The 56,021-nt window shown below is 73.7% G+C and carries 52 protein-coding genes (2 of these 52 cut by a window edge); 28 read left to right on the plus strand and 24 right to left on the minus strand.

Annotated features, from left to right (window positions below; genetic code table 11):
- Both CFP66_RS15150 and CFP66_RS15155 read left to right on the plus strand, forming a co-directional pair.
- Window positions 1-1,006 carry the 3' portion of a GMC oxidoreductase gene (locus tag CFP66_RS15150; protein WP_094924366.1) on the plus strand. It extends 656 nt beyond the left edge of the window, so 1,006 of the gene's 1,662 nt are visible here — the last part of the coding sequence; the start codon falls outside the window, past its left edge; it ends in the stop codon at window positions 1,004-1,006.
- A gap of 12 nt (window positions 1,007-1,018) precedes the next feature.
- The gene (locus CFP66_RS15155; protein WP_094924368.1) at window positions 1,019-2,635 is read left to right on the plus strand and encodes a peptide chain release factor 3; all 1,617 of its coding nucleotides are present in this window, start codon (window positions 1,019-1,021) and stop codon (window positions 2,633-2,635) included.
- A 25-nt stretch (window positions 2,636-2,660) separates the two neighbouring features.
- On the opposite strand, the gene CFP66_RS15160 is transcribed toward CFP66_RS15155, so the two are convergent.
- The 6 genes from CFP66_RS15160 to CFP66_RS15185 all read right to left on the minus strand — a co-directional run bounded on the left by CFP66_RS15160 (window position 2,661) and on the right by CFP66_RS15185 (window position 9,841).
- A complete protein-coding gene (locus CFP66_RS15160; protein ID WP_094924370.1) occupies window positions 2,661-3,221 on the minus strand; it encodes a DUF4395 domain-containing protein in 561 nt (186 codons plus the stop codon).
- Between the two features lie 16 nt (window positions 3,222-3,237).
- On the minus strand, window positions 3,238-4,734 hold the full coding sequence (locus CFP66_RS15165; RefSeq protein ID WP_094924373.1) for an aminotransferase class V-fold PLP-dependent enzyme: 1,497 nt from the start codon (window positions 4,732-4,734) through the stop codon (window positions 3,238-3,240).
- Complete coding sequence (locus CFP66_RS15170; protein WP_158228109.1) at window positions 4,715-5,863, minus strand: PIG-L family deacetylase; 1,149 nt, start codon at window positions 5,861-5,863, stop codon at window positions 4,715-4,717. The genes CFP66_RS15165 and CFP66_RS15170 overlap by 20 nt, the downstream gene beginning before the upstream one ends.
- A 211-nt stretch (window positions 5,864-6,074) precedes the next feature.
- Window positions 6,075-7,232: an NAD(P)/FAD-dependent oxidoreductase gene (locus CFP66_RS15175; protein WP_094924379.1), complete on the minus strand. Its 1,158-nt coding sequence runs from the start codon at window positions 7,230-7,232 to the stop codon at window positions 6,075-6,077.
- 99 nt (window positions 7,233-7,331) lie between these two features.
- Window positions 7,332-7,982 (minus strand): response regulator, encoded by a 651-nt coding sequence (locus CFP66_RS15180; protein ID WP_369805071.1) that lies wholly within the window; start codon window positions 7,980-7,982, stop codon window positions 7,332-7,334.
- Window positions 7,982-9,841, minus strand: a complete 1,860-nt coding sequence (locus CFP66_RS15185) for a histidine kinase (protein WP_143517267.1) — start codon at window positions 9,839-9,841, stop codon at window positions 7,982-7,984. Before CFP66_RS15185 ends, CFP66_RS15180 begins: the two co-directional genes overlap by 1 nt.
- A gap of 235 nt (window positions 9,842-10,076) precedes the next feature.
- On the opposite strand from CFP66_RS15185, the gene uraD (CFP66_RS15190) reads away from it, so the two are divergent.
- The 5 genes from uraD (CFP66_RS15190) to CFP66_RS15210 all read left to right on the plus strand — a co-directional run bounded on the left by uraD (CFP66_RS15190) (window position 10,077) and on the right by CFP66_RS15210 (window position 14,070).
- Window positions 10,077-11,999, plus strand: a complete 1,923-nt coding sequence (uraD, locus tag CFP66_RS15190) for a 2-oxo-4-hydroxy-4-carboxy-5-ureidoimidazoline decarboxylase (RefSeq protein ID WP_094924388.1) — start codon at window positions 10,077-10,079, stop codon at window positions 11,997-11,999.
- Window positions 11,996-12,469, plus strand: a complete 474-nt coding sequence (uraD, locus tag CFP66_RS15195; protein ID WP_094924391.1) for a 2-oxo-4-hydroxy-4-carboxy-5-ureidoimidazoline decarboxylase — start codon at window positions 11,996-11,998, stop codon at window positions 12,467-12,469. Before uraD (CFP66_RS15190) ends, uraD (CFP66_RS15195) begins: the two co-directional genes overlap by 4 nt.
- Window positions 12,466-12,786 (plus strand): hydroxyisourate hydrolase, encoded by a 321-nt coding sequence (gene uraH / locus CFP66_RS15200; protein ID WP_094924394.1) that lies wholly within the window; start codon window positions 12,466-12,468, stop codon window positions 12,784-12,786. The genes uraD (CFP66_RS15195) and uraH overlap by 4 nt, the downstream gene beginning before the upstream one ends.
- 3 nt (window positions 12,787-12,789) lie before the next feature.
- Window positions 12,790-13,635, plus strand: coding sequence for a factor-independent urate hydroxylase (pucL, locus tag CFP66_RS15205; protein WP_094924397.1), 846 nt, complete (start codon window positions 12,790-12,792; stop codon window positions 13,633-13,635).
- A gap of 66 nt (window positions 13,636-13,701) precedes the next feature.
- Window positions 13,702-14,070: a DUF1330 domain-containing protein gene (locus CFP66_RS15210; protein ID WP_094924777.1), complete on the plus strand. Its 369-nt coding sequence runs from the start codon at window positions 13,702-13,704 to the stop codon at window positions 14,068-14,070.
- A gap of 54 nt (window positions 14,071-14,124) precedes the next feature.
- Here CFP66_RS15210 and CFP66_RS15215 read toward each other — a convergent pair whose 3' ends face one another.
- From CFP66_RS15215 to CFP66_RS15225, 3 genes are all read right to left on the minus strand, one after another.
- Window positions 14,125-14,739: a GNAT family N-acetyltransferase gene (locus CFP66_RS15215; RefSeq protein ID WP_094924400.1), complete on the minus strand. Its 615-nt coding sequence runs from the start codon at window positions 14,737-14,739 to the stop codon at window positions 14,125-14,127.
- Window positions 14,740-14,758: 19 nt separating this feature from the next.
- On the minus strand, window positions 14,759-15,340 hold the full coding sequence (locus CFP66_RS15220) for a TetR/AcrR family transcriptional regulator (protein ID WP_094924403.1): 582 nt from the start codon (window positions 15,338-15,340) through the stop codon (window positions 14,759-14,761).
- Between the two features lie 254 nt (window positions 15,341-15,594).
- Window positions 15,595-17,166: a PucR family transcriptional regulator gene (locus CFP66_RS15225; RefSeq protein WP_094924406.1), complete on the minus strand. Its 1,572-nt coding sequence runs from the start codon at window positions 17,164-17,166 to the stop codon at window positions 15,595-15,597.
- Window positions 17,167-17,258: 92 nt separating this feature from the next.
- On the opposite strand from CFP66_RS15225, the gene CFP66_RS15230 reads away from it, so the two are divergent.
- The 8 genes from CFP66_RS15230 (at window position 17,259) to CFP66_RS15265 (ending at window position 25,702) form a co-directional block, all read left to right on the plus strand.
- The gene (locus CFP66_RS15230) at window positions 17,259-18,131 is read left to right on the plus strand and encodes a xanthine dehydrogenase family protein subunit M (RefSeq protein WP_094924409.1); all 873 of its coding nucleotides are present in this window, start codon (window positions 17,259-17,261) and stop codon (window positions 18,129-18,131) included.
- 1 nt (window position 18,132) lies between these two features.
- Window positions 18,133-18,597, plus strand: a complete 465-nt coding sequence (locus tag CFP66_RS15235) for a (2Fe-2S)-binding protein (RefSeq protein WP_094924411.1) — start codon at window positions 18,133-18,135, stop codon at window positions 18,595-18,597.
- Complete coding sequence (locus tag CFP66_RS15240) at window positions 18,594-19,934, plus strand: 8-oxoguanine deaminase (RefSeq protein WP_094924414.1); 1,341 nt, start codon at window positions 18,594-18,596, stop codon at window positions 19,932-19,934. Before CFP66_RS15235 ends, CFP66_RS15240 begins: the two co-directional genes overlap by 4 nt.
- Window positions 19,931-22,237, plus strand: coding sequence for a xanthine dehydrogenase subunit D (pucD, locus tag CFP66_RS15245; protein WP_094924417.1), 2,307 nt, complete (start codon window positions 19,931-19,933; stop codon window positions 22,235-22,237). Before CFP66_RS15240 ends, pucD begins: the two co-directional genes overlap by 4 nt.
- A 12-nt stretch (window positions 22,238-22,249) precedes the next feature.
- On the plus strand, window positions 22,250-22,630 hold the full coding sequence (locus tag CFP66_RS15250) for a gamma-glutamylcyclotransferase (protein ID WP_369805053.1): 381 nt from the start codon (window positions 22,250-22,252) through the stop codon (window positions 22,628-22,630).
- Window positions 22,631-23,938: an allantoinase AllB gene (gene allB / locus CFP66_RS15255; protein ID WP_094924422.1), complete on the plus strand. Its 1,308-nt coding sequence runs from the start codon at window positions 22,631-22,633 to the stop codon at window positions 23,936-23,938.
- A 94-nt stretch (window positions 23,939-24,032) separates the two neighbouring features.
- Window positions 24,033-24,818, plus strand: coding sequence for a hydroxypyruvate isomerase family protein (locus tag CFP66_RS15260; protein WP_094924425.1), 786 nt, complete (start codon window positions 24,033-24,035; stop codon window positions 24,816-24,818).
- Entirely contained in the window at window positions 24,815-25,702 is an 888-nt protein-coding gene (locus tag CFP66_RS15265; RefSeq protein ID WP_094924427.1) for a 2-hydroxy-3-oxopropionate reductase, read from the plus strand. Before CFP66_RS15260 ends, CFP66_RS15265 begins: the two co-directional genes overlap by 4 nt.
- Window positions 25,703-25,827: 125 nt before the next feature.
- Here CFP66_RS15265 and CFP66_RS15270 read toward each other — a convergent pair whose 3' ends face one another.
- On the minus strand, window positions 25,828-28,284 hold the full coding sequence (locus CFP66_RS15270; RefSeq protein ID WP_094924429.1) for a bifunctional diguanylate cyclase/phosphodiesterase: 2,457 nt from the start codon (window positions 28,282-28,284) through the stop codon (window positions 25,828-25,830).
- A gap of 110 nt (window positions 28,285-28,394) precedes the next feature.
- Window positions 28,395-29,669 carry an ROK family protein gene (locus CFP66_RS15275; protein ID WP_143517268.1) on the minus strand — a complete coding sequence of 425 codons (1,275 nt, stop codon included), beginning with the start codon at window positions 29,667-29,669 and terminating at the stop codon, window positions 28,395-28,397.
- A 132-nt stretch (window positions 29,670-29,801) separates the two neighbouring features.
- Here CFP66_RS15275 and CFP66_RS15280 point away from each other — a divergent pair, with 132 nt between their 5' ends.
- The 6 genes from CFP66_RS15280 to CFP66_RS15305 are packed head-to-tail and all read left to right on the plus strand — an operon-like array spanning window position 29,802 to window position 36,199.
- Window positions 29,802-31,307 carry a sugar ABC transporter ATP-binding protein gene (locus tag CFP66_RS15280; protein WP_198961459.1) on the plus strand — a complete coding sequence of 502 codons (1,506 nt, stop codon included), beginning with the start codon at window positions 29,802-29,804 and terminating at the stop codon, window positions 31,305-31,307.
- Complete coding sequence (locus tag CFP66_RS15285) at window positions 31,304-32,341, plus strand: ABC transporter permease (protein ID WP_369805054.1); 1,038 nt, start codon at window positions 31,304-31,306, stop codon at window positions 32,339-32,341. Before CFP66_RS15280 ends, CFP66_RS15285 begins: the two co-directional genes overlap by 4 nt.
- Before the next feature lie 24 nt (window positions 32,342-32,365).
- Window positions 32,366-33,433, plus strand: a complete 1,068-nt coding sequence (locus CFP66_RS15290; protein WP_094924783.1) for a substrate-binding domain-containing protein — start codon at window positions 32,366-32,368, stop codon at window positions 33,431-33,433.
- On the plus strand, window positions 33,430-34,623 hold the full coding sequence (locus CFP66_RS15295) for a Gfo/Idh/MocA family protein (RefSeq protein WP_094924433.1): 1,194 nt from the start codon (window positions 33,430-33,432) through the stop codon (window positions 34,621-34,623). Before CFP66_RS15290 ends, CFP66_RS15295 begins: the two co-directional genes overlap by 4 nt.
- A complete protein-coding gene (locus CFP66_RS15300; RefSeq protein ID WP_094924435.1) occupies window positions 34,623-35,633 on the plus strand; it encodes a sugar phosphate isomerase/epimerase in 1,011 nt (336 codons plus the stop codon). The genes CFP66_RS15295 and CFP66_RS15300 overlap by 1 nt, the downstream gene beginning before the upstream one ends.
- Window positions 35,630-36,199 (plus strand): hypothetical protein, encoded by a 570-nt coding sequence (locus tag CFP66_RS15305; RefSeq protein WP_094924437.1) that lies wholly within the window; start codon window positions 35,630-35,632, stop codon window positions 36,197-36,199. Before CFP66_RS15300 ends, CFP66_RS15305 begins: the two co-directional genes overlap by 4 nt.
- Window positions 36,200-36,248: 49 nt before the next feature.
- Here the strand turns inward: CFP66_RS15305 and CFP66_RS49935 are convergent, their stop codons facing one another.
- On the minus strand, window positions 36,249-36,380 hold the full coding sequence (locus CFP66_RS49935; protein ID WP_255413866.1) for a hypothetical protein: 132 nt from the start codon (window positions 36,378-36,380) through the stop codon (window positions 36,249-36,251).
- A 264-nt stretch (window positions 36,381-36,644) separates the two neighbouring features.
- On the opposite strand from CFP66_RS49935, the gene CFP66_RS15310 reads away from it, so the two are divergent.
- The 5 genes from CFP66_RS15310 to CFP66_RS15330 all read left to right on the plus strand — a co-directional run bounded on the left by CFP66_RS15310 (window position 36,645) and on the right by CFP66_RS15330 (window position 40,932).
- Window positions 36,645-37,652, plus strand: coding sequence for a sensor histidine kinase (locus CFP66_RS15310; RefSeq protein WP_094924439.1), 1,008 nt, complete (start codon window positions 36,645-36,647; stop codon window positions 37,650-37,652).
- Window positions 37,649-38,428 carry a LytTR family DNA-binding domain-containing protein gene (locus tag CFP66_RS15315; RefSeq protein ID WP_094924441.1) on the plus strand — a complete coding sequence of 260 codons (780 nt, stop codon included), beginning with the start codon at window positions 37,649-37,651 and terminating at the stop codon, window positions 38,426-38,428. Before CFP66_RS15310 ends, CFP66_RS15315 begins: the two co-directional genes overlap by 4 nt.
- Window positions 38,425-38,814, plus strand: a complete 390-nt coding sequence (locus tag CFP66_RS15320) for a hypothetical protein (protein ID WP_094924443.1) — start codon at window positions 38,425-38,427, stop codon at window positions 38,812-38,814. Before CFP66_RS15315 ends, CFP66_RS15320 begins: the two co-directional genes overlap by 4 nt.
- Window positions 38,811-40,475: a cation acetate symporter gene (locus CFP66_RS15325; RefSeq protein ID WP_233159449.1), complete on the plus strand. Its 1,665-nt coding sequence runs from the start codon at window positions 38,811-38,813 to the stop codon at window positions 40,473-40,475. Before CFP66_RS15320 ends, CFP66_RS15325 begins: the two co-directional genes overlap by 4 nt.
- A 136-nt stretch (window positions 40,476-40,611) precedes the next feature.
- Complete coding sequence (locus CFP66_RS15330; RefSeq protein ID WP_094924445.1) at window positions 40,612-40,932, plus strand: hypothetical protein; 321 nt, start codon at window positions 40,612-40,614, stop codon at window positions 40,930-40,932.
- A gap of 165 nt (window positions 40,933-41,097) precedes the next feature.
- Here CFP66_RS15330 and CFP66_RS15335 read toward each other — a convergent pair whose 3' ends face one another.
- From CFP66_RS15335 to CFP66_RS15375, 9 genes are all read right to left on the minus strand, one after another.
- Entirely contained in the window at window positions 41,098-43,173 is a 2,076-nt protein-coding gene (locus CFP66_RS15335) for a hypothetical protein (protein WP_094924448.1), read from the minus strand.
- A 100-nt stretch (window positions 43,174-43,273) separates the two neighbouring features.
- Entirely contained in the window at window positions 43,274-44,716 is a 1,443-nt protein-coding gene (locus CFP66_RS15340; RefSeq protein ID WP_094924451.1) for a GH1 family beta-glucosidase, read from the minus strand.
- A gap of 40 nt (window positions 44,717-44,756) precedes the next feature.
- Window positions 44,757-45,656, minus strand: a complete 900-nt coding sequence (locus tag CFP66_RS15345) for a carbohydrate ABC transporter permease (RefSeq protein WP_233159450.1) — start codon at window positions 45,654-45,656, stop codon at window positions 44,757-44,759.
- The gene (locus CFP66_RS15350) at window positions 45,653-46,642 is read right to left on the minus strand and encodes a carbohydrate ABC transporter permease (protein WP_094924454.1); all 990 of its coding nucleotides are present in this window, start codon (window positions 46,640-46,642) and stop codon (window positions 45,653-45,655) included. Before CFP66_RS15350 ends, CFP66_RS15345 begins: the two co-directional genes overlap by 4 nt.
- Before the next feature lie 3 nt (window positions 46,643-46,645).
- Window positions 46,646-47,953 carry an extracellular solute-binding protein gene (locus tag CFP66_RS15355; RefSeq protein WP_094924457.1) on the minus strand — a complete coding sequence of 436 codons (1,308 nt, stop codon included), beginning with the start codon at window positions 47,951-47,953 and terminating at the stop codon, window positions 46,646-46,648.
- 165 nt (window positions 47,954-48,118) lie between these two features.
- Complete coding sequence (locus tag CFP66_RS15360; RefSeq protein ID WP_094924789.1) at window positions 48,119-49,144, minus strand: LacI family DNA-binding transcriptional regulator; 1,026 nt, start codon at window positions 49,142-49,144, stop codon at window positions 48,119-48,121.
- A gap of 230 nt (window positions 49,145-49,374) precedes the next feature.
- Window positions 49,375-50,319, minus strand: a complete 945-nt coding sequence (locus tag CFP66_RS15365) for a pseudouridine synthase (RefSeq protein ID WP_094924459.1) — start codon at window positions 50,317-50,319, stop codon at window positions 49,375-49,377.
- A gap of 58 nt (window positions 50,320-50,377) precedes the next feature.
- The gene (locus CFP66_RS15370) at window positions 50,378-51,307 is read right to left on the minus strand and encodes a helix-turn-helix transcriptional regulator (RefSeq protein WP_094924461.1); all 930 of its coding nucleotides are present in this window, start codon (window positions 51,305-51,307) and stop codon (window positions 50,378-50,380) included.
- Between the two features lie 119 nt (window positions 51,308-51,426).
- Window positions 51,427-51,699 (minus strand): DUF397 domain-containing protein, encoded by a 273-nt coding sequence (locus CFP66_RS15375; RefSeq protein ID WP_369805056.1) that lies wholly within the window; start codon window positions 51,697-51,699, stop codon window positions 51,427-51,429.
- Window positions 51,700-51,783: 84 nt separating this feature from the next.
- On the opposite strand from CFP66_RS15375, the gene CFP66_RS15380 reads away from it, so the two are divergent.
- Together CFP66_RS15380 and CFP66_RS15385 are read left to right on the plus strand one after the other, a co-directional pair.
- Entirely contained in the window at window positions 51,784-52,125 is a 342-nt protein-coding gene (locus CFP66_RS15380; RefSeq protein WP_143517269.1) for a hypothetical protein, read from the plus strand.
- A 135-nt stretch (window positions 52,126-52,260) separates the two neighbouring features.
- Window positions 52,261-52,935 carry a helix-turn-helix transcriptional regulator gene (locus CFP66_RS15385; protein ID WP_094924465.1) on the plus strand — a complete coding sequence of 225 codons (675 nt, stop codon included), beginning with the start codon at window positions 52,261-52,263 and terminating at the stop codon, window positions 52,933-52,935.
- Window positions 52,936-53,041: 106 nt separating this feature from the next.
- On the opposite strand, the gene CFP66_RS15390 is transcribed toward CFP66_RS15385, so the two are convergent.
- The 3 genes from CFP66_RS15390 to CFP66_RS15400 all read right to left on the minus strand — a co-directional run.
- Entirely contained in the window at window positions 53,042-53,878 is an 837-nt protein-coding gene (locus CFP66_RS15390) for a sugar phosphate nucleotidyltransferase (protein WP_233159451.1), read from the minus strand.
- Window positions 53,879-53,971: 93 nt separating this feature from the next.
- Window positions 53,972-54,868, minus strand: a complete 897-nt coding sequence (locus tag CFP66_RS15395; protein WP_094924467.1) for a DMT family transporter — start codon at window positions 54,866-54,868, stop codon at window positions 53,972-53,974.
- A 173-nt stretch (window positions 54,869-55,041) separates the two neighbouring features.
- Window positions 55,042-56,021, minus strand: partial view of a serine/threonine-protein kinase gene (locus CFP66_RS15400; protein ID WP_143517270.1) — the 3' portion only. Its footprint extends 778 nt past the window's final position; the window shows 980 of its 1,758 coding nt (coding positions 779-1,758); the start codon falls outside the window, past its right edge — the gene reads right to left on this strand; the stop codon is at window positions 55,042-55,044.

Raw genomic sequence — 56,021 nt, forward strand, 5'->3', positions numbered from 1 at the left:
CGTGCTCGCCGCAGGCGGGTTGGAGTCTGCGCGGATCCTGCTCGCCTCCGACCGGCAGACGCCCGCGGGCCTGGGCAACGAGCACGACCAGGTCGGGCGCCACTACATGACCCACCCGGTCGGCGAGGTCGGCACCGTCGTGCTCGGCGACCGCGGGCGCGCGCTGGGGCTGGGCTACCGGCGCACCCGCGACGGCGTCTACGCGCGCCGCATGCTGGCGCTCTCGCCCGAGGTGCAGGAGCGCCACGGGCTGGGCAACCTCAAGGCCGCCCTGTGGTTCGCCGACCCCATGGACCCGACCCACCGCGACGGCCTGCTCTCGACGTTCTCGCTCACCTACTACGCGCTGCACCGGGCGCGGATGGGCTTCAAGGCCGCGGGCACCCATGCCCGCTACGCCGACGCGAGCGGGTTGGGCGCGCACGTGGGCAACGTCGTGCGCGACTGGCCGCGCGTCGCTCGGTTCGCCGGGTCGTGGGCGCTGCCGCGGGTCACCGGCGGGCGGATCCTGCCCTCGTTCATGCCGCTGGACGGCGCGACCTGCCGGCTGCGGTTCGACGCCGAGCAGACCCCCGAGCCGTACAACCGCGTCACGCTCTCCCGCGAGCGCGACGCGCTGGGCCAGCGGCGGCCGGCGATCCACTACCGGGTCTCGGACGGCGACCGGGACCGGATCCGGCGCAGCATGGAGCTGATCGGCGCGGAGTTCGCGCGGCTCGGGCTGGGCGCGGTCGACACGGCCGACGCCGAGCGCATCGCGACGATGCCCTTCACCGACGGCACGCACCAGATGGGGCTGCTGCGGATGGCCGACTCGCCGCGCGCGGGCGTCGTGGACCGGGACTGCCGGGTGCACGGCTGCGCCAACCTGTTCGTCGCGGGCAGCGCCGTCTTCCCGACGGGCGGGGCGGTCGGACCGACGCTCGCGATCGTCGCGCTCGCCGTCCGGGTGGCCGAGCGCGTGGCCGCCGACCGTGCCCCGCGGGCGCAGACGCGGGCCACGTAAGCTGGGGACCTGATGTCAGAGGTCCATTCAGCGGTCCACGCCGAGCCGGCGGGCGTGCCGGCGCAGGCGCGCAGGCGCCGTACGTTCGCCGTGATCAGCCACCCCGATGCCGGCAAGTCCACGCTCACCGAGGCGCTCGCGCTCTACGCCGAGGTGATCGACGAGGCCGGGGCGGTGCACGGCAAGTCCGGCCGGCGCGGTGTCACGTCGGACTGGATGGAGATGGAGCGCAAGCGCGGCATCTCGATCACGTCGGCGGTGCTGCAGTTCGCCTACCGCGACTGCGTGATCAACCTGCTCGACACGCCCGGCCACGGTGACTTCTCCGAGGACACCTACCGGGTGCTCGCCGCCGTCGACGCCGCGGTGATGCTGCTGGACGCGGCGAAGGGCCTCGAGCCGCAGACCCTGAAGCTGTTCGACGTCTGCCGCACCCGCGGCATCCCGGTGCTCACGTTCGTCAACAAGTGGGACCGGCCGGGCCGGGAGGCCCTGGAACTGCTCGACGAGGTGGAGCAGACGATCGGGCTGCGTCCGATGCCGCTGACGTGGCCGGTGGGGATCGCGGGGGAGCTGCGCGGCCTGGTCGAGTGCGCTACGGGCGAGTTCACCCGCTTCACGCGCACCGCCGGGGGCGCCACCCGCGCCGAGGCCCAGCAGGTGTCCGAGGCGGAGGTCGCCGCGGCCGAGCCGGAGTTCTGGCCCGCGGCGAAGGACGAGCTGGCGCTGCTGCACGAGATCGGTGCCGAGTTCGACGAGAAGGACTTCCTCGCCGGCAGCGCCACGCCGGTGCTGTTCGGCGCCGCGCTCACCGGTGTGGGGGTCCGGCGGCTGCTCGACGCGCTGGTCGACCTCGCGCCGCCCCCCGAAGCGCGCGACGACGCCGAGGGCACCCCGCGCCCGCTGGAGGCGCCGCTGTCGGGGCTGGTGTTCAAGGTCCAGGCCGGCATGGACCGCGCCCACCGCGACCGCATGGCGTTCGTGCGGATCTGCTCGGGCCGGTTCGAGCGCGGAATGGTGCTCACCCACGCCGCGACGGGTCGCCCGTTCGCCACGAAGTACGCGCAGGCCGTGTTCGGCCAGCAGCGCACCACCGTGGAGGAGGCGTTCCCGGGCGACATCGTCGGCCTGGTCAACGCGGGCGCGCTGCGCCCGGGCGACACCCTCTACGCGTCCGACCCGGTGCACTTCCCGTCGATCCCGAGCTTCGCGCCCGAGCACTTCGCCGTGGTGCGCGCCGCCGACGCAGGGGCGTACAAGCAGTTCCGCCGCGGCATCGAGCAGCTCGACAGCGAGGGCGTCATCCAGGTGCTGGTCTCGGACCTGCGTGGCGACCAGGCGCCGGTACTGGCGGCCGTGGGCCCGCTGCAGTTCGAGGTGGTGACCTCCCGGCTGGAGTCGGAGTTCCGCGCTCCCGTCAGGCTGGAGAACCTCGGCTACACGATCACCCGCCGCACCGACGAGGCCGGTGCCGCGCTGCTGGCCGGGCAGAGCGAGGTGGAGGTGCTCACCCGCCGCTCCGACGGCGCCGTGCTCGCGGTGTTCAGCAACAAGTGGCGGATGGAGACGATCCGCCGCAAGTTCGAGGACCTGGTGCTGGAGCCGCTGCCCGCGGGCAGCGAACGCTGAGACGTTCCGTCGCCGGCGAGTCCCATCACGCGCTCGACGGTTGACGGGGAACGGCGCAGGCTCCGTTCGCGCAGATCTCGAAGGCCGGGTCCTTCGTCGCCCATCCCCGCCGGACCAACAGGCCGTGGATCTCGCAGCCCAGGCACCTGCCCAGCACCGCCTCGAACCACATCAGCACGAGGCAGATCAGGCAGATCGTCGCGGGAAGCGCTCCGCGGATCCCGACGTTCGTGATGACGGCCATGGCCAGCGACATGACCAGGCCGAGGGTCCACGCGAACCGCTTCGGCTTGGCCGAGACCCACTCCGGCGGCACCCGCCGGGTCAGCCACCGGGCGAGCACGCCGACCGGGCTGTAGGTGAGTCCCGCCGTCACGCGGATCAGGAACTCCACGAAGAAGAACACGGTGATGACCTGGATCGGGGGGTACACGTTCGCGAAGAACGCGTACCCGAAGGCCAGCGCTCCCAGCGCCATCGTCACACCGGCCGCGGCGCGCACGGCGTTCTCGTCGAACACGGCGGCCCGCACCGCAGCGCCGTCGACGGAGAGCCCGTCGATGACCTCACCGTAGGTCAGCTTCATCGTGTGACCCTTCCTCCTACGCGGCGTCGCGCGTGATTCGGCAGCTGTCGGACACGAACTCGATGCGCCCGATGTCGTCGACGGTCTTGTCGACGAATCCCTGCAGGAAGCACATGAACCGGTACACGTCGGCGAAGTTGCTGGCGATGCCGACGGAGATCCTGATGGCGGCCACGAGCAGGTCGTGCTCGGCGTAGAGCCGCTCGCGGAGCTCGAGGAACGAGATCGGCTCGTTCCGGACGAACCACTTCCGCATGGCCTCGGAGCCGAGGTGGTGGGCGATCTCGCCGGCGCCCGGATTGCAGAAGCACCCGGTGCGCAGCGAGATGTTGACCCGCATGGCCAGCTCCTCGACCCGGCGGTCGTCGACGGGGTGGCCGTCGCGGTCGCGCATCGTGAACGTCACCGTGCCTCCGCGCGCGGTGGTGCCGGTCGGTCCGTGGACCTGGACGAGCGGGCGGCCGTTGGAGTGGTGGAGCCCGGCGAGCGCGCCGAGCACCCAGGCCGTCAGGCAGGCCACGCGGGAGTGGATGGAGTCCAGGCCGGTGCGGGCGATGTGTTGCAGACCGGTTCCGACGGCCGGGAGGTTCAGGTAGTCGACGGTGCCGTCCTCGAACGCCGCCTCGTCGAGGTGCAGGTAGTGGCCGTCCCCCTGCACGGACGCGATCGTGATCGTGCCGCCCGCGAACCAGGGCCGCACGAGGGCGTCGAGGCGGTCGCGTCGCATCAGGAGGCAACCGACCCCCGTCGGGAAGCCGAAGACCTTGTAGAACGAGAACGTCGCGAAATCCGGGCGCGTCGCCGCGACGTCGAACCGGTTGGTGGGCGCGAACGCGGCGGCGTCGACCAGCACGTCCCACCCGGCGTCGTGCGCCTCGTCGACCAGGTCGAGGTCGTGCTGGACGCCGGAGAAGTTGGACTGGGCGGGGAACGCGAGCAGGTTGCGCGCCGACGGGTCGGCCGCGCGGAGGGTGTCGGTCATCGCGGTGCGATCGAGGCGCAGCTCCGGTGCCACCACGGGGACGTAGGCGACGTGGGCGCCCCTGCGGCGGGCGTACTCCCGGATGCCGTTGACCGAGTTGTGGTTGTCGAAGGTGAGCGCGAACGTGCCGCCGGGCCCGAACCGGTACGACTCGCCGACCAGCCGGAGCGCGGCGCTCGCGTTGGCGGTGAAGATGCACAGGTACTCGTCGGCGGGCGCGTGGAAGAACTCGCGGACCAGCGACCGCGTGCGCTCGACGAGTTCGGTGGCCGCCAGCGACGTCGGGTTGTTCGAGTGCGGGTTGCCGAGCACTCGGGTGCACAGCAGCTCGGCGTGGTCTCGGATCTGGCTCGCCGCGTGCAGCCCGCCGCCGGTGTAGTCGAGGTACACGTGGGCGTCGGCGTCGAGGCGCCCGTACTCGACCCGCCGCAGTTCGGCCAGGGCGCCGTGCGGGTCGAAGTCGGGGAACGTCGACAGGAACGCGAGCTCCGCCGCAGCGGCACCCGCCGGTTCACAGAACGGCGTGTTCATGGGATTCCTCGGCCGGTGCGGCGTGCGCGGGCTGCGCGACGGTGAAGTGCTCGGTTGCGAACAGGGACTCCAGCAGCGTCCGCGGGAGCAGGTCCGCGCCCAGGGCGTACTGCGTGCGGTGCGCCGCGAGGGCCGCCACCTTGTGGTCCAGCGCCGCGTGCACGTCGACGGCGAAGCGTTCCGTGCCGGCGGGCTCGGTCCCCGCGCCCCCTGCGTCCCGGCCCGCCGACGGGTCCGCACGGCCCGGGGAGAGCACGAGGCACGTCACGTCCTCGCGTGCCACCACGTGCGCCTTGCGCGGGCACCGGGTGGCGATCTCGTCCTCGCCGACGAAGCACCCGGGACCGACGGTGGCGAGGTCGTGCACGTGGCCGTCGGCGCCCTCGGCCAGGATGTCGGCCGAGCCGGACAGGATGCAGAACAGCTCGGTGCCGAACTCACCCTGCTCGATGATCGACGAGCCCGCGGGGAACCACTCGACGTCGAAGTGGTCGGCCGCGACGCCCAGCATCGAACAACCGTCGGCGATCAGCTTCAGCGCGTGGCCGAACTCGGCGGTCCCGGTGAACCGCTCGTCGTGCGAGGTGAGCCAGGCGACGAGGACGTCGAGCAGGAGCTGCTCCTGCACCGGGAACCGGGCGTGCAGCAGTCGCGGCGGGTCGGCCGTGGTGCGGATCGCCTCGGCCGTCGCGAGGCAGGACATGGCGTGGTCCGGGTGGCCGGTCGCTCCGTCGGGTCCGAACGTGACGACCACGTCGGGCCGGAACGACGCGATCACCGCCCGGGCCGTCGCGGCGACCTCGGTGAGCGGCTGCTTCCCGAGACGCCCGTCTCCCAGGTCCAGGCACGTCACGTGGTCCACCCCCAGCGCGTCGCCGGCCCGTGCCAGCTCCGCGGCACGCACGGCGCCCAGCGTCCGCCTCGTGGCGGCGGTGGCGTCGCGGATCTGACCGGCCTCGCCGCGGGTGAGCGACACGATCGCGGTCGTCGCGCCCGCCGCGGCGCACCGGGCGATCGTGCCGCCGACGCAGAACACCTCGTCGTCGGGATGGGCGAACAACCCGAGTACCCGCGGCGGCCGGTTGCCCGCACCCGCGGGGCCCCACAGCGCCGCGAGGTCGCTCGGCATCCCGTATCGGGAACCGTTGCGGGTTCCGTGACGTGGTCGCGGCGCCATCCCCTCCGAAGGCACCCGTCGCGCTCCGGTCATCTGCTCCTGCAACACGGCGGCTCCATTCGCCTCGATGACCGTCGGTGGCGGATCCCTCCCCGTTGGCGCCGCGACCAGGTCGAGCGTATGGACGGCGGGAGGGCCCGTCCTCCGAGCCAGCACGGAGATGTCAGACGGGTGGCTGATCCGGCGCGACGTACGTGCGGCCGAACCAGCGCAGGGTGCGCTGCGCGCCGAACTCGACCTTGTCGGCGGCGATGGCCCGCGAAGGGCCGTCGATGGTCCCTCGGGGTGGTTGGCCGGGAAGGAACGTGACGTCGACGGCCGCCACCTGGTTGTGGCCGAACTCCATGTAGCAGGTGCCGTGGCCGCCGTAGCCCCCGGACGGCGCGGTGCCCCGGACGAGCGCGGTGATCCGGTCGGCGACCACCAGCGCCTGCCCCTCGGCGAAGACGCCCGCCTTCGGGGTGCCGACGCTTGTGACGTCCCCGATCGCGTAGACGCCCGGGAACGCGGTCTCGAGGGTCAGCGGGTCCACCGGGACCCAGCCGTCCACGGTCATTCCCGACTTCTCCACGACGGCCGGCACGCGGTGCACCGGGACGCCGAGGAACAGGTCGTAGGGCAGCTCGCTGCCGTCGTTGAGCACCGCGACCCCACGGGCCGGGTCGAGCGCCTGGACGCACCGGTCGGGGTGCCACTCGATCCCGCGTTCCGCGAAGGCGGCGAGCAACGCCGCCGACGCGCCCGGCGACGGGGGGATGGGGACCCCCATCGGCATCACGAGCGAGATCCGGGACGCCTCGCGGATGCCGCGCCGGGTGAGGTGGTCGTGCATCAGCAGGGCCGTCTCGCTCGGCGCGGGCGGGCACTTGAACGGCGTCGAGGTGACTCCGACGACCACGTGGCCGCCCGCGAACCGGGCCAGGACCTCGCGCAACGCGAAGGCGCCCGCGATCGTGTAGAACTCGTGACCGCCCTCGACCAACCCGGGCGTGGCACCGGGGTGCAGATCGGCGCCGAGCGCGACCACCAGGACGTCGGCGTCGAGGGGCCCGGCGTCGGTCTCGACGCGCTTCGCGACCGGATCGATCGCGTGCACCACCGCCCGGACCACCCGGACCCCGGGCTTCACGTGGTCGCGGTAGGAGTGGCGGACCGCCGAGGGCGGCAGCCGCCCGAACATGACGTCGAGCTTCGAGAACCCGAAGACGAAGGTGTCGCTCTGATCGACCAGCACCACGTCGACCTCGCCGCCGACGGTCTCGGACAACCTCGTGGCCAGCTCCAGCCCACCGAACCCGGCACCCAGGATCACGACTCGCATGGCGGGAACCCCATCTCACTCCGACCGGCTCACAGGTCCGGTACCGGCGCGATCCTCCCCGCGGGCGGATGCCGCGTCTTCCGAGCCAGCACGGAGACCTCAGCGGTCCGAGGCCCGCACCCGCAGGTAGGCCAGCACGGCGAGCACACGACGGTGGGTGCCCGCCTCGGTGGCGAGGCCGAGCTTGATGAGGATGTTCGCCATGTGCGCCTCGACCGTCCGGGCGGTGACGACCAGCCGGGCGGCGATCGCGTCGTTGGACAGTCCCTCGGCGACGAGGGCCAGCACGTCGTGTTCCCGGGCGGTGAGCCGCTGCAGCGGGTCGGGGGCCCGCCGCGTTCCGAGGACAGCGGCGACGACCTCGGGGTCGACGGCGGTGCCGCCCGCGGCGATGCGACGCACGGCCTCGCCGAGCTCGGCCGGGCGGCTGATGCGTTCCTTGAGCAGGTATCCCACGCCGGCGCCGCTGCCGGTCAGCAGGTCGATCGCGTGGCGGCTCTCCACGTGCTGGGACAGCATCAGCACTCCCACGTCGGGCACGGCGGCCTTGAGTTCGACGGCCGCCTGCAGCCCCTCGGTGGTGTAGGTCGGGGGCATCCGCACGTCCATGACCACGACGTCGGGCGCTGCCGCACGCACCGCGCCGACCAGTCCGAGCGCGTCCGCCCGCTGGTCCACGACGTCGAACCCGCCCGCGGTGAGCAGCCGGGCGATGCCGTCGCGCACGAGCGCGGCGTCGTCGACGAGCATCACCCGCACGGGAGCTCCGCGACGAGTGCGGTCCCGGCGCCGGCCGGGCTGGTGATCCGGAGGCGGCCACCGAGCGCGTCGACCCGGTCCGCGAGCCCCTCCAGGCCCGAGCCGGGCGCGGGGGCCGCGCCGCCGACGCCGTCGTCGACGACCTCGACGTGCAGGAGCCGGCCCCGGGTGGCGGCGCGCACCTCGAGGCGGGTGGCGCCCGAGTGGCGCGCGGCATTGGTCAACGCCTCGGCGACGACGTAGTACGCCCCGATCTGCGCCGCCTGCGGGAGGTCGGCCGCGAGGCGCACCGACAGGTGCACCGGCACCGCCGACCGTTCGGCGAGCGACTCCAGCGACCCCGCCAGCCCGGTGTCGGCGAGGAGCGAGGGGTGCAGGCCGCGCGCGAGCTCGCGCAGCTCGCGCATGGCGCCTTCGAGGTCACTCGCCGCGGCCGCGAGCAGCCGTCCGGCGGCCGGGTCGGCGCCGGACAGGTGCGCCTCGGTGAGGCGGAGCCCCATCGCGACGGTCATCATGCGCTGCTGGGCGCCGTCGTGGAGGTTCCGCTCGATCCGGCGGCGCTCCCGATCGCCTGCCTCGACGATGCGTTGGCGCGAACGGTGCAGCGCCTCCTGGTTCGCCAGCAGCTCGGCGGTGAGACGCTCCCGGTCGACCGCGATCGCGACGACCCGGCCCGCCGTGGCGACGAGGGCCGGATCGTCCAACGACGCACGGTCGTAGGTGATCGCCCCCACGCGGGCCCCCGCCAGCTCGATCTCGGACACGCCGCGGTGCGCACCGGCGACGGGAGTCGCGGCGGCGACCGTGCCGGCGGCGTCGACGTAGCCGCGGTCGGGGAGCCAGAAGACGAGTTGGAGCGTGGGGTCGCCGAGGGTCTCGGCGAGCGCCCGCCGCAGCGCCGCGTGCCCGCGCTCCTCGACACCCAGCCATGCGCCGAGCTCCTCGAGTTCGGCGGTGCGCGCGAAGCCGCCGCGCAGCAGCGACCAGACGAACGCGATGGGGACCAGACCGATGCCCGCCACCTGCACGGCGTAGAGCGTGGTCGGGTTCCACCCCAGCGCCGGGGCGACGACGATGGCACTGAGCGGCACGAGCAGCACCGCGGCGGTGCTGTAGGCGTAGAGCGGGGCGAGCACGCGCCGCTGTGGCGGGGTCGCGGCGCGCAGGCGCCCCACGAGCAGCCATGCGGTCACCGCCATCACGGCCATCCCGACGACGTTCTGCGCCCACCCGCCGATGCTCACCAGCTCGGGCCGGACCGCGACCTGGAGGGTGTCGTACGGGGCCGGGGCGTCGGCGAACAGGTACAGCGGCGCCTGCAGCACGAGGCACGTCAGGTAGGCCACGCCGACCAGCACCCGCGCACCCCGGCCGGTCAACCGGCCGGAGGGGAAGCTCACCAGCAGGTGCACGATCACCGCGAGCGGCACCGTCGCGGTGATCGTCGCGATCGCGACCAGCGCGGGAGCCGTCGCGTTGCCGAAGTCGGCGGCGAGCCAGACGAACCCGCCGGCGGTGAGCACGGCGCCGATGTCGCTGCTCGGGCGGCGCAGCCAGGCCAGCGCCCCGGCGCCGACGAACGCCGCGGCCGTGAGCGTCACCAGTACGTTCATCCAGATCGGGGCCGGCCCTGCGGCGACCGCGGCGAGCTCCACCGCGCCCAGGAGGATCGCGACGCAGGCGAGCTGCACGACGGCGTGGCGCAGGCTCCGTGAGCGCGTCACCCCGCGGCCGCGGGTGGCGAACGGGCCGGGCGCGGTCTGGCCGTCCCCGGCCGCGTGCAGGACCGGTCGGTCGAGGGGGTGCACCGCTGCGCCGACGTCACCGTCCACTCCGAGCGCTGAGGTCATGGTTCGCCAATCGCCGTCGGAGCGTGCCGCGTGATCTCATCGGCGCAGGTGAGAGCGTATCGGCGGGGGCGTGGCGTGCAACCACGTCGACGCAACCGGCGGGCAGGCACCTGTCGGATCGCACAGCGCCACCGCGCCCCGTGCCGGACGGTTTGTGGGTTCGGGGGGTGTCGGGCGCCACCCGCGGCCGGTCATCGTTCATCGGGTCCCCGCCGCCTGCACAACGAGGTGTCCCGTGAGCGGAACTGCCGCGAAACGCCGTCCCCATCCCGTCGACGAGGTGCTGCCCGCGGGCAGGCTCGCGGTCTACGGGTTCCAACATGTGCTCGCGTTCTACGCGGGTGCCGTCATCGTCCCGATCCTGCTGGCCGGTGCGATCGGCCTGTCGGACCGCGAGCTCATCCACCTGATCAACGCCGACCTGTTCACCTGCGGCATCGCCTCGATCATCCAGGCCGCCGGGTTCTGGAAGGTCGGCGTGCGGCTGCCGCTGCTGCAGGGCGTCACGTTCACCGCCGTCTCACCCATGATCGCGATCGGGCTGGCGGCCGGCGGGGGCACCGACGGGCTGCTGGTGATCTACGGCGCGGTGATCGTCGCCGGGCTCGTCACGTTCCTCGTCGCCCCGTTCTTCGGCCGCCTGATCCGGTTCTTCCCGCCGGTCGTCACCGGATCGGTCATCCTGATCATCGGGCTGGCGCTGCTGCCGGTGGCCGCGCTGGACGTCGTCGGGGGCGGCTCCGACCCCCAGCCGGGCAACCCGCGCCACCTGGCCTACGCCCTCGGCACCCTCGCCGTGATCGTGGTGATCCAGCGGCTGTTCCGGGGCTTCATGGCCACGGTCGCGGTGCTGGTCGGGCTCGTGCTCGGCACGGGCGTCGCGTGGCTGCTGGGGGACGCCCACTTCGACCAGGTGGGGGAGTCGGCCTGGTTCGGCGTCACGACCCCGTTCCACTTCGGGTGGCCGCAGTTCAGCGTCGCGGCGATCGTGTCCATGATCGTGGTCATGCTCATCACCGCGGTGGAGACCACCGGCGACGTCTTCGCCACCGGCGAGATCGTCGACAAGCGGGTCGGGCGCGAGGACGTCACGCGGGCCCTGCGCGCGGACGGGCTCTCCACGACGATCGGCGGCGTCCTCAACTCCTTCCCCTACACGTGCTTCGCCGAGAACGTCGGGCTCGTGCGGCTCACGCAGGTCAAGAGCCGGTGGGTGGTCGTCGCCGCGGGTGGGTTCATGATCGTGCTGGGGCTGCTCCCGAAGGCGGGCGCGATCGTGGCCGGCATCCCGCACCCGGTGCTGGGCGGTGCGGCGCTGGCGATGTTCGCGACGGTCGCCGTGGTCGGCATCCAGACGCTGTCCCGCGTCGACTTCCACGACCACCGCAACGTCGTCATCGTCGGCTCCAGCGTGGGGCTCGCAATGCTCGTGACCGCGCAGCCCGACGTCGCCACGGCCGTGCCCGGGTGGGCACAGATCGTGTTCGGTTCGGGCATCACCTTGGGCAGCATCGCCGCGATCGGGCTCAACGTGGTGTTCCACCACATCGGAGGGGGCCGCGGCCCGGCGGTCGCCGGCACCCCGGGCGCGGGCACCGTGCGGCTGGAGCAGGTCAACCGCATGACCCGCGAGGAGTTCGTCGCGACGTTCGGCCGGCTGTTCCAGGGCCCGACCGACGTGGTCGCCCGCGCCTACGACCGCAGGCCCTTCGCCGACACCGCGAACCTGCGTGCGGCGTTCCAGGAAGCCCTGTTCGCCGCCCCCGCCGACGCGCAGCGCGCGCTGATGTCGGCCTACCCCGACCTGGGCGGCGACCGCGTGGCCGACGGTGACGAGGGCGAGGACTCCGCCCGCGACCAGTCGTGCGCGGGCCTCACCCGGCTCGCCGACGACGACCGGGAGGAGTTCGCGGCGCTGGCGGCGGCCTACCGGGAGCGGTTCGGCATCCCCCTGATCGTGTGCGTGCGCGAGGCCGCCACGCGCGACCGGGTACTCGCCGAGGGGCAGCGGCGCCTTTCGAACTCACCGGCCCAGGAGCACGCCGCCGCGCTGATCGAGATCGCCAAGGTCGCCAACCACCGCTTCGCCGACCTCGTGGCCGGCGCCAACCCGATCGCGACGGCCCGGGCGCGGGCCTTCGGGAGAGGATACACGTGAAGATCACGCAGTTCGACGCGCTGGATGCCGCCGAGGCCGAGCGGGAGCTACTGGGCGTGTGCCGGGCGCCCCGCTGGGCGCGGCAGGTTGCGGCCGGGCGGCCGTACCGGTCGACGGGCGCGCTGCAGGAGGCGGCCGCGGCGGCCCTCACCGACGCCGACCTCGACGAGGCGCTGGCGGGCCACCCCCGCATCGGCGACCGTGCCGCGGCCGGGGCGTCGCGGCGGGAGCAGAGCGCGGTCGCCACGGCCGCGGCCGACGTGCGCACCGCGCTCGCCGAGGGCAACCGCGCCTACGAGGAGCGGTTCGGGCACGTCTACCTGGTCTGCGCCGCCGGGCGCAGCGCCGACGACCTGCTCGCGACCCTGCACGCCCGGTTGGGCAACGACCCGGCCACCGAGCGCGCCGTGGCGCTGCGCGAGCTGGCGGCGATCAACCGGCTGCGGATCGAGCGGCTGGTGGTCTCATGAGTCTCTCGACGCACGTGCTCGACGCCACCCGCGGCGCGCCGGCCGTCGGGGTCCCCGTCCGGCTCGCCGCCGTCGACGGCACCGAGCTCGCCGCCGGCGTCACCGACGACGACGGCCGGATCGCCCGGCTCGCCGCGACGCTGCCCGAGGGCGACTACCGGATCACGTTCGACACGGCGGCCTACTTCACCGCCACCGGGCAGCAGGGGTTCTACCCCGAGGTCGCCGTCACCTTCACCGTGACCGACGCGGGGCGCCACCACCACGTGCCGCTGCTGCTGTCACCGTTCGCCTACTCGACCTACCGCGGGAGCTGAGGAATGGGCATCACGCTGGGCGCCAACCAGTACGGCAAGGCGGAGAACCGCCTCGTGCGCATCTACCGCGACACCCCGCGCCACGAGATCCGCGACGTCAGCGTGTCGACCTCGCTGCGCGGCGACTTCGCGGCCGCGCACCTGGCGGGCGACCAGTCCGACGTGCTGCCGACCGACACGCAGAAGAACACCGCCTACGCGTTCGCGAAGGAGCACGGGCTGCGCGCGATCGAGGACTACGCGCTCACGCTGGCCCGCCACTTCGTCGACGACGTGGCGCCGGTGCGCGGCGCGCGGATCGGCGTGGACGAGTTCGCCTGGGACCGCGTGCCGGTCGGGGAGAAGGGGCACGACCACACGTGGGTGCGCCGCGGCCAGGACGTGCGCACGACCGTCGTGGACGTCTCGGACGCGGGCACCGAGGTCGTCTCCGGGCTGCGCGACCTGGTGCTGCTCAAGTCGACGGGATCGGAGTTCCGCGGGTTCCTCACCGACGGCTACACGACGCTGCCCGAGACCGACGACCGCATCATGTCCACGGCGCTGGTGGCGCAGTGGCGCTACACCGGCACGGCCGTCGACTGGGACGCGACGTGGGCCGACGTCCGGCGCATCCTGCTCGAGCAGTTCGCGGTGGTGCATTCCCGCGCGCTGCAGCAGACCCTGTGGGAGATGGGCCGCGCGGCGCTGGAGAAGCACCCGGAGATCGCCGGGATCAGCCTGCAGGCGCCCAACAAGCACCACTTCGTCGTGGACCTGGCCCCGTTCGGGCTGGAGAACCCCAACGAGGTGTTCTACGCCGCGGACCGCCCGTACGGCCTGATCGAGGCGACGGTGACGCGGGACTGAGTCGCGAAAAACTTGCGTGTTAGCCAACAAGTATGTGATCGTGGTGTCTCCGAGATGGAGGCATCGATGATTGAGTTCGACGACAGCGACCTGGATGTGCTGCTCGCAGAGGACCCGGGTGGTCCGGTGGTGATGCTGAACCTCCTGCGCCTGCGCCCTGACGGCGGCCGCGAGAGCTACCAGCGCTACGCCGACGCGCTCGGCGCGGGGATCAACGCCCGCTACGGGCTGCAGGTGGAGTACCTGGGTGCCGGCGGGCGAGCGCTGGTCGCGGAGGACGGGCAGGCCTGGGACATGGTCGTGCTCGTGCGCTACCCGAGCCGGCAGGCGTTCGCCGACATGATCCGCGATCCCGAGTACCGCGCGGTGGCGCACCTGCGCAGCGAGGCGCTCGTGGAGACGGTCCTGCAGCCGACCACGCCGTTCGCCGCATGACCACCGGGAGCGGCTGAACGCGCCGGGGACTCCCGGTGCCGGTCGGCGTCGAGCTCAGCGCCGCACCAGGTCGGCCAGCAGGTCCTCGTGTGTCACCGTCCACGCGGCGGGCCCGATCGGGGCGGCGAACTGCACCGTGTCGCCGTCGAACCAGGGCCGGGCCCAGGGCAGCACCCGGGCGGCGAGGCCGCGCATGGCGACGTTCTCGGGCAGGATGCTCCCGCGCAGCTCGCGGTACCCGATCTCCTCGGCGAGGGCCGCCAGCGCGGTGAGCAGCTCCCGGCCGACCCCGCGGCGCTGCCAGGCGTCCACCACGGCGACGGCGACGTCGGCCGCGCCATCGCCGTCGCCGATCACCCGGGCGATGCCGACCGGCGTGCCGCAGACCGTTGCCACCACCGCAGCCTGGCGCCGGCCGTCGACGTCGACCAGCCGCTGCCGCACGGTCGCGGGCAGCCGCGGGACGGGGGAGTGGAAGCGCAGGTAGCGGCTGCGCGGGGAGAGGCCGGCGAAGACCGCGTCGACGGCGGCGCCGGCGCCGGCGCGGTCCAGCGGCCGGACGACGACCGCGCGCGGCCCCCGGTCCTCGCGCAGCCGCGGGCGGCAGTGCGTGGGCGAGAACGTGGTAGTACGAACGATCGTGCTATTTCGTGGCGACGGGCTGGTCATGTGAGGCCTCCGTGCGGGGTCAGGCCGTGGCGGCGGTGAGCAGGGCGTCCAGGCCCCGCCGGGCCCGGTCCACGGCTGCGGGCTCGGCGAGCAGGCGGCTCGCCAGGTGGTAGGCCAGCATCACGCCCTGGACGTCCTGGGCGAACTGGCGCGGGTCGGCGTCGGACCGGAAGTGGCCCTCGGCGATGCCGCTGGTGAAGACGGTGGCCAGGGTGTCGGACCAGTCGCGCTGCACCTGCACGAGGCGCTCGCGCACGGGGCCGGGCTGGTCGTCCAGCTCGAAGGACGCCGCGACGAGCGGGCAGCCACCCTCGGCGGAGTCCCACTCCAGCCACCGCTCGAACAGGTCGCGCACCCGCGGCACCCCGCGCGGCGCCTTCAGCGCCGGACGGATGACCTCGTCGACGAACCGGTCGGTGCTGTGCTCGAGCACCTGCAGCTGCAGCGACTCCTTGGAGCCGAAGTGGGCGAACAGCCCGCTCTTGCTCATGCTCGTGGAGGTGGCCAGCGAGCCGATCGTGAGGCCGCCGAGCCCGACGCGGCGCGCCAACCGGCCCGCCTCGTCGAGGATGACCCCGCGGGTCTCTTCTCCCTTGCTCACGGGTCCTTTCTAGCACGATCGTTCGTACCGATCCAGGCTTCCAGGCCCCCGTAAACACTGCAGCAGTGAGGTACTGCTCGGATCGATCACGGCGCCGGCGTGCCCGCGGCCCAACCAGCGTCGGTCGCGCAGTCCCGACTCTGCCCGCGAGCGTGCTTCGTGCTGGGACGGCCACTCGGCCCAGCGACACACGCGCAGCCAGGCCCCGACTCGCGGGGAATGAGGGGACTGGCGTTCTCCTCGATCGCGGCCGGCTACAGGGAGCGCAAGGCCAGGTACACGTCCACGCGATCGCCGAACTCGCCCAGGTCGCGGCCGGTGAGCTCCTCCACCCGCCCGATCCGGTACCGGACCGTGTTGACGTGCAGGTGCAGGTGCTGCGCCGCCCGGCTCCACGAGCCGGAGCAGTCGAGGAACGCCTCGAGGGTCTCGCGCAGGCCGGCCCCGGTGCGCGCGTCGTAGGCGAGCACCGGGTCCAGCACGCGCGCGGCGAACGCGCGCCGCACCTCGTCGGGCACGGCGGCGAGCAGCGCGACGTGCGAGGTGACCTCGGCGCCGGTGACGACGTGCACCGGGCCGGGACGCAGCGCGGCGAGGTCGCGCGCGTGCCGGGCCTCCGCCACGGCGCCGGACAGGGCGCCTGCGGCGGCCGGTCTGCTGATCCCGGCGGTGAGGCGGCCGGTGCCGAGGCCGGGGGCCAGGCGGCCCAGCGCCGTGCGCAGCGCGGTGTCGGTCGGGATGTCGGTCGGGGCATCCGACGCGCCGGCGGGCAGCAGCGCCACCGCGAGCCCGTCGTGCACCCCGACGACGGGCGGGCCGACGTGCGCGGCCGCGTCGCCGAGCACCGCGCGGGCGGTCTCCACCGAGCCGCCGTCTGTGAAGCCGGCCACCGCCACCACCAGCGGGTGGGTGGCGTCGAGGCCGGCCTGGCGCAGCCGCACGGCGGTCTCCGGCCGGTCGCCCGCGCCCTCGGCGACCAGCGCGATGGCGTCCTCGGCGATGTCGCGCGCCACCCGCAGGCCCTCGCTGCGGCGGGCGCGGTCGAGCGCCGCGATCGCGACGAGCTCGCCGACGGCGTCGCCGGTCTCGGCGTCCCAGCGCGTGCAGTCGCCGTCGACGGCGACGAACCACGAGGTGACGCGAGGCTCGGAGGCCGGCCCCACCGGGAACACCGACCGCTGCGCTCCCGGCACCACGGCGGGGAGCCGGTCCGCGGTGAGGAAGGTGGTGACGGCCGCGTCGAGCGCGTCGAGCGGCAGCGGGGACGGTCCGGGGACCAGGGCGCGGCCGGTGGCGCTGAGCACGCGGATCGCCGCGCCGGTGGCGGCCGAGACGTCGGCGGCGAGCTCGTCGAGCCCGAGCCCACCCGCCACGGCCGACAGCAGCCGCCGCTGCCGGCCCAGGGTGTGCGCGAGCCGCTCACCGCGGGCGGCGCTCAGCGCGCCGACGACCACCTCGGTGAGCGCCGCGAACGAGACGTCCTCCGGCACGGCGAGCAGCGGCAGGTCGTGGCGGCGGCACGCGTCGACGAGGTCGTCGGGGATGCCGTGGAACACCGCGGCGCCCGCCGCGAGCGCCACCGCGCCGGCGCCGGCGACGGCGGCCACGAAGCGCTCGCTGTCGGCCTCCTCGCGCCGCCACACGAGCCCGCTGATCACCAGCTCGCCGCCGCCGAGGTAGCGGGCCGGGTCGAGGAGGTCGGTGGTGTAGACCCAGCGCACCGGCCGCTCCAGCGCCGCCTCGGCGTCCCGGCCGGCGTGCAGCAGCTGCAGTCCCAGTTCGGGCCGGGCGAGGAGGTCGCGCAGCAACAACAACGGTGGCCGCATTGGAGGAACCTACAACCCGATGCGGTGACCCGGTGGGCGATTCGTCGGGTCGGCGACTTCATCGCCACGAGTCGGCGCGCTGTACTTCTCGCATGGACTTCCTCGCCCCGACGACGTGGCCCGACGCCCTCGCGGCGAAGGCCGAGCACCCGGACGCGGCGCCGGTGGCGGGCGGCACCGACGTCATGGTCGAGATCAACTTCGACCACCGCAGGCCGCCCGCCCTGCTCGACCTCACCCGCGTGCCCGAGCTGCGGGAGTGGGGCACCGAGGCGGACGGCCGCATCCGGCTGGGCGCGGGGGTCACCTACACGCGGATCATCGACGAGCTGGGGGACCGGCTCCCGGGCCTCGCGATGGCCGCGCGGACGGTCGGCTCGCCCCAGATCCGCAACCGCGGCACGGTCGGGGGCAACCTGGGCGCGGCCTCACCCGCCGGGGACAGCCACCCGCCGCTGCTCGCGGCCGACGCGGAGGTCGAGCTGGCCTCGGTGCGCGGCGTGCGGCGCATCCCGGTCGCGGAGTTCTACACCGGCGTGAAGCGCAACGCACTCGCCGCCGACGAGCTGGTCGCGGCCGTGCTGATCGCCCCGGCCGCCGGCCCGCAGCAGTTCTGCAAGATCGGCACCCGCAACGCGATGGTCATCGCGGTGTCGGCGTTCGGGCTGGCGCTGCACCCGCAGCGGCGGGCCGTCGGCACCGGCATCGGCTCGGCCGCACCCACCCCGCGGCGCGCCGACGCGGCCGCGGAGTTCCTCGCCGGCGAGCTGGACGCGGCCGGGCTGTGGGAGTCCCGCGGCGTGCTGCCCGACGGGCTGGCCGTGGAGTTCGGGCGGAAGGTGCGCGACGCCGCCGCCCCCATCGACGACGTGCGCGGCAGTGCCGCGTACCGGCTGCACTCCCTGTCGGTGATGGCGCGCCGCGCCGCCGGCTGGGCGTGGGACGACTACCGGAAGGCCGCGTGACATGAGGATCGAGCTGACGATCAACGGCGAGCGCCGCGAGGCCGACGACGTGTGGGAGGGCGAGAGCCTGCTCTACGCCCTGCGCGAGCGCCTCGGCCTGCCCGGGTCGAAGAACGCCTGCGAGCAGGGGGAGTGCGGCTCCTGCACGGTGTACCTGGACGACACCCCGGTGTGCTCCTGCCTCGTGGCCGCGGGCCAGGCGCACGGACGCGACGTCACCACCGTGGAGGGTCTCGGCTCCGGCGAGCAGTTGCACCCGGTGCAGCAGGCGTTCCTGGAGCGCGGCGCCGTGCAGTGCGGGTTCTGCACGCCGGGTCTGATCGTCTCCACGCACGACCTGCTGGAGCGCAACCCGAGCCCGTCGGACCCGGAGATCCGGGAGGCCCTCGCCGGCAACCTCTGCCGGTGCACGGGGTACGAGAAGATCATGGAAGCCGTGCGGAGCGCCGCGGAGGTGCAGCGATGATCATCGAGGGCGCGCACGTCGTCACCGTCTCCGGCGACGAGTTCGCGGGCGGGCACGTCGTCGTCGAGGGCAACCGGATCACCGCGGTCGGCGCCGGGCCGGCCCCGGAGCGGGACGGCCACGACGTGGTCGACGGGCGCGGCTGCCTGCTCACGCCGGGCTTCGTGAACACCCACCACCACCTCTACCAGTGGGTCACGCGCGGCCTCGCCGTCGACGCCACGCTCTTCGAGTGGCTCACCACGCTCTACCCGGTGTGGGCCGGCATCGACGAGCACGCGGTGCACACCGGCGCCCGCGGCGCCCTGGCCCAGCTGGCCCGCACCGGTGCCACGACCACCACCGACCACCACTACGTCTTCCCGCGCGAGGGCGGCGACCTGCTGGGCGCCGAGATTCGCGCCGCAGCCGAGGTGGGCCTGCGGTTCCACCCCACCCGCGGCTCGATGGACCTCGGGCAGCGCGACGGTGGCCTGCCACCCGACGACGTCGTGGAGGACCGCGACGCGATCCTCGCCGCGTCCGACGCCGCGATCGACCGCTGGCACGACCCGTCGCCCGGGTCGATGCTGCGGATCGCGCTCGCCCCCTGCTCGCCCTTCTCCGTCACCGGCGAGCTGATGCGCGAGTCGGCAGAGCTGGCGCGGCGGCGCGGCGTGCGGCTGCACACCCACCTCGCCGAGACCGTCGACGAGGAGGAGTTCTGCCGCGAGCGGTTCGGCTGCTCGCCCCTGGAGTACGTCGAGGGCCTCGGCTGGACCGGCGAGGACGTCTGGTTCGCCCACGCCGTGCACCTCGACGACACCGCCGTCAAGAAGATCGGTGACACCGGCACGGGCGTGGCCCACTGCCCGTCGTCCAACGCACGGCTCGGCGCCGGGATCGCCCGCACCCGGGACCTGCGCTCCGCGGGCGCCCGCGTCGGCCTCGGCGTCGACGGCGCCGCCAGCAACGAGGCCGCGAGCCTCCTGGAGGAGGTGCGGCACGCGCTGCTGTTCGCCCGCGCCGTGGGCGGCCCGACCGCCCTCGGCGTGCGCGACGCCCTGGAGCTGGCCACCGCGGGCGGCGCCGCGGTGCTCGGGCGCGCCGACGAGATCGGCACGATCGAGGCGGGCAAGCTCGCCGACCTCGCGCTCTGGCGCATCGACGGCCCGGCCCACGCCGACGTCGCCGACCCCGTCGCCGCGCTCGTCCTCGGCTCCCCACCCCCGCTGGAGCTGCTCGTGGTCGACGGGCGGGCGGTCGTCGAGCGCGGCCGCGTGCTGACCGTCGACGAGGACGCCGTCGCGCGCGAGTGCGTCGCCGTCCACCGGAACCTCCTGGAGAAGGCCTCATGACCAGCACGGAGACCGAGACGGTGACGCGGGGCCGGATCGGGGACAGCCCGCTGCGCCCGGACGGCACGCTGAAGGTGACCGGCGAGTTCGCCTACGCCAGCGACCTGTGGCACGACGACATGGTCTGGGGCGTCACGCTGCGCAGCCCGCACCCGCACGCCCGGATCGTGTCGATCGACATCACCGAGGCGCTGAAGGTGCCCGGGGTGTCCGCGGTGCTCACCGCCGACGACGTGCCGGGCGAGAACGCCGTGGGCCTCGAGCACCACGACCAGCCGGCGCTCGCCGACGGTGTGGTGCGCTACCAGGGCGAGCCGGTGGCGCTGGTGGCCGCCGACCACCCCGAGACCGCCCGCCGTGCCGCGAAGCGGATCGTCGTCACCTACGAGGAGCTGCCCGCCGTCACCGACCCGCGCCGGGCCCTCGACGCAGACGCGCCGCTCGTGCACGCCGGCCGGGCGGACGCCGGCGGCAACCTGGTGCGCGAGGTGCGCATCCGCCGCGGCGAGGACGAGCCGACCGCCCCGGTGGTCGTGGCGCTCGACTTCGAGGTCGGCATGCAGGACCAGGCGTTCCTCGGGCCGGAGTCCGGGCTCGCCGTGCCGGGCGAGGACGGCGGCGTCGACCTGTACGTGGCCACCCAGTGGCTGCACGTCGACCAGGGACAGGTCTGCCGCGTGCTCGGGATGCCCGAGGAGAAGGTGAGGCTGCACCTGGCCGGCGTCGGCGGCGCGTTCGGCGGCCGCGAGGACCTGTCGATGCACGTCCACGCCTGCCTGCTCGCCCTGCACACCGGCAAACCGGTGAAGATGAGCTACAACCGCGAGGAGTCGTTCTTCGGGCACGTGCACCGCCACCCCGCGTGGCTGCGCTACGAGTTCGGCGCCGAACCCGACGGCACGCTGGTCTACGCCACGGCCGACATCCTGTTCGACGGCGGCGCCTACGCCTCCTCCACCGGCGCGGTCGTGGGCAACGGGGGCACGCTGGGGCTGGGCCCGTACCGGATCCCGAACGTCCGCGTCGACGCCCGCGGCGTCTACACGCACAACCCGCCCTGCGGGGCGATGCGCGGGTTCGGCTGCGTGCAAGCGGCGTTCGCGCACGAGGCGCTGATGGACTCGCTCGCCGACGCCGTGGGCGTCGACCGGGTGGAGATCCGGGCGCGCAACGGGATGCGCGAGGGCGACGTCAACATCACCGGCCAGGTGATCGACTCTGCTGCCCCGGTGGCCGAGCTCATCCGGATCGTGCGGGACCTGCCGCAGCCGCCCGCGCCCGGGCAGGCCCGGGACCTGCGGGAGCTGCCGGGCGGGGTCTCCAACACCACGCACGGCGAGGGCGTGGTCCGCGGCGTCGGCTACGCGGTGACCTACAAGAACGTCGGGTTCTCCGAGGGGTTCGACGACTACTCGACCGCCCGGGTGCGGCTGCAGATGACCGGCGGCGAGCCGGTGGCCACCGTGCAGACCGCCGCCGCCGAGGTCGGGCAGGGGCTCGTCACCGTCGAGCAGCAGATCGTGCGCACCGAGCTGGGCGTCGACCGGGTCGTCGTCGCGCCGAAGGACACCACCGTCGGCTCCGGGGGGTCGACCTCGGCGTCGCGGCAGACCTACGTGACCGGCGGCGCGGTGAAGGCGGCCTGCGAGGCGGTGCGGGCCGCCGTGCTGACGCGGGCGGCGGCCCGGCTCGGCCGTCCCGATCTGCAGCTCGACGGCGACAAGGTCGTCTCCGTTGGCGGCGAGGTGCTGACCGGCCTTGCGGACGTGCTGGGCGACGACGTCGTCGAGGAGACCGTCGAGTGGCGCCACCGCCCGACGCACCCGATCGACCCGGAGACCGGGCAGGGCGACGCCCACGTGCAGTACGCGTTCTCCGCGCACCGCGCCGTCGTGGACGTCGACGTGGAGCTGGGGCTGGTGAAGGTCGTCGCGCTGGACACGGCGCAGGACGTCGGCAAGGCGATCAACCCGGACGCCGTGCTCGGCCAGATCCAGGGCGGCAGCGCGCAGGGCATGGGGCTGGCGCTGATGGAGGAGGTCGTGGTCACCGACGGGATGGTGAAGAACCCGTCCTTCACCGACTACCTGATCCCCACGATCCTCGACATGCCGCCGATGAAGATCGAGGTCCTCGAGTACGCCGACCCGCACGCACCCTACGGTGTGCGGGGGGTCGGGGAACCGCCCACGATCTCCAGCGGCCCCGCCGTGGCGGCCGCGATCCGGGCGGCCACGGGGCGGGCGCTGCGCCGGGTCCCGATCCGGCCGGAACACATCGTCGAACTCGATTCGGGGGTCTGAGACGTGCCACGGATGTTCCTGAACGGCACCGCCATGGCCGGCGGCGCCGACCACCACCTCGTGGGCGACGCCCCGCTGGTCGCCCGCACGACCACGGCGCCGCGCTACCGCTTCCACGCCGTCGGTGGGCGCTACCCCGCGCTCGAGGACGTCGGCGACAGCGGTGCCGCCGTCGAGGGCGAGGTCTACGACCTGTCCTACGACCAGCTGCGCGAGGTGCTGCTGCCCGGCGAGCCGGACGGCCTGGAGCTGGGCGTCATCGAGCTGGCCGACGGCAGCGGCTCGCTGGCCATGGTGCTGCGGCGCGAGTACCCGGCCCTGCCGGAGCTCACGGACATCTCCGGGCTGGCGAGCTGGCGGGCGTACTCGCCGGAGCGGAGCGGAGGCAAGTAGATGCAGATCGTCCGGGCGCGTCGGGTCGTCGTCGACGGCCTCGAGCGGCCCGCGGCGGTGCTTGTCGCGGGGGAGCGCATCGAGGCCGTGCTCCCGGTCGACCTGCCGGTCGACGCCGCGCGGGAGATCGTCCTCGCCGACGACGAGGTGCTGCTTCCCGGCCTGGTCGACACGCACGTGCACGTGAACGAGCCCGGCCGCACCGAGTGGGAGGGCTTCGACACGGCCACCCGGGCGGCGGCCGCAGGCGGCGTCACGACGATCGTGGACATGCCCCTCAACGCGCTGCCGCCCACTGTCGACGTCGCGGCGCTGGAGGCCAAGCAGGCGGCCGCGGCGGGGCAGTGCGCGGTGGACGTCGGGTTCTGGGGCGGGGCCGTGCCGGGCAACGCGGGCGAGCTGCGGGCGCTGCACGACGCCGGGGTGTTCGGGGTCAAGTGCTTCCTGCTCGAGAGCGGGGTGCCGGAGTTCCCGCCGCTGTCGACCGACGACCTGACGACTGCGTGTTCGGCGGTGGCCGCGTACGGCGGGCTGCTGATCGCGCACGCCGAGGACGGCGCGCTGGTCCGTCCCGCGGCCGGTCGGCGCTACGCCGATTTCGTGGCCTCCCGCCCGCCCGAGGCCGAGGACGGCGCGATCGCGACGCTGCTGGGGGTCGCCCGCGAGACCGGGGCCCGGGTGCACGTGGTGCACCTGTCGGCGGCGTCCGCGCTGCCGCGGCTCGCCGCCGCCCGTGCCCAGGGCGTGGCGGTGAGCGTCGAGACGTGCCCGCACTACCTCGCGCTCACGGCCGAGGAGGTGCCCGACGGCGACACCCGGTTCAAGTGCTGCCCGCCGGTGCGCGAGGCCGGGAACCGGGACGCGCTGTGGCAGGGCCTGGCCGACGGCGTGATCGACATGGTGGTCTCGGACCACTCGCCGTCGCCGCCCGCCCTCAAGCAGCTCGAGACCGGCGACTTCGGCACCGCCTGGGGCGGCATCGCGTCGCTGCAGGTCGGGCTGCCGGTGGTGTGGACCGAGGCCCGCAGGCGCGGGCACGGGCTCGCCGACGTCGTCCGATGGATGGCGGAGCGGCCGGCCGCGCTCGTCGGGCTGCCCCGCAAGGGCCGCATCGCCGCGGGCGCCGACGCCGACCTCGTCGTCTTCGCGCCGGACGCGCCGTACGCGGTGGGGCAGCTGCACCACCGCCACCCCGTCACCCCGTACGCCGGGCGCGAGCTCTCGGGCGTGGTGCGGGAGACGTGGCTGCGCGGGAGGCGCGTCGACGAGACGCCCCGCGGCCGGCTCCTGCGGCGGGGAGCGGCGTGAGCGCAGGGCTTCCAGTAGTACGGGAAAGCCACTTTCATGAACGTGCAGGACAGCGATGTGGCTTTCCTGAACTCCCATCGACCCCGAGGATGCGATGACCCGCACGACCCGCTGGACCGTCAACTGCTCCATCCTGTTCACCGAGCTCCCCCTGCTGGAGCGCCCCGCCGCCGCCCGCGCGGCCGGCTTCGAGGCCGTCGAGTTCTGGTGGCCGTTCCCCACCGCCGCGCCCGGCGCCGCCGAGGTCGACCGCTTCGTCCGCGCCGTCGAGGACGCCGGCGTGCAGCTCACCGGCCTCAACCTCGCCGCGGGCGACATGCCCGCGGGCGAGCGCGGGCTGGCCTCCTGGCCGGGGCGCGAGACCGAGTTCCGCGACAGCATCGACATCGCCGCCGCCGTCGGCAAGCGCCTGGGCACGCGCGTGTTCAACGCCCTCTACGGCAACCGCGTCGAGGGCGTCGACCCGCGCGACCAGGACGACCTCGCCACGGCGAACCTCGGGCGCGCGGCAGCCCTGCTGGAGGGCACCGTGGTGCTGGAGCCGCTGAGCGGGCCGCAGCCCTACCCGCTGCGCACCGCCGCCGACGCGCTCGCCGTGGCCGACCGGGTCGGCGCCCCGAACGTCGCCCTGCTCGCCGACCTCTACCACCTCACCGTGAACGGCGAGGACGTCGCCGCCGTGATCCGGGAGCACGCCACCCGCATCGGGCACGTCCAGATCGCCGACGCCCCCGGCCGGCACGAGCCGGGCACCGGCGAGATCCCGTTCGACGCGCACCTGGCCGCCCTGCACGACACCGGCTACGACGGCTGGATCGGGCTGGAGTACGCACCGACCACGACCACCGACAGTGCTTTCGACTGGCTGGAGCAGAAGTGACCACCATCGCGTTCATCGGCCTCGGGATCATGGGTGCCCCGATGGCGGGCCACCTGATCGACGCCGGCCACGATGTCGTCGGCTACAACCGCTCGCGTCCCGCCGTCGACGCGCTGGTGGAGCGGGGCGGGCGGGGTGCGGACAGCACCGCCGACGCCGTGCGCGACGCCGACGTCGTGATCACGATGGTGCCCGACGGCCCGGACGTGGAGGCCGTCGCGCTGGGGGACGAGGGGATCTACTCCTGCGCGAAGCCCGGCACGCTGCACATCGACTGCTCGACGATCCGCCCCGACGTCACCCGTGCGCTGGCCGAGGCGGCCGCGGAGCGCGACGTCCGCGTGGTCGACGCTCCCGTCAGCGGCGGCGAGGCCGGCGCGAAGGAGGGCACGCTGTCGATCATGGTCGGCGGCGCGGAGGCCGACGTCGCGGCGGCGCGCCCCTACCTCGACGTCGTCGGCGGCACCGTGGTGCACGTCGGCCCCGTCGGCGCGGGCCAGACCGTCAAGGCGGCCAACCAGCTCATCGTCGCCGGCAACATCCAGCTGCTCGCCGAGGCGCTGGTGCTGCTGGAGGCGCAGGGCGTGGACACCGAGGCGGCCACCGAGGTGCTGGGGGGCGGCCTGGCCGGCAGCACGGTGCTGCAGCGCAAGGCGGCCGGGATGCGGGCGCGGGAGTTCGCGCCCGGTTTCCGGATCGACCTGCACCACAAGGACATGGGCATCGTCACCGCCGCCGCCCGCGAGGCCGGCGTGGCCATCCCGCTCGGTGCGCACGTCGCCCAGCTCGTGGGGGCGCTGCGCGCCATGGGCCACGGCGACCTCGACCACAGCGCGCTGCTCCTGCTCGTCGAGCAGCTCTCGGGTCGCGGCGAGCACGCCTGACGCACCCCGCGCGCGACACACGCGCACGGAAACCCCGACTCGCGGGGTGTGGGTGCCCCCCACCCGCGAGTCGGGGCCCCACCCCCGCGAGTCGGGGTGTGGGTGCGTGCGTGTCGTGGTGGCGTTCAGCCGGGTTCGGAGGCCGGGCGGAACCAGCGGCCGGCCCCGAGGGGCTGGTCGCTCGCGCGGATGCCGCGCAGGTGCGGGGGCAGGACGGGCAGGTCGGCCAGCACGGCGGGGGTCAGCCGCGCTCCGGTGGCGGGACGGGCCACGAAGTAGCCCTGGACCAGGTCGCAGCCCTGGCGGCGCAGCTCGTGCAGCTGCCCGGCGCGCTCGACGCCCTCGGCCACCGTGCGCAGGCCGAGGTGGCGGGCGAGGTCGAGCATGCCGCGCAGGAACCAGCGCTGCTGCTCGTCGTGGTCGATGTGCGCCACGAAGGACCGGTCGATCTTGACGGTGTCCGCGGGCGTGCGGGCCAGGCGGGACAGCGTGCTGTAGCCGGTGCCGAAGTCGTCGAGCGCGACCCGGACGCCGAGCGCGCGCAGCCGGCGCATCACGTCGACGGCGCTGCCGGGGCGGTTGTTGACCGCCGTCTCGGTCATCTCCAGCGCGAGCTGGCCGGGGGACAGGCCGTGCCGGCGCAGCACGCCGGCGATGCGCTCGGGCAGCCCCTCGTCGCCGAATTCCGTGGGATCGACGTTGACCGCGATGCGCAGCCGCCGGTGCGCCAGCCCGGCGGTCCACGCGGCGAGCTGCGCGCACCCCTGCTCGAGCATGAGCGCCGTCAGCTGCCCGGACAGGCCGGCCTCCGCGCAGGCGGGCACGAAATCCGACGGCGGGACGGCGATCCCGTCGTGCGTCCAGCGCGCCAGCACCTCGAGTGCCGAGATCCGCCCGGAGACCGGGTCGACGACCGGCTGGTAGATCGCGTGCACCTCGTGGCGCTGCAGCGCGGCGGCGAACGCGGCCGGCAGGCCCGGCCGCCCCCGCCGCAGGGTGCCGCGGCGTGCGACCGGGTCCGCCGGGTCGGCACGGCGGCCGGCGGGGAGCTCGGGGGAGTGCGCCGCGACGTCGCCCTTGCCGGAGGCCTTCACCGCGTACATGGCGAGGTCGGCCCGGTGCAGGAGTGTGGCGGCGCGGGTGGCGGCGCGGGTGCCGGGGCTGGTGTCCTGGCCGGCCTCCACGCCTGCGACCCCGATGCTGGCCCCCACCTCCACGGACCGCCCGTCCACGTGGATGGGCGTGCCCAGCGCGGCGAGGAGCCTGCGGGCGACGACGGTGGCGTCGTCCCCCTGCTCCACGAGCACCGCGAACTCGTCGCCGCCGAGGCGGGCGAGGGTGTCGGATCCGCGCAACTCGCCGCGCAGGCGGGTGGCGACGCCGGTGAGCAGGGCGTCGCCCGCCGCGTGCCCCAGCGTGTCGTTCACGGATTTGAAGCCGTCGAGGTCGAGGAACGCGACCGACACCGACTGCCCGGAGCGCTCGGCCCGCTCCAGGGCGTGCTCGAGCCGGTCGAGGAACAGGGCGCGGTTGGCGAGCCCGGTGAGGGGGTCGTGGAAGGCGAGGTGGTGCAGCTGCACCTCGCGCTCCTGCACGGCGCGGGTGAGCTCCTGGTTGTCCCGCACCGTGACGTACTGCCGCGCGAGGACGAGCAGCACCAGCACGACGACCAGGGCGACCTCCACCGCGTCCGGCCCGGCGTCGGCCAGCGAGTCCAGCGCTGCGAGCACCACCGCCGCCGTGAGCGGCACGTAGGGCAGCAGCAGCGCGGCGCGGCCGGCCTCGCGGGGCAGGGGCGCGGCGGTGGTGAAGGGTGTGGAGTCGCGCTGCACGAGGGCACCGGCGATCGCGAGCAGGCAGAACGCGATCCGCCACCCCCACCCGGCAACCGTGCCGTTGGCGTAGGCGCCCGCCGCCACCTGGTAGGCGAACACCGTGTCGGACACGGTCATCGCGAGCACCGCGCCACCGAGCAGCCCCCAGCGCAGCGGAGTGTCCCGGGTCTGCGCGACGGTGAGCACGGCGGCGGTGAGCAGGACGGCGTCGGCGATCGGGTAGGCCAGCGCCGCCGCGGCGTCGGGCAGTGCGGTGCCGGAACGGGCGACGAGGGTGTCGAGCCCGCCGACCCACGCCGCGAGCCCGATCGCGGAGCCGATGACGAGCGCGTCCAGCAGCCTGCGGGGTGTGGCCATGCGCGCGCCCGGTGGGGCGAGCCGGGCCAGCCCGACGAGTGCGGCGACGGGGAAGGCGAGGAAACCGACCTCGGCCGCCAGGGCGGGAGACGCGGTCGTGCCCAGGTTCTCGTGGACGGTCCACACCGCCTGTCCCGCGGCCCACGACCAGCACGCGACGGTGAGCGCGGTCCACCCGCGCCGCGCCCGCGCACGGCTGCGCCGGGCCGCGCGCAGGCAGCACAACCCGGCCACGGCCGCGAGCAGGAACAGTCCGAGGTCGGCGGCCAGCCGTCCTGCGTCGCCGTCGAGGGCGAGGCCGAGCCCGCCGAGGACGACGAGGGCGGCCGCCGCGCCCGCGGCAGCTGTGGCCCCGGGACGGCGGGTCGGCGCCGGAGGCGGTGCGGTCATCGAACTCCGTTCTCCCGGGTGCAGGCGACCAGTGAATCGGCCCCCGTATCGGCGCCGTCGCCCGGGTCCCCGGTTTCACCCGATCCGGTGCCGGGATCCAGCGGCCCGAGTCAGTCGCTCCGGGCCAGGAGCAACCCGATCGACTCGGTCGACAGCACGCGCTCGATCCCCAGCACGGTGGCGCCGGCCAGCCCGGCGTACTCGCCGAGGACGCTGTTGGTCAGGACGAGGTTGCGCGTGGCCAGCGGCAGGGCGCGCTGGTAGGCGACGCTGCGCACGCCCGCCAGCAGCTCGTCGCTGGCCGCGGACAGGCCGCCACCGATCGTCACCCGCGCCGGGTTGTAGAAGTGCACGAGCGTGGCGACGAGCTCCCCGATCAGCCCGGCCGCCTCGCGCACCGCCGCCACGGCGGCCGGGTCGCCGCGGGCCAGCAACGTGCGGACCTCGTCGATCGGAACCGGTGGGCCGGGCTCGCCGAGCCGTCGCGCGATCGCACCGGCGGAGGCGACCGCCTCGATGCAGCCCACGTTGCCGCAGACGCACGCGTCGTCGGGGGCGCCGCGTACCCGGACGTGCCCGATGTCCCCGGCGGCGCCGTCGGCACCGTGGTGCAGCACCCCCTCGCGGCCGACCAGCCCGCCGCCGATCCCGGTGCCGACCTTGACGAAGAGCAGCGGTGTCTGGTCGGCGGGTAGCGCGCGCGCCTCCCCGAGCGCCCGGAGGTTGACGTCGTTCTCCAGCACGGCGGGGCAGCCGAAGGTCCGCGACAGCCGCGCGGCCACGGGATAGGCGTGCCAACCCGGCATGATCGGCGGCCGCACCGGGACACCGCGGGTGCCGTCGACCGGCCCGGGCAGGCCGATCACGACCGCGCGCACCGGCACGCCGGCCGCCCGCCCCGTGGGAGCGCCCCCGCGCAGCAGCGGCAGGGCGCTCTCACGCAGTTGCGCGAGCTCGGTCTCCACCGCCCGGAGCACGGCGTCGGGGCCGTCCCGGACGTCCACCGCCACGTGGGTGCGGGCGAGCACGCGCTGCGACAGGTCGACGACGGCGAGGTGCGCGCTGCTCGCCCCGACGTCGGCGAGCAGGACGTGCCCGCCGCGCGGGGAGAGCGCGAGCCGGTCCGCGGGGCGTCCGCGCCCGGCGGTCGGCCGCGTGCCGTCGACGTGCAGCAGGCCGCGGTCGAGCAGCTCGTCGACCGCGGTGCTCACGGTGGTACGCGCCAGGCCCGCCGCGGGGACGAGATCGGCCTTGCTCACGGCCGCGCCGGAGGCGACCAGGCGGGCCACCGTGCTGAGCGTGACGGCGGCCTCGATGCGGCCGGACAGCGGAGGCGCGGACAGCCGCAGCGGCGGCAGCGGCTCCTGTGGGGACGGTGGCAGCATCACGGTCCGATATCGACGGAAATCTGGCGGAAAGAGGCATTATTCCGTCCTTGTACGGCACTGGTCAATGCTTCTACCGTTCGCGGCGCACGGGCCAGCGCCGATGCTCGCTCCGCTCGCGAGGTGGAACACATGACAGCAGAACCGCTGCTCACGATGCGCGGCATCGTGAAGCAGTTCCCCGGGGTCCGCGCCCTCGACGGCGTCGACCTCGACGTCGCCGCGGGCGAGGTGCACTGCCTGCTGGGGCAGAACGGGGCGGGCAAGTCCACGCTGATCAAGGTGCTGGCCGGGGCGCACCGGCCGGACGCCGGTGAGATCGTCTGGTCGGGGAGCCCGGTGTCCTTCGGGGCGCCGCAGGCCGCGGACGCCGCCGGCATCGCGACGATCTACCAGGAGCTGGACCTGGTTCCCGGCCTGTCGGTGGCGGAGAACATCGTGCTGGGCCACGAGCCGTCGCGCATGGGCTTCAGCCGGCTGCGTGCGGGCGAGGACATCGCGCGGGCGCTGCTGCGGCGCCTCGGACACCCCGAGATCCCGCCGCGGCGCGAGCTGGGCCGGTTGTCGGCGGCGGGCCAGCAGGTCGTGAGCATGGCGCGCGCGCTGGCCCGCGACGCCCGGCTCATCGTCATGGACGAGCCGTCGGCCGTGCTGGACCCGGAGGAGGTCCAGAACCTGTTCCGGGTGATCCGGGAGCTCACCGCGGACGGCGTCGCGGTCGTCTACATCTCGCACCGCCTGGACGAGATCCGCGAGATCGGCGACCGGGCCACCGTGCTCAAGGACGGGCGGACCGTCGCCCGCAACCTGCCGGCCCGCGACACCCCGACCGCCGACGTCATCCGCCTGATGACCGGCCGCACGATCGAGTACGTCTTCCCCCGGCGCACCGAGGCGCCCTCGGACGAGGTGGTGCTGGAGGTCGAGGGCCTCGCGCGCACGGGGGAGTTCTCCGGCGTCTCCTTCACGGTGCGCGCGGGCGAGGTCCTCGGGCTCGCCGGTCTGGTGGGCTCCGGGCGCTCGGAGATCCTCGAGACGGTCTACGGGGCGCGCAAGGCGAGCGCCGGCACCGTCCGGGTCGCCGGCGCGACGCTGCGCCCGGGCTCGGTGCCCGCGGCCGTCCGCGCGGGGATGGGCCTGGCTCCCGAGGAGCGCAAGAGCCAGGGCCTGCTGCTGGGGGAGCCGGTGTTCCGCAACGTGACGCTGCCCGCGATGGGCCGCTTCGCCCGTGGCGGGTTCCTGGGTCCGCAGGCCGATCTCGCCGCCGCCGCGCAGGTCACCTCCCAGCTCGACGTGCGCCCGACCGACGCCACCCGCCCGGTGCGCACGCTCTCGGGAGGCAACCAGCAGAAGGTCGTGCTCGCCCGCTGGCTCCTGCAGGGCTGCTCGGTCCTGCTCCTGGACGAGCCGACCCGCGGCGTCGACGTGGGCGCGCGCAGCGAGATCTACGCGCTGGTCCGGCGGTTGGCCGCGGAGGGGTCGGCAATCGTGCTGGTGTCGAGCGAGGTGCCCGAGGTGCTGGGCCTGGCCGATCGGGTGTTGGTGGTACGGGAGGGCCTCGTGGTCCACGAGGCCCCCGCAGGTGAGCTGGACGAGGGTCGCGTGCTCGACCTGGTGATGGAAGGGAGCAGGGCGTGACCGAACAGACCGTTCCCACTGCCGACGAGCGCGACCGGGTGGAACAGGCCGCCCGCGAGGCGGAGCCGCCCCGCTCCCCGGCCCGGCGGCTGCTCGACAGCGGTGCCGGGCGCAACCTGGGCCTGGTCGCCGTGCTGGTGCTGCTGGCGCTGGTCGGCGCGATCACCGCGGACACGTTCCTCACCGCGTCCAACCTGCTCACGGTCCTGACCCAGGCCTCGATCATCGGTGTGATCACCGTGGGCGCCACGTTCGTGATCATCGGCGGTGGCATCGACCTGTCGGTCGGCAAGGTGATGGCGCTGTCCTCGGTGTGGGCCACGACGGTGGCGACGCAGTCGTTCGGCCCGCTCGTGATGGTCTTCTGCGCGATCGCGGTCGGCGTGGGGGCCGGGATGGTCAACGGCCTGCTCATCGCCTACGGGCGGATCGTGCCGTTCATCGTCACGCTGGCCATGCTGATCTCGGCCCAGGGGCTCGCGGAGCAGATCTCGGGGCGGCGCAGCCAGATCGTCACCGACCCGGTGATCGCGGGCATCGCGACCACCCGCGTGCTGGGCATCCCGCTGCTGGTCTTCCTCTTCGCGGCGGTCGTGGCCGTCGGGTGGGTGGTGCTCAACCGCACGACGTTCGGCCGCCGCACGTTCGCCATCGGCGGCAACCCGGAGGCCGCCCGCCTGGCGGGTCTGGACGTCAAGCGGCACACGATCCTGCTCTACATGGTGTCGGGCCTGTGCTGCGGCATCGCCGCCATCATGATCGCCTCGCTGACCACCACCGGTTCGAGCACCCACGGCACGCTCTACGAGCTCGACGCGATCGCCGCGGTGATCATCGGCGGCACGCTGCTGTCCGGCGGTCGCGGCACGCTGATCGGCTCGATCCTCGGGGTGCTGGTGTTCACCACCATCACGAACCTGTTCGTGCTCAACAACCTCGCCACCGAGGTCCAGAACATCGCGAAGGGCGCGATCATCGTCGTCGCCGTGCTGATCCAGGCCCGCGCCCAGCGCTCGTCGGTCTCATCCAACTAGAGCCTTTCCACACAGGAGATGAAGATGTCCGATCCCACCCGGGGCCTGCACCGTCGCAGGTTCCTCACCGGCGCGCTCGGCGTCGGCGCCGGCGCGGCCCTGACCGCGTGCACCAGCAACGAGGCACCGGCCCCGGCCGGCGGCGCCCCGGTCGCCCCGGCACCCGCCGCGGGCAGCGCCGCCGAGCCCGGTCCGCCCGTCACCATCGGCTTCTCCGCCCCGGCCGCGGACCACGGCTGGATGGCCGCGATGGCCACCAACGCGCAGGCCCAAGCCGACCAGTACCCGGACGTGACGTTCGAGCCGGTCAACCCGACCAACGACATCGCGCAGCAGATCGCGGCCGTGGAGACGCTGATCAACCGCGGCGTCGACGCGCTGGTGATCCTGCCCAACGACGGCAGCCAGCTCACCCGGGTGGGACAGCAGGCGATGGACGCCGGCATCCACGTCATCAACCTGGACCGGGTCTTCGACTCGCCGCTGGCCTACCGGACCTGGATCGGTGGCGACAACTACGGCATGGGCGTCAGCGCCGGCCACTACATCGGGCAGCGGCTGCGCGACGCGGGAGTCGCGCAGCCGATCATCGGCGAGATCGCGGGCATCGACAACCTGCCGCTCACCGCCGCCCGCAGCCAGGGCTTCGCCGACGCGCTCGCCACGTTCGGCTTCGCGGTCGGACCGCGCCAGGCCGCCGACTTCACCGCCCAGGGCGGGCAGGAGGTCGCCGCCAACCTGCTGCAGGCCTCTCCCCGCCTGGACGCCCTGTGGAACCACGACGACGACCAGGGCATCGGTGTGCTCGCCGCGATCAACCAGGCCGGCCGCTCCGAGTTCTTCATGGTCGGCGGGGCCGGCTCGGCCAACGCCATGCGCGAGATCCAGGCCGACACCGGCGTGCTCAAGGCGACCGTGACCTACAGCCCGTCGATGGCCTCCTCGGCCATTGCGCTCGCGCGGCTCGTGGCGCAGGGTCGGGGTATGAGCGATCTTGCCGAGCAGGAGGTGCCTGCGTCGATCACGCTGGCCTCGGCGACCATCACGCGGGAGAACGTGGAGACGTACATGCCCCTCGGTTTCGAGTCATGACCCCAGGTTCGACACCCGGTCCGACGCTCGGCGTGGGGATGGTGGGCTACGCCTTCATGGGTGCCGCCCACTCCCAGGCGTGGCGCACGGCGGGGCGGTTCTTCGACCTGCCGCTGCAGCCCGACATGGCGGTGCTCTGCGGCCGCAACGCCGACGCCACCGCCGCGGCCGCGCAGCGCATGGGCTGGCGGCACACCGAGACCGACTGGAAGGCGCTGCTGGGGCGCGACGACGTGCAGCTGGTCGACGTGTGCACCCCGGGGGACACGCACGCCGAGATCGCCGTCGCCGCGCTGGAGGCCGGCAAGCACGTGCTGTGCGAGAAGCCGCTCGCCAACACCGTCGACGAGGCGAAGGCCATGGTCGCCGCGGCGGAGAAGGCGAAGGCCCAGGGCGTGCGCAGCATGGTGGCCTTCAACTACCGGCGGGTGCCCGCGGTGGCGCTCGCGCGGCAGCTCGTGGAGCAGGGCCGGATCGGCCAGATCCGGCACGTGCGCGCCACCTACCTGCAGGACTGGATCACCGATCCGGAGTTCCCGCTGGTGTGGCGCCTGCAGAAGGACAAGGCGGGCTCCGGGGCGCTGGGCGACATCGGCGCGCACATCGTCGACATGGCCCAGTTCGTCACCGGCGACCGCATCAGCGGCGTCTCGGCGCTCACCGAGACGTTCATCAAGGAGCGGCCGCTGCCGGAGGCGTCCTCGGGGCTGTCCGCCACGGGGTCGTCCGCGCGCGGCGAGGTCACCGTGGACGACACGGCGCTGTTCCTCGCCCGGTTCGGCGGCGGGGCGGTGGCCACGTTCGAGGCCACCCGGTTCGCCACCGGCCGCAAGAACGGGCTGCGGCTGGAGATCAACGGCAGCGCCGGGTCGCTCGCGTTCGACTTCGAGTCGATGAACGAGCTGTCCTTCTACGACGGGACCGAGGACCCCGACACCGCCGGGTTCCGCCGGATCTACGTCACCGAGCCGACCCACCCGTACATCGGCGCCTGGTGGCCGCCGGGCCATGGGCTCGGCTACGAGCACGCGTTCACCCACGAGGTCGTCGACCTGGTCCGCGACCTCGCCGCCGGCGCCGACCCCACCCCGTCGTTCGCCGACGGGCTGCAGGTCCAGCAGGTGCTCGACGCCGTGGTCCGCTCGGCCGAGGCCGGCAGCAACTGGCAGACGATCGCAGGAGAGGGCTGATGGCACGACCGATCACGCTGTTCACCGGGCAGTGGGCCGACCTCCCGTTCGAGGAGGTCGCCCGGCTCGCGGGGGAGTGGGGCTACGACGGGCTGGAGATCGCCTGCTGGGGTGACCACTTCGACGTGCGGGCCGCGGTCGAGGACGACTCGTACGTCCAGGGCCGCCGCGACATCCTGGAGAAGCACGGCCTGCAGGTCTACGCGATCTCCAACCACCTCAACGGTCAGGCCGTCTGCGACGACCCGATCGACGAGCGGCACCACGCCATCGTGCACCCGCGCGTCTGGGGCGACGGTGACCCCGAGGGCGTGCGGCAGCGGGCGGCGGAGGAGATGAAGTACACGGCCCGCGCCGCCGCGAAGCTCGGCGTGGACACCGTCGTCGGGTTCACCGGGTCGAAGATCTGGAAGACCGTGGCGATGTTCCCGCCCACGCCGCAGTCCATGGTCGACGACGGCTACCGCGACTTCGCCGACCGCTGGAACCCGATCCTCGACGTGTTCGACGAGGTCGGCGTGCGCTTCGCCCACGAGGTGCACCCGAGCGAGATCGCCTACGACTACTGGACCGCAGTGGCCGCGCTGGAGGCGGTCGGGCACCGCGAGGCGTTCGGCCTCAACTGGGACCCGAGCCACTTCGTGTGGCAGGACCTCGACCCGGTCGGGTTCCTGTGGGACTTCAAGGACCGGATCTACCACGTCGACTGCAAGGACGCGAAGCGCCAGGTCGGCAACGGGCGCAACGGCCGGATGGGCTCGCACCTGCCCTGGGCGGACCCGCGGCGCGGCTGGGACTTCGTCTCCACCGGGCACGGCGACGTGCCGTGGGAGGCGTGCTTCCGGATGCTCAACACCATCGGCTACACCGGCCCCATCTCGATCGAGTGGGAGGACGCCGGGATGGACCGCCTGGTGGGCGCCCCGGACGCGCTCGAGTTCGTGAAGCGCACGGTCTTCGAGGCGCCGTCGGCGGCGTTCGACTCCGCCTTCAGCAGCGGCGGGGAATGAGCCGGGCCGCCGGTCACGACGCCGCCGGGCTTGACCTGGCCCGCAGCGGGCAGCGGCGCGGGGTCGTGATCCTGGCGGTCTTCGGAGTGGCCTGGGGACTGGTCGGGGCCTCCGGGCTCCCGGCCGGCCCCGGGTGGGTCCTGCGGATCGCCGCGGCGCTGGTCGCGGCCGGAGCCGTCGTCGTCGCCCTGCGTCCCGTTCCCGCGGGGCGCGTCGCACGCGAGGCGCACCTCCCCGACGGGTGGCGGCGCGGAGTCGGTCTCGTCAACGGCGGCCAGTTCGTCGCGATCGCGCTGGTCGTCGCGGTCTTCCTGCTGCTCGGGCGCCCGGAGTTCGTGCCGCCGCTGGTCTGCCTGGTCGTCGGGCTGCACTTCTTCCCGCTGGCCCGGCTGTTCGACCAGCCCGAGTACACGCCGACCGCCGCCGTCCTGTGCGCCGTGGCCTGCGCGGGTCTGGTCGTGCTGCTCGCCGGTCCCGGCGCAGCGCCGTCGCGGGTGGTGGTCGGAGCCGGCGCCGCGCTCACGCTGCTCGGCACGGCCTGGTACCTGGCGCTGCGCCGCAGCTGACGCGGTTTCCGCCCCGGCGTCAGCAAAGCCACCTTCACGACGCGAGAGGTCAGGAAGGGTGGCTCTGCAGACACCCCTCGAGGTCGGGGTCCTGGTGCAGCCGCCAGAGCTCGTCGGCGTGCTCCGGGCCGACGGGCGTCAGGTTGAGCCGTTCGGTGAGACGGCGCACCGTTCTCCTCACTCTGGGTACGGTATCGATTCCGATTCGTTGTGCCTGCGGCTGGCACCGACCGGTCCGGGTGACCTAACGTCACCCTGTTCGGCGACGGAGGCGGCGATGGTGGCAGTGGACGCGGAACCCGCGCCAGAGGATTCCCGTCGCAGGTGGCGTTGGGGGCGTCGCGGCGCGGCAGGTGAACCCGAGGACGGGACGACGCAGGGGCCGGCGGACACGACTGCTGCTTCCGCACGCGCGGTGGCCCCTGCGCGCAGGAAGGGCGGCGCGATGGGCACGCTGGCCGAAGGGCGCCGGATCGCGGCCAGCCTGCGCGGTGGGATCGGCGGACCGGACGCCATCGCGGCAGCGCGGGGCCTGCGCCGCCTGCTCGAGGTCGAGGCGGTGGCGTTGGGTGGGCTGCACGGCGGGCTGGTCTGGGCGGGGCGTCCGGCGGATGTCGTCGCGGCCGAGGGGCTCGCGGAGGGTGTGCTGCGCACCGATGCCCGCGCGGGTGCGGCGGGCACGGTCGCGTTGCCGGTGCACGCGCGCGACGAGCTCGCGGGCGTGCTCGTCGTCGCCGGCCCGGTTCCGGCGGCCTCCGCGCGCGAGGCGGCCCTGTGGGTGGGGGAGGCGCTCGAGCGTGCGCGCCTGGAGGAGTCGGCGCACGTGGCGGAGCAGGCCGAGCTGCGGGCGCTGCGCGCGGAGATCTCCCCGCACTTCGTCTACAACAGCCTCACGGCGATCGCCTCGTTCGTGGAGTCCGACCCGGAGCGGTCGCGGGACCTGATGCTGGACTTCGCCGAGTACACCCGCCACAGCCTGGCGCGCTACGGCGAGTACACCACCGTGGAGGGCGAGTTCCGGGCGATCGAGGCCTACCTCGCGCTGGCGAGGGCAGTGCTCGGGGAGCGGTTGAAGGTGCAGATACGGATCGCACCGGAGATCCTGCCGGTCGCGTTGCCCTACCTGGCCCTGCAACCCCTGGTGGAGAACGCCGTGCGGCACGGCGTGGAGCTGCCCGGCGGCAGCGGGCTGGTCCAGGTCAGCGGTGAGGCGGACGGCACGGAGTGCCTGATCGCGGTCGAGGACGACGGGCCCGGCATGGCCCCGGAGTACGCCGCCGCCGTGCTCGCGGGCAACTGCTCCGGTGCCGGGCTCGGGCTGGTCAACGTCGACCGCAGGCTGCGCACCGTCTTCGGCGCCGGGTACGGGCTCGTCATCGAGACCGCTGAGGGTGCGGGCACACGGGTGCTGCTGCGGCTGCCGCGCTTCCAACCGGGTGTGGTGGTCGCATGACGCGGCCGTTGCGGGTGCTCGCCGTCGACGACGTCGCGCCGGCGCTGGTGGAGCTCGTGCGGTTGTTGCGGGCATCCCCGCAGGTCGGGGACGTCGCCGAGGCGGGAGACCCGATCACCGCGCTGAGGCTGATCCAGGCGGGCCCGTTCGACGTGGTGTTCCTGGACATCTCGATGCCGGGGATGAACGGCTTGGAACTGGCATCGCTGCTCGCCCGGATGACCGATCCGCCGATGGTCGTCTTCGTCACCGCCTACGAGGAGCACGCGGCGTCGGCGTACGGGATCGGCGCCGTGGACTACCTGCTCAAGCCCGTCAGCGCGGAGCGGCTCGCCGCGGCACTCACCCGCGTCAGGCGGTTCTCCGCCCCGGACACCGCGCCGGCACCCGCGCCGGTCGACGCCCTCGCCGCGGTGCCGGTCGAGCTGGCCGGGCGCACCCGGTTCGTCCGGCGCGACGACGTCCGCTTCGTCGAGGCGCAGGGCGACTACGTGCGGCTGCACACCCCGACGGGCGCGCACCTGGTGCGGATACCGATCTCGCGGCTGGAGGAGCACTGGCAGCACGCCGGGTTCAGCCGGGTGCACCGCAGCTACCTGCTGGCCGTGCCCGCGGTCCGGGAGCTGCGCAGCGACCTGTCCGGGGGACTGCTCGCCCACACCGACGTCGGCGACGTGCCGGTGAGCCGGCGCCACTCCCGGGAGCTGCGCGAACATCTGCTCGAGGCCGCCACGCGCGGGGCGTTCGAGCCGCCGGGCGGGCGGGCGGCCCGGTGAGGCACCAGCGGCGCGTCGCGGTCACCAGCCCGCAGACCCGGGTGGCGCTCGCCGGGCGTCGCACCGGCGCGCCGGCCGCTCCACCGCACCTCGCCCCGGCCGACGCGGAGCGTGCCCGCCGGATCCACCACGTGCAGCTGCGGTACGCGCTCGTCGTGCTCGGCCTGCTGGCCGCGCTGCTGCTCGGGCTGCCGCTGCTGCTCGCCGGGCTCCCCGGGCTCGACGACGTGCGCGTGGCGGGGGTCCCCGTCTCCTGGATCGCGGTCGCCGTGCTGCCCTACCCGCTGCTGGTGCTGCTGGCGAGCTGGCAGCTGCGCTCGGCCGAGCGCGCCGAGCGCCCCCGTGCGGAGGGGCACCAGCCGCACCGCCGCCGAGCGCGCCCGTGATCTTCGCGATCGTCCCGGTCCTGCTGGTCACCCTCCTGATCGGAGCACGTGGCGTCGCCGCCATGCGCACGACCTCGGACTTCCTGGTCGCGTCGCGGCGGATCTCCCCGGCTGTCAACGCGGCCGCCGTGTCCGGCGAGTACCTCTCGGCGGCGTCGTTCCTCGGGATCGCGGGCCTCGTCCTCAAGGACGGTGTCGGTTCCCTCTGGTACGCGGTCGGTTTCGCGGCGGGCTACGTGGCGATGCTCGCGCTCGTGGCCGCGCCGATGCGCCGCACCGGAGCCCTGACGGTGCCCGACTTCGCGGAGGCGCGGTTGGGCTCACCGGCGCTGCGGAAGCTGTCGGCCGCGGTGGTGCTGGTGATCGGGTACCTCTACCTGGTGCCGCAGTTCACCGCGGCAGGGCAGGTGCTCGGGGTGGTCAGCGGCAGCCCGTACTGGGTCGGGGTGGTGATCGCCGGGGCCGCGGTGAGCGTCACGCTGGCCCTGGGCGGCATGCGTGCGGCCACCTACGTGCAGGCGTTCCAGTTCGTCCTCAAGCTGGTGTTGTTCATCGTGCCCGCGGTCTGGCTGGTGCTGCAGGTCGGGCCGGACACCCGCCGCGACGCGCTCACCCCCGTGGAGTTCAGCCGGTTCGAGGTCGACACCCCGGTGCAGTTCGAGCTGGATCTGGACCTCACGATCACCGAGCCGACGCGCGTGACGGTGCCCGGGGGCATCGAGCGGCAGCTGGCGCCGGGCGAGTACCCGGTGGAGGCGGGACAGACGTGGGTGTTCGGCGCGGGCACGGGTGTCCCGCACGTCGGGGCCGGACCGCCCGGGGGCGCGGACTGGTCGCGCCCGCTCCTGGACCCGGGCGGGTACCCGGTGCTCGCCACGTGGTCGGTGCTCGTGGCCACCGTGCTGGGGACGATGGGGCTGCCGCACATCCTCATCCGCTTCCACACCAGCCCGGACGGGCGCGGCGCGCGGCGCACGGCCGCGATCACCGTCGGCATGCTGGGGGTGTTCTACCTGTTCCCCGCCGTGTACGGGCTGCTCGGAGCGGCGCTGCTGCCGGAGCTGTACCTCTCGGGCGCCACGGACACCGTGGTCGTGGCGCTCCCGGCCCGGGTCGACTCCGGACCGGTGGGCACGGCGTTCACGGCGCTGCTCACCGCGGGCGCCTTCGCGGCGTTCCTCGCCACCTCGCTCGGGCTGCTGCTCGCCGTGTCCGGTGCGCTGTCGCACGATCTGGTGCCGGGCACGCTGCGCCGGCTGCGGTTCACCCCGCTCGTCGCGGCGCTCGGCGTGGTCCTGCTCGCGTTGCCCGCGGGCCGGGTCGACGTCGGCGTGCTGGTGACCTCCGCGTTCGCGGTGGCGGCCTCCACGTTCTGCCCGTTGCTCGTGCTCGGGATCTGGTGGCGAGGGCTCACCGCGCAGGGCGCGATCGTGGGCATGGTGACCGGCCTGCTCGCGTCCGCAGGCGTGATCGGTGTCGACCTGTTCCTCGGCGCCCCGCCCGGCCTCGCGGCGATCCTGCTCGGCAGGCCTGCGCTGTGGTCGGTGCCGCTCGCGTTCGCGACGATGGTGCTGGTGTCCCTTCGTGGACGCCCGCCCGCCTGGGCGGCGGCGGCCATGCTGCGGCTGCACCTGGACGAGAGCGAGCCCGGCCGACGATGAGTTCCGGGCCCCCGGCCGGTCAGATCCGGCATGGCAGCAGCGATGGGCGCGACGCAAGGCGGTGACCGTGCGGTCCGCTCCGCACGGGTGGAGAGGTGCCGGCGGGAAGACGGCGGCGCGGGGACGGGGCCGGCGGATGTGCGCTGAGGGCGCGGCCACGTTCCGCCACCGCCCACCGGGCCCGTCGTTCGCGCAACGGGTCGTCACGATCGCGCCCGGTGCCTCGCACCCGTACGACGAGCAGGAGTGGCGCGACGCCCTCGTGGCGGTCGAGGAGGGGGAACTCGTCGTGGAGTGCCGGGCAGGCGGCCGGCGCGCGTTCGGCACCGGCGCCGTCCTGTGGTTCGTCGGTTTGGACGTGGTGACACTGCACAACGTCTCGACCACGCGCAGCACGGTGCTGGTAGCGGTCTCCCGCCGACGCCCCCCGGCGGTGCAGGACCCACCGCCACCCTGACTTCTGTGGGCTGTCCAGAACGCTCCACCGCCGTGATCGCCAGCTCGGCACAGGAGCGGCCGGATACGGCCGTTCCTGTGCCGAATCGGTGATCACGCCGTTGCGCAGCAGCCCGGCCGCTTCTCGCACCGATCACGGACGGCGGAGCGTTCCGCTGAATGCGGATCAGCTCCCGATGAGGGCCTTGACCGCGGACGACAGCGTGTCGGTGACGTGGGAGATCAACGAGCCGCCGGAGTCGTCATCGTCCGAGTCGTCGTCGCCCGAGCTGCTGGTCTCGGAGTCGCTGGTCTCGGAGTCGCTGGTCTCGGAGTCGCTGGTCTCGGAGTCGCTGCTCTCGGAGTCGCTGCTCTCGGAGTCGCTGCTCTCGGAGTCGCTGGACCCGCTGTCCCCGCCGTCGGAGTCGCTGTCCCCGCCGGACTCGTTCGAGCTGTCGTCGGAGTCATCATCTCCGGTGGAGGACCTCTCACCGGAGCTGCTGCTGTCGTCGGAGCTGCTGTCGTCGGAGTCCCTGCTGGAGGACGTGTCGTCGCCCGACGTGTCTTCCCCGGAGTCGTCGTCCGGGTCGCTGGAGCTGGAGGGCTCCTCGGTGGTGTCGCCCGCGGTGCCCTCGGGGGTGCCTTCTGCCGTGTCGCCCGACGCGGGGCCGTCGCCGGCCGCCGGGGCCGGTGCGGTCCGGGCGCTGCTCGCCCCACCGGTGTCGGCGTCCTCGTCGGTCGTCTCCGCCGCCTCGCCACCGTCTGCCTGCGGTGCCGGTTCCGCCTCACCGGAATCGCCGCCCGAGTTTCCGGAGCCCGAGTCCGAGCCCGAGTTGGAATCGGAGCCCGAGTCGGAGCCCGAGTTGGAATCGGAGCCCGAGTCGGAGCCCGAGTTGGAATCGGAGCCCGAGTCGGAGCCCGAGTTGGAATCGGAGCCCGAGTCGGAACTCGTGGAGTCGTCGGAGCCGCTGTCAGCGGTGGGTGCGTCGTCCTCGGCCGCGGTGGGTTCCTCGGCGCCCTCGGAGTCCTCGTCGCCATCGGGCTGCGGCGCGGGCGCGTCGTCCTCGTCCTGGGCGGGTGTCTCGTCGCCGGGGTCGGGGTTGTCGTTCGCGCCGTCCTCGGTGCCGTCGGAGCCCGACGGAGGAGCGGGCACGTCCTCGGCCGGCGGCAGGCCAGGGTCGGGTTCTCCCGCCGGCTCGGGCTCGGTGCCCGGTCCGGGCTCGCCGGGAGTGCCGGGCTCGGTGCCGGGGTCCGTGCCCGGCTGACCGGGGCTACCGGGCGCCTCGCCGTCCGGCGCGGCCTGGGCGTCGGGCGGTGCGGGGATGCCGGGAGGCAACTCACCCTGGGGACCGGGGGCGGCCAGCACGCTCTCGTCGTCGGGCTGCGGGGAGGACGTCTGCGGGGTGCCCGGGTCACGGGGCTCGTCGCCGTGGGGAGCGCCGTTGATGGCGTCGAGGAGCTGCTGCTGGGCCTGGGTGAGCTCGTCGCGGCCCTCGTCCGGACGTACGACGGGCAGCTGCGCGGCGGCCCCCGCGATCTCCCGGGCGGCCTCGTCGGCGCGCCCCTCGCGCAGCGCGCTGCGGGCGTGCTCGAGGTGCGAGTTCACCTGGATGGCGGCCTCCACCGAACGCGCACGCTCGGCGTAGAAGACCTTCGAGACGGGCCACAGCACGCCGCCCGGCTCGGCGTCGGACGCGGCGGCGGCCGTGCCGGACGAGGCCAACACGACGAGGGCGGCGGCCACGGCGAGGCGGCGGGCGTAGGGGCCCGTGATGGCCCGGTGCCGCCCGCGCAGCGGGACGGCGGCGGCCGAGGCCGCCACGACGGGACCGGCGCCGGCCGGGTGGTCCTCCGCGGGCTCGACGACGCGCTCGTCCGGGCCGGCGGTGGCGCCGATCCCCAGCGGCCCGGCGACGACAGCGCCGGCGGTGCCCCGTGCCGCGGCGCCGGAGACCCGCTCGCCCACGGTGGTGTCGTCGTCGGTGGTCGACGCGCCGTGGGCCGAGGTCGAGGCGGAGCCAGCGGCGTCGGGGCGCACCTCGGACACCCAGGCGGCGAGCATCGCGACGAGCTCGTCGTCGGTGCCGCGGCCGGCGGGGGACACGGAGCGCGGGGCGACGAGGCCGGCGCCGAGCAGTTCGACGAACTCGTCGTCGGCCCGCAGCGCCGCGAGGTCGAGGGGACCCTCGTTCTCGTGGGGCGAGGCCGCGGGGTTGTCGGTTGCGCCCTCGTCGGGGAGATCGTTCTCGTCTCCGAGCCGCACCCCGACCTCCGCTTCGGTATGGATCATGCCGGCCGGACGACCGGTGACAAGACTACCCCGGCCGTCGCCACGGCCGGGGTCCGTCCAGGAAGGAGTCGTTCTACCGCGGCACAGCGTTTCGCCGGATCACGTCGGCGTAGTACAGCGCGCTGTCCTTCAGCGTTCTGACCTGCGTCTCGTAGTCCACGTGGACGATCCCGAAACGCTTCGAGTAACCCCACGCCCACTCGAAGTTGTCCAGCAGCGACCAGACGTAGTAGCCGGTCACCGGTGCGCCCGCCTCGATCGCCTCGTGCACGGCGGCGAGGTGGGTGCGCAGGTACGCGATCCGGTCGCTGTCGACGATGCGGCCCTCGTCGTTCACCGTGTCCGGGAACGCCGACCCGTTCTCGGTGACCATGATCTCCAGGCCGGGCGCTTCCCGGGCCACTCGCAGCAGCAGCTCGGTGAGCCCGCGCGGGTCGATGCTCCAGCCCATGTCGGTCTTGCGGCCGTGCTGGGTCGGGAACTCGACGTCGTCGCAGGCGATCCACGGGCTGGCGGTGCCGTCGCCGTGGCCGTCGGCGTTCTCCTTCGGGCGCTCCCGCGTCCAGTGCCGCACCGGGGTGGGGGAGTAGTAGTTCACGCCCAGCACATCGATCGGGGCCGAGATCACCTCGAGGTCGCCGTCGCGCACGAACGACCAGTCCGTGACGCCCGCGGTGTCGGCCTGCACGTCGGCGGGGTAGGTGCCGCGCAGCACCGGGTCGAGGAAGACCCGGTTCTGCAGGCCGTCGACCCGGCGCGCGGCCTCGGTGTCCAGCACGGAGTCGGGCTTCTCCGGCCGCACCCAGGCGAGGTTCAGCGTGGTCGCCACCCGCGCCGAGGGGGCGGCGCGGCGGATCGCCGCGTTCGCGAGCCCGTGGGCGAGGTTGAGGTGGTGCACCGCCGCGAGGGCGGCGGCCGGTTCGGTACGGCCCGGTGCGTGCACGCCGCTGGCGTAGCCGAGGTAGGCGCTGCACCACGGCTCGTTGAGGGTGATGAACAGGGGCACCCGGTCGCCCAGCGCCGCCGCGACGACCTCGGCGTACTCCCCGAACCGCTCGGCGGTGCGCCGCTCGGCCCAGCCACCGGCGTCCTCGAGGGCCTGCGGGAGGTCCCAGTGGTACAGGGTGATCGAGGGGCTGATCCCGTGCGCGAGCAGTTCGTCGACCAGGTCGGAGTAGAAGGCGACGCCCTCCGGGTTGACCGGCCCCAGCGTGTCGGGGGTGACCTGCGGCGTGATCCGCGGCCACGACACCGAGAACCGGTAGGAGGTGAGCCCCAGCCGCGCCATCAGCGCGACGTCCTCGCGGAACCGGTGGTAGTGGTCGTCCGCGACGTCGCCGGTCTCTCCCCGTACGACGCGTCCCGGCGTGTGCGAGTAGGTGTCCCAGATCGACGGGGTGCGCCCGCCCTCGGCGACGGCGCCCTCGATCTGGTACGCGGCCGTCGCGGATCCCCACAGGAACCCCTGTGGGAACTGCAGCGCATCGGTCGACGGTGCTGCCTGCGTGGTGGTCAAGATCGTCCTTCCGTTGGTGTGAACGTGGATCGGAGAGGGCTCAGCCCTTCACGGCCCCGGCCATGATTCCGCCCACGATCTGGCGTCCGAGCAGCACGAACACCACGAGCACGGGCAACGTGCCGACGAGGGTGCCGGCCATGATCACCGCGGTGTCAGGCACGTAGCCGCTGCCGAGGTTGTTCAGTGCCACCTGGACGGTCGGGTTCGTCGAGTTGAGGGTGATGACGGGCCAGAAGAAGTCGTTCCACGCCGTCATGAACGTGAGCATCGCGAGCACCGCGGCGCCCGGGCGGGCGATCGGCAGCACGACGCTCCAGAACGTGCGCAGGGAGGTGGCCCCGTCCATCCGCGCCGCCTCCAGCAGCTCGTCGGGCAGCGACTGCACGAGGTACTGCCGCATGAAGAACACACCGAACGCGGTGACCAGCGACGGCAGGATCACCGAGGGCAGCGTGCCGGCGAGCCCCAGGTCGGCCATGATCGAGTACAGCGGCACGACCGCGAGCGTCGGTGGGATCATCATCGTGCCCAGCGTGAGGCCGAACAACACGTTCCGGCCCCGGAACCGCAGCTTGCCGAACGCGAACCCGGCCAGCGTGCACAGCAGCACCGTGGCGACGGTGATGGTGGCCGAGACCACCAGCGAGTTCCACAGCGCGAGCCCGATGTTCTGCTGCCCCATCGCCGTGGCGATGTTGGTGAACAGGTCGTCGCCGGGCAGCAGCGGGGGCGGGAAGACGTTCATCTCGGCCATCGGTCTGCTCGCCGCGACGAGCATGTAGTAGAAGGGCGCGATGAACACCAGGGTGGTGATGCCGAGGATGGTGTAGACCACCCAGCCGGCGCGCTCGTTGTCCCCGCCCGACTCCCGGCGGGGCCGCAGCCGCGCCGGTGGCGACGCGGGTGCCGCGGCGGTGCGTTCGTCGACGATCGTCACGAGAGCAGGTCCTCTCCTGCGGCGCGGCGCCTGCGCGAGAGCCGCGTGTTGACCAGGACGAGCACGATGATCAGGACGAACATCACCCAGGCGACGGTGGCCGCGCGCCCGAGCTGCCCGTAGTGCCAGCCCTGCTCGTACATGAACAGCCCGAGCGTCTGGTACTGGTTCACCGATCCGCCGTTCGGTGTGCCGCCGCCGAACAGCAACGGCTCGGCGAACAGCTGGCTGGCCCCGATCGTCGACACGATGATCGTGAACATGATCGTCGGGCGCAGGCCGGGGATCGTGACGTGCAGGAACTGGCGCCAGTGGCTCGCCCCGTCGATCGCCGCGGCCTCGTAGAGGTCCTTGGAGATCGACTGCATGCCTGCGAGGTAGATCAGGGCGTTGTAGCCGGTCCAGTGCCAGATCACGATCACGGAGATCGCGATCTGGGCGGTCCAGTCGCCGTTGCGCCAGTCGATCGGCTCGATGCCGACGAGCCCGATGAGGCCGTTCACCAGGCCCTGGTCGCGTCCGAAGATCAGCGCGAACACCAGGGTGGCGGCGGCGACCGACGTGGCGTAGGGCATGAGCATCGCGATGCGCAGGAACGTCCGGCCGCGCAGCTTGTAGTTGAGCAGGTGGGCCAGGCCCAGCGCCATCAGCAGCTGCGGCACGGTCGACAGGACGCCGATCGTGAACGTCTTCCACAGCGAGTTGTAGAAGTCGGGGTTGGCGAACAGCCAGGCGAAGTTGTCGAGCCCGTTCCAGCGCATCCGGCTGCCGAGCCGGTAGGAGTGCAAGCTGATCCACGCCGTGTAGAGCAGCGGAAACAGCCCGAACGCGCCGAACGCCAGGAAGAACGGCGCGACGTAGACGTAGGGAGCCGACCGGCCCTCCCAGCGGTACAGCCGGGAGCGCCAGTGCGACCGAGGTGGGGACCCGGCCCCCGGGGGCGGCGTGCGCTCCCCGGGGACCGGACGGTCGACCTGCAGGGACATCCGTCAGCCGATCTGGTTGGAGATCGTGTCGACGGCGCTGCTCCAGGCCTGCTCGGGGCTCGCGCCGGTGGTCTCGACCGACAGCAGGGCCTGCACGATGGCCTCCTCGATGGCCCCGTCGTTCGCGCCCATCGTCTGTACCGGCGCGCTCTCCGCGGACTCGGAGAAGATCTTGCCGATCGGGGCGTCCGAGAAGTACGGGTCGGTGGCGTCGGAGACCGACTCGAGCGCCGCGGTGCGCGACGGGAAGTTGGCCACCTCGCGGAAGACGCGCTCCTGCTGCTCGGGGGCGGTGAGCCAGGCGATCAGCCGGCCTGCCGCGTCCTTGTGCTCGCTCACCGCGGGAATGCCGAGGTAGGAACCGCCCCAGTTGCCGCCGGCACCGCCGGGCAGGGTGGTGATGTTCCACTGACCCGAGCCGGCGTCGCCCGCCTTGCCCTTGATGTAGCCCATCATCCAGGACGGGCAGGCGATCGTGGCGAAGGAGCCGGAGGCGAAGCCCTGGTCCCACGCCGGGTCGAGGTACTGCTCGAGGCGCGCGGTGAGGCCGTTCTGGCCGGCGCGGGCCGCGGTGTCGAAGGCGGAGCGGATGACCGGGTTGGTGTCGTAGACCGGCTCGCCCGCGGCGTTCGAGTAGAGCTCGCTCTCCTGCGAGATGATCGCGTTGAACAGGCCGCCCGCGGAGTCGTGCCAGGCGTTGCCCTCCGGGGCGTTGGCCTGGTAGCGCTCGCCGAGCGCGAGGAACCCGTTCCAGTCGGGCATCTCGGCGGCCAGCGCGGCGGGGTCGGTGGGCAGCCCGGCCTGGCCGAGCAGGTCCTGGCGGTAGCAGATGGCCATCGGCCCGATGTCGGTGCCGAGGCCGAGCACCGCGCCGTCGTCGGTGGTGGCGGCGTCGCTCTTCCACTCGAGGTAGCCGTCGAGGGCCTCGCCCGCGGGGGTCTCCCGGAGGTCGGTCCACATGTCCGGCTGGTTCGTGGTGACGTCGGCGATGCGCGCCACCTCGATGCCCTGGACGTCGGCCACGCCCGTGCCCGACGCGAGCCGGGTCTGCAGCGCGGGCCAGTAGTTCGTCTCGCCCTGGGTGGACTCGTACCGGATCGTCACGCCCGGGTTGAGCTGCTCGTACTCGTCGAACAGTCCGGCCTCCTCGAAGCCCATCGTGCCGAACAGGCCGACCGAGATCTCGACGGGCTCGCCGGGGGCGGGACCGGTGTCACCGGTGCCATCCGAGCCGCCGCAGGCGGCGAGCAGCAGCAAGCTGCTCGTGGCGACGACGGCCGTGGCGACCGCCGTTCTCCGTGGGGTCTGCATTGATCCTCCATAACGGTGAGAGCGCTCTCACGACTCCCTCGGAGGGTCCCGATCGGGAGAGCTCCTGTCAAGAGAGCGCTCTCAGGACGTAACGGAGTCGTGTTCCGAGCGCGGTCGCGGTACAGGAGCGGGCCCGCAAGCCCGCCGGAGCGGAGCGGAGGCCGACTACGCGGAATCGCGGAGGACGATCTCGGTGCCCATCACCACCGGCTCCTGCGGCTCGCCGCTGTCGATGCCGGCGAGCAGGCGGCCGGCGAGCGCCTGGCCCATGGCGATGATGGGCTGGCGGACCGAGGTGATCGCCGGCCGGGCCGAGGCGCCGAGGGGGGAGTCGTCGAAGCCGACGACGGCCACGTCCTGCGGGACGCGGTGCCCGGACTCGGCGAGCACCTGCAGCGCGCCGAGCGCCATCAGGTCGTTGGCGACGAAGAGCCCGTCGAGGGCGACGTCGCCGGCCAGCAGCTGCGCCATCGCGTCGCGGCCGCCTGCCATCGAGAAGTCACCCTCCGCGACGCCGTAGCTGCGCAGATCGTGGGCCGCGAGCTCCGCCTCGTAGCCCGCGAGCCGGTCGATCGAGGGGGTCATGTCCATCGGGCCGGTGATCGTCGCGAGCCGGCGCCGACCCTTGTCGACGAGCAGCCGCACGGCCGACCGGGCGCCACCGACGTTGTCGGCCGACACGTAGGGGATCGTGCTGGTCGCCGCGAACGGCCGACCGGCCAGGATCACCGGGATCCCGGCCGCCTGCAGCCTGCCCGGGAGCGGGTCGTCGCCGTGCAGCGACACGAAGATCACGCCGTCGAGGTGGCCGCCGCGGGCGAAGCGCTCGAAGCGTTCGCGGTCCTTCTCGCCGGCCAGGACGGTGAAGACCAGCTGTACGTCGTGCTCGGCCACCGTCGTGTGTGCGCCGCGCAGGACGAGCGCGAAGTACGGGTCGGCGAAGAACCGCTCCTCGGACTCGGCCACGACGAAGGCGATCGAGTCGCTCCGGCGCGTCATCAGGGAGCGGGCGGCCCGGTTGGTGACGTAGGACAGCTCGTCGGCGGCCGCCAGCACGGCCTCCCGTGCCTGTTGCCCCACGTTCGGTGATCCGGCGAGCACCCGCCCCGCGGTCGCCCGGGACACGCCGGCGAGCGCGGCCACCGACTCGAGCGTCGGGGCCGTGCGTCCGCCTGGTCGCAGCGCTGTCATGCCCGCAAGCATCTCAAGGTCGGGCTCGGATTCGCAGCACGACCGCGCTCCGGGGTCACGCTGCACCATCCATGATCGTCAGATCGGCGCGAAAGCCGACCGGATCCGTCGGGAAACGCGCCGATTCGGCGATCACCGCCCGCCGCACACACAGCCACCCCTCCGCACACGGGCCCCGAGGTCTGTGCCGAGACCGGAAGGTGTGTGCGGTCCCGTGCCCCCGCGTCCAGCTAGTGGGAGGCCCAGTCGGCGTAGGACGTCCAGGCCTGCAGCTGCAGGCGGGTGCGGAACCGGCGTTGCTGCCCGCTGACGGGGTCCTGGAACTCCAGCTCCGTGGCGAGCAGCTGCAACGGGCGGCGGAAGTCGTCGAGGGGGCGGTCGGTGAGCACGGGGTAGAAGTCGTCGCCGAGCAGGGGGACGCCGAGACCGCTCATGTGCAGGCGCAGCTGGTGAGTGCGCCCGCTCTCGGGGACGAGCCGGTAGTGGGCGAGGCCGTCTCGGTGCGCGAGCAGCTCGACGTGCGTGACGGCGTTGGGCGCTCCCGGCTCCTCGTACGCGCGGATCACGCCGCGCTCCTTGACGATCCGGCTGCGCACCGTGCGGGGGAGCTCGAGGCCGGGGTCGTGCCGGGCCACCGCCTCGTAGGTCTTGCGGACCCGCCGGTCGCGGAACAGCGTCTGGTAGGCGCCGCGCCGCTCCGGGCGCACCACGAACATCAGCAGGCCCGCGGTGACCCGGTCCAGCCGGTGGGCGGGGGACAGCGCGGGCAGGTCCAACTCGCGCCGAAGGCGCACGAGCGCGGTCTCGAGGATGTGGCGCCCGCGCGGGATCGTCGCCAGGAAATGTGGCTTGTCGACGACGAGGAGATCATCGTCGCGGTGCACGATGCCGATCCCGAACGGCACCGCGACCTCGTCGGGAAGGTCCCGGTGGAACCACAGGAACGACTCCGGCACGAACGGTGCGTCCGGGCCGATCGGGCCGTCGACGCCGACGATGCGCTCCTCGCGCAGCATGGCGTCGATGCGGGCCGGGTCGACGCGGGGCAGCCGCTCGACCAGGTGGTCGCGCATCGTGGCCCACGGCGGCCCCTCGGGGGATGCCACGGGTGTGCGCAGCCGGACCGGATCGAGCCCGTGCCGCGGGGGCAGCGGCGAGGCCAACTTGCGCCTCAGCGGGAACGCCCCAGCGCCCGCCGGCCCGACACACCCGGGAGACTTCCGGCGGGGGGCACTAGATTTCGTCGCGGATCGCGGTGAGGATCTTGGTGGTGCGGTCCGGCGGCTCCACCTGCGCGCACAGCCGGTCCATGACCGCCGCGTAGTGCTCCACGTCGGCGCGCTTGTCCAGGTACAGCGCGCTCGTCAGCTGCTCGAGGTAGACGATGTCGGGCAAGTCGGGTTCGGCGAAGCGCAGGATCGCGAACGGGCCGCCGGCCGCGGCATGGCCGCCGTAGGAGAAGGGCGCCACCTGCAGCGAGATCTGCGGGAGCTCGTTCATCTCGATGAGGTGGTTGATCTGCTCACGGGACTGCGCGGGCCCGAGCAGCGACCGGCGCAGGGCCGCCTCGTCGACCACGGCCCACAGCGTGGGCGGGGTGGGACCGATGAGCAGCTCCTGGCGCTGCATCCGCAGCTCCACCCGGCGCTCCACCTCGACCGGGTCGCTGTGCCCCAGCATCGTGACGGCGCGCGCGTAGTCGCGCGTCTGGAGCAGCCCCGGAACGAACTGGAGCTCGTAGTTCCTGATGACCGCCGCGGCCTGCTCCAGGCCGAGGTAGGTCTCGAACCAGCTGGGCAGCAGGTCCGAGTAGCGGTGCCACCAGCCGGGTGTGTTGGCCTGACGGGCGAGGTCGAGGAACTCGGCGCGCTCGGCCGGGTCCTGCACGCCGTAGGCCGTGAGCAGGTCGGCGACGTCGCGTTCCTTGAACCCGACGCGCCCCAGCTCCAGCCGGCTGATCTTGGCGGGTGACGCGCGGATCGCCTCGCCCGCGCGCTCCCGGGTGACGCCCGCGGCCTCGCGCTTGCGCCGCAGCGCACCGCCGAGGCCGATGCGGAGCACCGTGGGACCGGTGACGGGCCCCTTGAGCGCCGGGGCCGAGACCGGGTCGATGACGGACCGGCCGAACGGTTCGGCTTCCGCGTCGTCGGGCACGGCGGTCATGGGCTCCCCCGGAAGTGTGCGACTGGTCCTGCTCATTCGGTCGTACTCGCTGCACAGCGTAGTGAGAACAGTCACTCTGCCGTGCATCCGCACGAACGGCAAGCGTGCGCAGATGCGCGTCAGCCTCCCAGATCGTCGAACTCTCCGCTACGGGCGGCGCGCAGGAAAGCCGCCACCGCGTCGCGGGTCCCGACCAGCACGGGGCCGGTCGGGAACCGCGAGTTGCGCAGCGCGATGTCTCCGTCGGCGAGTTCTGCCAGCTCAACACAGTTGCCGCTGGGGTTGCTCGCCGTGCTCTTGCGCCAGGTGATGGCCCACTGGGTGGTTCTGTGGGCGTCCCTGCAGATGTCCGTTGAAGCGAGTTGCACGTGCAGATGCTCATGCACTGGCACTTGCGGATGCAAGCTCGGAGGGACACGATCAGGGTGCGACGAGCGCCACCCGACCGGATGGCGCGCAGCGAACGGGGGATGCCGATGAGTTACTCCTGGGGGGCGAGCCGCGGCTCGGCGCACGTGAGCGGCCTGGCACTCGACCGTGCGGTCGCAGGTCCGCGGCCGGTCGACGGGCCGGCTGTGGCGCCCGAGCCCGATGGCCCGGTGCTCGAACAGCAGCGGGTGGCCGCCGAGCTCGCACCGATGGTCGAGGTCTGGCAGCGCCTGCTCGCCCAGCACGTGCCCGACCGTGCCGGCCGCTGCCGCACCTGCACCAAGGGCGGCACCGGGCTGCCCACCACGCCATGGCCCTGTGTGATCCACGGCATCGCCGACATGGCGCGCCGCAGCTACGACGCCGAACGCAGCCGCGTCGCGTCCTAGGCCCCTCCCCAGCCCGCGCCCGGACCCCGCCCCGGCCGCCACCGTGCGTGCCGGGTGCCGGGCGCCTCCCTCCGGCCACGGTCCGGGGGGATCGGTTCGGAGCAGCCCGAACCGTGGTTGCGGGAGGATCGGGTCATGACCGCAGTCGCCCTCGCCGAGCTCGCGGCCCTGCTCGCCGACCGGACGCGCGCGCGGTTCTGCGTCGCCCTGCTCGACGGGCGGGCGTGGACGGCGAGCGAGCTGGCCGGCGTGGCCGGGGTGGCCCCGTCGACGGCGAGCGAGCACCTCGGGCGGTTGGTCGCCGGCGGACTGCTCGTCGAGCGCCGTCAGGGGCGGCACCGGTACGTGCAGCTGGCCTCGCCACAGGTCGCGCAGCTGGTCGAGGACATGGCGGCATTCGCCACCCCCGCGCAGGCGGCGCCGGTCGGGTTGCGCGCGGTGCGGGCGGCAGCGGCGCTGGCCGAGGCCCGCACCTGCTACGACCACCTCGCCGGCCGGCTCGGCGTCGCGATCACCGATTCCCTGGGCGCCCGCGGGCTGCTCGACCGCGCGGGCGGGTTCGCGCTCACCTCCACCGGGCTCGACTGGTTCGCCACGGAGCTGGGTTTCGTCCCCGCCCGGTCCCGGCGGCCGGTGGCCCGCCCGTGCCTGGACTGGACCGAGCGCCGCTCGCACCTCGCGGGGCAGGCCGGCGCGCACCTGTGCGCGCAACTGGAGCGCAACGGCTGGATCACTCGCCGCGAAGGCGACCGAGCGGTACGACGGACGGCAGCCGGCGAGACGGCGCTGCACGACCTGCTCGGCGTCTGACCGCACACACCGTCTCGGGACCGCGCAGAGCGCCCGCGGTGTGCGCGGTCCCGGCTCGGTGTGTGCCGTCGCCTCGTGGGGTCCGCCGGACCCCGCGCCGGCGCCTTCAGCGGAAGGCGGCGACCGCGGCCTGCAGCCGTTCGTCCTCGAGGTCGTGCTCGACGTCGTCCGCGGCGTTCTCCCAGACCATCCACGGCCGGTTCCCGGCCTGGTAGGCCGCTTCGAGGGAGCTGCGCTCCTTGAGCGTGTCGGCCGGCTGCCAGAACCCGCGGTGCTGGTAGCCCTGCAATCGACCCTCCTTCGCCAACGGTAGGCACGCGTCGGCGACCAGGTCCCCGCCCGGCGGGAGGTAGTCGAAGACCTCCGGCCGCAGCACGAAATAGCCCCCGTTCTCCCACAGCGCCATCTCCTGCAACGTCGAGATCCTGGAGACGAGCCCGTCGTCGTCCACGTCAACGCAGTGGAAGGCGGATTGCGGCGGTACGGCCAGCAACGCCCCCACCGCCGACGAACGCCGGAACCGCTCGACCATCGAGTTCAACGGCAGGTCCGTCAGCACGTCGGCGTAGTTGGCCAGGAACATCTCCTCGCCCTCCACGTGCCTGCGCACGCGCCGCAACCGCTCCCCGATCGGCGAATCCACACCGGTGTGCACGAACGTGATCGTCCAGTCCGAGATGTCGCTGCCCAGCAGCTCCACGTCCCCGCCACGCAACACGAAGTCGTTCGACGCGGTCTCGGAGTAGCTCAGGAAGAAGTCCTTGATGTGATGCGCCCCATACCCCAGGCAGAGCACGAAATCGGTATGCCCGAAATGCGCGTAGTAGCGCATCACGTGCCAGATCAACGGCCGCGGGCCCACCGGATGCATCGGCTTGGGCAGATCGGACACCCCGTCCCGCATCCGCATCCCGTACCCGCCGCAGAACAACACGACCTTCATCGAATCCCCCACAACACCCGTCATCGTGACGGAGCCCCCTCAGCCCCCTCGCTCACCCCATAGTGCCTGTTTCCGCGGCGGCGGGCATTGTGATCAGCGACGGTGCGGGGTGAGGTGGACACCCGCGAGCAGTCCAGCCACCACGATCGCCGTTCCCGTCCACACCGCCGGCCCGGGGATCGCGGTGCCCAGCAGCACCCCGGCGACGGCCGCGGCCACCGGCGCCACCCCGGTGAGCAGGCCGGCCAGGGCGGTGCCCAGCCGGCCGACCGCCGAGTACCAGAGGACGAACGCGATGGCGGTGAGCACCACTGCCAGGTAGGCGATCGCCAGCAGGTGCGGGGCGCGCAGCGTCGTCACGGCGGCGGGCCCTTCGGTGGCGGCGCTCAGCACGAGGAGTTGCGCGGTCGCGATCCAGCAGGTGTGCACCGACACGCTCCACGGACCGAGCCTGCGCAGCACGGGGACCGCGAGCAGGGTGAACCCGACCTCGCAGGCCAGCACGGTGGCCGCCCAGCCGAGCCCGGCGAGGTCGGTGCGGCCGCCGCCCTGGACCACCAGCGCGCCCGCGGTGACGACGGCGGCCACGAGCACCGCCCGCGCCGTCGGCCGCTCGCCCTCCAGCAGCGGTCCGACGAGCGCGAGGACGACGGGCACGCACGCCACCGCCACGCCGAGTGCCGCGGGCTCGGCGTGCGCGGCACCGCGGACGAGCGCGACGTTGAACAGCACGAGCCCGACCGCGGCCACCCCGGCGAGCCAGAGCCACTCGGCGCCCCGGGGCGAGGTCACGCGATTCCCGGTGACGCGGGCGAGCCCGATCAGCAGCAGGACGGCGACGGCGTAGCGCACGGCCTGGGAGGTGAACAGCGGCGCGTCACCCAGCTCGGCGGACACGGCGACGCTGCCTCCGACGCTCGCCATCGCGAGGGCGCCCAGGGCGAGCGGGACCGAGCGACCGGCGGTCCTCGGGGAGAGCGAGAGCGACATGGCTCCAGCGTGGCGCCACAGTGGTCCTCGACAGGGGACCACTGGGGCGTCGGCTCAGGGGACCAATCCGCGGCCGCCGGCGCGGGAGCCAGTTGTCGGTGCACCGCACGTCGTGGCGATCTTCCGCGTGCGGTGATGACCGCACCGCGGCGCTGCACCCCCTAGTTCCAGGGTCAGGGCACAGCGGGCAGGCGGTCCACGGCGACCTCGGCGATCTCGATGGCCTGCGCGCACGGGTCCGGGATCGGCACGGGGTGGTCGACCTTCACGAGCAGCAGTTCGTCCGCCGGATTCCCGCCCGGCTCGGTGTAGGGACGGTGCAGGATCGTGACGTCGCACCCGGCGCGGTCCTCGTCCGGTCGGATGGCGGCATCGTGCCCCGCGATCCTCCTCGGGGTGCCGGCGTCGGGCTTGATCCCCTCGTCGCGGTCGTAGGCGATATCGATGGCCGCTCCGGTGGCCACGTTCTCCCAGTCGCAGTCCCAACTCGCGAAACCCGGGTCGGGCTCGACGGTCTCCAGGCCCGGGACCTTCGCGACGGCGGCCCGGTCGAGCAGCCCGCAGGCGTCGACCGTGGCCAGCGACCCGGTGTCGAACGGCGCCGGGCGTCGGGGCACCGGACCGCGGGCGAGCATCGCGAGCGCGCCGTCGGTGGCGACGTCCGCGACCGCACAGGGGTCGGGAGCCGGGCCCAGCAGGAGCTGGCCCGAGACGCGGACGTCGTTGCCGTCGGACAGCCGCAGCGTGCGGACGCACTCGCCGTTGACGGGTGCGCTCCGCACGATCACCAGGCCGTTGCGCTCCTCGGGCACGCCCTCGGGCAGCACCTCGCCGGCCGCGGTGAACTGCAGCCGCGCGACGGCACGGTCCGGTCCGGACTCGATGTACACGTCGCAGCGTTCGAAGCCGCCGCCATCGGTCTCCAGGATGGGCTTGCCGAACCGCTCGAACCACTCGGGGTTCAGCATCGAACACGGCGCGGCAGTGGCGGGGTCGCCGAGGGTGGGGCCGGGCCCGGTCGCCTCGACCGTCGTGGGCCCGAGGCGCGGCCAGACCAACAGGCCCGCCGCCACGACCACGACCACCGCGGCGGCCGCGATCCACAGCCACCGCCTGCCGCCGGCGCCCTCGCCCCGCGCGTCGGCGGGCGAGG

Origin of the sequence: Pseudonocardia sp. MH-G8 (assembly GCF_002262885.1) — a bacterium.
Classification (GTDB): Bacteria; Actinomycetota; Actinomycetes; order Mycobacteriales; family Pseudonocardiaceae; genus Pseudonocardia.

Excerpts from the sequence above, each read along its gene's own strand:
- CFP66_RS15300 (WP_094924435.1), top strand. The coding sequence starts at position 34,623 with ATGGCACGACCGATCACGCTGTTCACCGGGCAGTGGGCCGACCTCCCG.
- CFP66_RS15155 (WP_094924368.1), top strand. The coding sequence starts at position 1,019 with ATGTCAGAGGTCCATTCAGCGGTCCACGCCGAGCCGGCGGGCGTGCCG.
- CFP66_RS15280 (WP_198961459.1), top strand. The coding sequence starts at position 29,802 with ATGACAGCAGAACCGCTGCTCACGATGCGCGGCATCGTGAAGCAGTTC.
- CFP66_RS15330 (WP_094924445.1), top strand. The coding sequence starts at position 40,612 with ATGTGCGCTGAGGGCGCGGCCACGTTCCGCCACCGCCCACCGGGCCCG.
- uraH (WP_094924394.1), top strand. The coding sequence starts at position 12,466 with ATGAGTCTCTCGACGCACGTGCTCGACGCCACCCGCGGCGCGCCGGCC.
- pucL (WP_094924397.1), top strand. The coding sequence starts at position 12,790 with ATGGGCATCACGCTGGGCGCCAACCAGTACGGCAAGGCGGAGAACCGC.
- CFP66_RS15390 (WP_233159451.1), bottom strand. The coding sequence starts at position 53,878 with ATGAAGGTCGTGTTGTTCTGCGGCGGGTACGGGATGCGGATGCGGGAC.
- CFP66_RS15385 (WP_094924465.1), top strand. The coding sequence starts at position 52,261 with ATGACCGCAGTCGCCCTCGCCGAGCTCGCGGCCCTGCTCGCCGACCGG.
- CFP66_RS15380 (WP_143517269.1), top strand. The coding sequence starts at position 51,784 with ATGAGTTACTCCTGGGGGGCGAGCCGCGGCTCGGCGCACGTGAGCGGC.
- CFP66_RS15395 (WP_094924467.1), bottom strand. The coding sequence starts at position 54,868 with ATGTCGCTCTCGCTCTCCCCGAGGACCGCCGGTCGCTCGGTCCCGCTC.
- CFP66_RS15240 (WP_094924414.1), top strand. The coding sequence starts at position 18,594 with ATGATCATCGAGGGCGCGCACGTCGTCACCGTCTCCGGCGACGAGTTC.
- CFP66_RS15350 (WP_094924454.1), bottom strand. The coding sequence starts at position 46,642 with ATGTCCCTGCAGGTCGACCGTCCGGTCCCCGGGGAGCGCACGCCGCCC.
- CFP66_RS15210 (WP_094924777.1), top strand. The coding sequence starts at position 13,702 with ATGATTGAGTTCGACGACAGCGACCTGGATGTGCTGCTCGCAGAGGAC.
- CFP66_RS15160 (WP_094924370.1), bottom strand. The coding sequence starts at position 3,221 with ATGAAGCTGACCTACGGTGAGGTCATCGACGGGCTCTCCGTCGACGGC.
- CFP66_RS15275 (WP_143517268.1), bottom strand. The coding sequence starts at position 29,669 with ATGCTGCCACCGTCCCCACAGGAGCCGCTGCCGCCGCTGCGGCTGTCC.
- CFP66_RS15290 (WP_094924783.1), top strand. The coding sequence starts at position 32,366 with ATGTCCGATCCCACCCGGGGCCTGCACCGTCGCAGGTTCCTCACCGGC.
- CFP66_RS15260 (WP_094924425.1), top strand. The coding sequence starts at position 24,033 with ATGACCCGCACGACCCGCTGGACCGTCAACTGCTCCATCCTGTTCACC.
- CFP66_RS15250 (WP_369805053.1), top strand. The coding sequence starts at position 22,250 with ATGTTCCTGAACGGCACCGCCATGGCCGGCGGCGCCGACCACCACCTC.
- pucD (WP_094924417.1), top strand. The coding sequence starts at position 19,931 with ATGACCAGCACGGAGACCGAGACGGTGACGCGGGGCCGGATCGGGGAC.
- CFP66_RS15185 (WP_143517267.1), bottom strand. The coding sequence starts at position 9,841 with ATGACCTCAGCGCTCGGAGTGGACGGTGACGTCGGCGCAGCGGTGCAC.
- CFP66_RS15360 (WP_094924789.1), bottom strand. The coding sequence starts at position 49,144 with ATGACAGCGCTGCGACCAGGCGGACGCACGGCCCCGACGCTCGAGTCG.
- allB (WP_094924422.1), top strand. The coding sequence starts at position 22,631 with ATGCAGATCGTCCGGGCGCGTCGGGTCGTCGTCGACGGCCTCGAGCGG.
- CFP66_RS15235 (WP_094924411.1), top strand. The coding sequence starts at position 18,133 with ATGAGGATCGAGCTGACGATCAACGGCGAGCGCCGCGAGGCCGACGAC.
- CFP66_RS15315 (WP_094924441.1), top strand. The coding sequence starts at position 37,649 with ATGACGCGGCCGTTGCGGGTGCTCGCCGTCGACGACGTCGCGCCGGCG.
- CFP66_RS15305 (WP_094924437.1), top strand. The coding sequence starts at position 35,630 with ATGAGCCGGGCCGCCGGTCACGACGCCGCCGGGCTTGACCTGGCCCGC.
- CFP66_RS15165 (WP_094924373.1), bottom strand. The coding sequence starts at position 4,734 with ATGAACACGCCGTTCTGTGAACCGGCGGGTGCCGCTGCGGCGGAGCTC.
- CFP66_RS15215 (WP_094924400.1), bottom strand. The coding sequence starts at position 14,739 with ATGACCAGCCCGTCGCCACGAAATAGCACGATCGTTCGTACTACCACG.
- CFP66_RS15355 (WP_094924457.1), bottom strand. The coding sequence starts at position 47,953 with ATGCAGACCCCACGGAGAACGGCGGTCGCCACGGCCGTCGTCGCCACG.
- CFP66_RS15230 (WP_094924409.1), top strand. The coding sequence starts at position 17,259 with ATGGACTTCCTCGCCCCGACGACGTGGCCCGACGCCCTCGCGGCGAAG.
- CFP66_RS15170 (WP_158228109.1), bottom strand. The coding sequence starts at position 5,863 with ATGCCGAGCGACCTCGCGGCGCTGTGGGGCCCCGCGGGTGCGGGCAAC.
- CFP66_RS15310 (WP_094924439.1), top strand. The coding sequence starts at position 36,645 with ATGGGCACGCTGGCCGAAGGGCGCCGGATCGCGGCCAGCCTGCGCGGT.
- CFP66_RS15295 (WP_094924433.1), top strand. The coding sequence starts at position 33,430 with ATGACCCCAGGTTCGACACCCGGTCCGACGCTCGGCGTGGGGATGGTG.
- CFP66_RS15180 (WP_369805071.1), bottom strand. The coding sequence starts at position 7,982 with ATGCTCGTCGACGACGCCGCGCTCGTGCGCGACGGCATCGCCCGGCTG.
- CFP66_RS15175 (WP_094924379.1), bottom strand. The coding sequence starts at position 7,232 with ATGCGAGTCGTGATCCTGGGTGCCGGGTTCGGTGGGCTGGAGCTGGCC.
- CFP66_RS15370 (WP_094924461.1), bottom strand. The coding sequence starts at position 51,307 with ATGACCGCCGTGCCCGACGACGCGGAAGCCGAACCGTTCGGCCGGTCC.
- CFP66_RS15270 (WP_094924429.1), bottom strand. The coding sequence starts at position 28,284 with ATGACCGCACCGCCTCCGGCGCCGACCCGCCGTCCCGGGGCCACAGCT.
- CFP66_RS15225 (WP_094924406.1), bottom strand. The coding sequence starts at position 17,166 with ATGCGGCCACCGTTGTTGTTGCTGCGCGACCTCCTCGCCCGGCCCGAA.